This is a genomic window from Micromonospora sp. C41 (assembly GCF_018070485.1).
Lineage (GTDB): Bacteria > Actinomycetota > Actinomycetes > Mycobacteriales > Micromonosporaceae > Micromonospora > Micromonospora chalcea.
In genome coordinates, this window is the sequence record NZ_JAGPXP010000001.1 from 115,344 (window position 1) to 173,014 (window position 57,671).

9 protein-coding genes and 1 pseudogene (2 of these 10 cut by a window edge) are annotated in these 57,671 nt (G+C 75.2%); 8 read left to right on the forward strand and 2 right to left on the reverse strand.

Translation table 11 applies throughout. The features are described from left to right. From KBX43_RS00055 to KBX43_RS00090, 8 genes and pseudogenes are all read left to right on the forward strand, one after another. Positions 1-4,685, forward strand: partial view of a type I polyketide synthase gene (locus KBX43_RS00055; protein WP_210882104.1) — the end only. Its footprint begins 6,499 nt before the window's first position; only the last 4,685 of its 11,184 coding nucleotides appear in the window; its start codon lies beyond the left edge, outside the window; its stop codon occupies positions 4,683-4,685. A gap of 46 nt (positions 4,686-4,731) precedes the next feature. Next, on the forward strand, positions 4,732-18,864 hold the full coding sequence (locus tag KBX43_RS00060; protein ID WP_210882111.1) for a type I polyketide synthase: 14,133 nt from the start codon (positions 4,732-4,734) through the stop codon (positions 18,862-18,864). A gap of 47 nt (positions 18,865-18,911) precedes the next feature. Continuing rightward, positions 18,912-29,861: a type I polyketide synthase gene (locus KBX43_RS00065; protein ID WP_210882113.1), complete on the forward strand. Its 10,950-nt coding sequence runs from the start codon at positions 18,912-18,914 to the stop codon at positions 29,859-29,861. Between the two features lie 36 nt (positions 29,862-29,897). Then, positions 29,898-34,892: a type I polyketide synthase gene (locus KBX43_RS00070; protein WP_210882115.1), complete on the forward strand. Its 4,995-nt coding sequence runs from the start codon at positions 29,898-29,900 to the stop codon at positions 34,890-34,892. 46 nt (positions 34,893-34,938) lie between these two features. Next, positions 34,939-44,436, forward strand: coding sequence for a type I polyketide synthase (locus KBX43_RS00075; RefSeq protein ID WP_210882117.1), 9,498 nt, complete (start codon positions 34,939-34,941; stop codon positions 44,434-44,436). 25 nt (positions 44,437-44,461) lie between these two features. Continuing rightward, positions 44,462-49,921 (forward strand): annotated as a pseudogene (locus KBX43_RS00080) (type I polyketide synthase); the annotation flags it as partial. Positions 49,922-50,008: 87 nt separating this feature from the next. Then, positions 50,009-51,061 carry an ABC transporter ATP-binding protein gene (locus KBX43_RS00085; protein ID WP_030498869.1) on the forward strand — a complete coding sequence of 351 codons (1,053 nt, stop codon included), beginning with the start codon at positions 50,009-50,011 and terminating at the stop codon, positions 51,059-51,061. Further along, the gene (locus KBX43_RS00090; protein ID WP_043322806.1) at positions 51,058-51,897 is read left to right on the forward strand and encodes an ABC transporter permease; all 840 of its coding nucleotides are present in this window, start codon (positions 51,058-51,060) and stop codon (positions 51,895-51,897) included. Before KBX43_RS00085 ends, KBX43_RS00090 begins: the two co-directional genes overlap by 4 nt. 108 nt (positions 51,898-52,005) lie before the next feature. Here KBX43_RS00090 and KBX43_RS31775 read toward each other — a convergent pair whose 3' ends face one another. Then, positions 52,006-54,828 (reverse strand): LuxR family transcriptional regulator, encoded by a 2,823-nt coding sequence (locus KBX43_RS31775; RefSeq protein ID WP_210882127.1) that lies wholly within the window; start codon positions 54,826-54,828, stop codon positions 52,006-52,008. Positions 54,829-55,341: 513 nt separating this feature from the next. After that, positions 55,342-57,671: the 3' portion of an AAA family ATPase gene (locus KBX43_RS00100; RefSeq protein WP_210882130.1), read on the reverse strand. Its footprint extends 526 nt past the window's final position; 2,330 of the gene's 2,856 nt are visible here — the last part of the coding sequence; the start codon falls outside the window, past its right edge; the stop codon is at positions 55,342-55,344.

Genomic DNA, 57,671 nt, shown 5'->3' on the forward strand with positions numbered 1-57,671 from the left:
AGTCGTGGCTGGAGCGGGTCGAGGTCGTGCAGCCGGTGCTGTGGGCCGTTGGTGTGGCGCTGGCGGCGGTGTGGCAGCACGCCGGGGTCACCCCGGCGGCGGTGGTCGGTCACTCGCAGGGTGAGATCGGTGCGGCGTGTGTGGCGGGGATTCTCTCCCTGGAGGACGCGGCGAAGGCGGTGGCGTTGCGGTCGCGGGCGCTGACGGTGCTGCGGGGCACGGGGACGATGGCGTCGGTGGACCTGTCGGCGGAGGCGGTGGCTGAGCGGCTGTCGGCGTTCCCGGGTGTCGGGGTGGCGGCGGTGAACGGTCCGTCGACGGTGGTGGTGTCGGGTCCGCCGCAGCCGGTTGCGGATCTGGTGGAGGCGTGTCAGGCCGACGGGGTGCGGGCGCGGTTGATCCCGGTGGACTACGCGTCGCACTCCGTGGCGGTGCAGGACGTCGCGGAGCAGTTGCGCGCGGACCTGGCCGACGTGAGCCCGCAGCCGGGGCACACTCGGCTCGTCTCGACGTTGACGGGGGACTGGGTCGACCCGTCCTCGATGGACGCCGGTTACTGGTACGACAACCTGCGGCAGACCGTGCAGTTCGACGCCGCCGTGCGCGTCGCTGTCGCCGCCGGGCACACCACGTTCATCGAGATCAGCCCCCACCCGGTGTTGACGATGCCGGTGACGGCGATCCTGGACGACGCCGGCGCCACCGGGCACACCCTGGGCAGCCTGCGCAGGGGCGACGACGATCCGACGCGGCTGCTGACCAACCTGGCTACCGCCCACGCGATCGGCCTGCCCGTCGACCTGACGGCCGTCCTCGCCGAGACCGACGTGGTGGCACTGCCCACCTACGCCTTCGAACGGGGACGCTACTGGCTGGACGCGCCCGCGCACCGCGTACGCGACGTCGCCTCGGCCGGCCTCCAGGACACCGGGCACCCGCTGCTCAGCGCGGCCGTACCCGTCGCCGACGACCGGACGGTGGTGCTGACCGGGCGGCTGTCGGTGCGTACCCACCCGTGGCTGGCCGACCACGCCGTCGGCGGGGCGGTGATCGTCCCCGGCACCGGCGTCGTCGACATGGTGGTCCGGGCCGGCGACGAGGTCGACGCCGGCCAGGTGGGCGACCTGACGCTGATCAACCCGCTGGTGCTCCCCGCGACCGGCGCGGTGCAGGTGCAGGTACGCGTGGGCCCGCCCGCCGACACCGGTGAGCGGAGCGTCACCGTGCACTCCCGCCCCGAAGAGGACGCCGACGCCGAGTGGACCCGGCACGCCGAGGGACTCCTCCTGCCGCAGCTGCCCGCCCCGACCGCCGTACCGGGGCAGTGGCCGCCGGCCGACGCCGTCGAGGTCGACGCCGACCTGGACGCCTGGTACGTGCAGACGGCCGAGGGCGGCCTCGGCTACGGCCCCTCCTTCCGGGGGCTGCGCCGGGTGTGGCGCGGCGACGGCGAGGTCTACGCCGAGGTGGCCCTGCCCGAGGAGGCGAGCGCCGACGCGTCCCGCTTCGGGCTGCACCCGGCCCTGTTCGACGCGGCCCTCCAGGCCAGCGGCGTCACCGCCCTGCTCGGCGACGCGGCGGACACCTCGGGGGCGGGCTGGATGCCGTTCGCCTTCCGCTCGGTCGCCCTGCACGCCCACGGCGCCACCCGGCTGCGGGCGCGGCTGCGCCCGCTCGGCCCGGACACCGTCGCGGTCACGCTCGCCGACACCGCCGGCCAGCCGGTCGCCACCGTCGAGTCGCTGACGTTCCGCCCGGTCGCCGCGGGCCGGGCCGACGAGGGCGCCGCCCTGCGCCGCACGTCGGTGTTCCACCTGGACTGGACGCCGTTGACGGACACCGGGGCGGCGGCCGGGGAGGCCCGCTGGGCGCTGCTCGGCGACGACACCCTCGGCCTCGCCGGGGCGCTCGCCGCCGCCGGGCACCCGGTGCGGTCCCACGCCGACCTGGCGGCGCTGGTCGCCGAGATCGGGGAGTCCGGGGACGTACCCGATGTGGTGCTGGATCTGCGCTCCGGCGCGGAGTCGGACCCGCAGCGGGCCGGTGAGGCCGCGCACGACGCGGCCCGCGACGCCCTCGCGCTGGTGCGGCAGTGGTTGGGCGAGCCCCGGCTGGAGCGGTCCCGGCTCGTGCTGCACACCCGGGGCGCGGTCGGCGCGGCCCCGGGCGAGGCCCCCTGCGACCTGGCCCGGGCGAGCCTGTGGGGGCTGGTCCGCTCGGCGCAGTCCGAGCACCCCGGCCGGTTCACGCTGCTCGACCCCGACGCCGCCGCCGCCTCCCTGGCGGCCGTCTCGGCGGCCGTCGCCTCCGGCGAGCCGCAGCTCGCGCTGCGCGACGGCGCGCCGCTCGTGCCCCGGCTGGCCCGGGCCCGCGACGCCGGTGTGTTGCCGCTGCCCGCCGACGAGGTGCCGTGGCGCCTCGACGTCACCGAGAAGGGCACGCTGGAGAACCTCGCCCTGCTGCCCGGTCCCGAGGCGGGCGGGGAACTGCCGGCGGGCCACGTCCTGGTCGGGATGCGCGCCTCCGGGCTGAACTTCCGCGACGTGGTGCTGGCCCTCGGGATGGTCCCCGACCAGGAGGTGCTGGGCAACGAGGGCGCCGGCGTGGTGCTCGGCGTGGGGCCGGGCGTCGCCGACCTCGCCCCCGGCGACCGGGTGATGGGCATCTTCTCCGGCTCGTTCGCCTCGGCGGCGGTCACCGACCGCCGGCTGGTCACCCGCATCCCCGACGGCTGGTCCTACACCGACGCCGCCGCCGTGCCCGTGGTCTTCCTGACCGCCTGGTACGGGCTGGTGGAGCTGGCCCGGCTGCGCGCGGGCGAGTCCGTGCTCGTGCACGCGGCGGCCGGCGGCGTGGGCATGGCCGCCGTGCAGATCGCCCGCCACCTCGGCGCGGAGGTCTACGGCACGGCCGGCCCCGGCAAGTGGCCGGCGCTGCGCGACACCGGCTTCGACGACGCGCACCTCGCCTCCTCCCGCAGCCTCGACTTCGCCGACGAGTTCGCCCACCGCACCGGCGGGCGGGGCGTCGACGTGGTGCTCAACGCCCTGCGCGGCGAGTACGTCGACGCGTCGCTGCGGCTGCTCACCGACGGCGGCCGGTTCGTCGAGATGGGCAAGACCGACAAGCGGGACCCGCGGCGGGTCGCCGCCGACCACCCGGGCGTCAGCTACCAGGTCTTCGATCTCATCGAGGCCGGCCCGGAGAAGATCGGCGCGATGCTGGGCGAGCTGATGGCGCTTTTCGCCGCCGGTGCGCTGCGGCCCCTGCCCCGGCGCACCTGGGACGTCCGGCGCGCCCCCGAGGCGTTCCGCTTCCTCAGCCAGGCCCGGCACGTCGGCAAGCTGGCCCTGAGCATTCCGCAGGCGCCCCGGCTCGACGGCACGGTCCTGGTCTCCGGGGCGACCGGCACCCTCGGCGCGCTGCTCTGCCGGCACCTGGTCACCGCGCACGGCGCCCGGCAGCTGCTGCTGGTCAGCCGGCGCGGCCCGGACGCCGAGGGCGCCGACGAACTGCTCGCCGACCTGAAGGCGCTCGGCGCGGACGTGTCGATCGTCGCCGCCGACCTGGCCGACCCGGACGCCGTGGCGGACGTGCTGTCCATGGTGGACCGGCGGCACCCGCTGCGCGCCGTCGTGCACGCCGCCGGCGTCCTCGACGACGCCACCGTCGAGTCGCTCACCCCCGACCGCCTCGCCGCGGTGCTGCGGCCCAAGGTCGACGTGGCGTGGAACCTGCACCGGGCCACCCTCGGCCACGACCTGAGCGCGTTCGTGCTCTTCTCCGCCGCCGCGGGCGTGTTCGGCGGTCCGGGCCAGGGCAACTACGCCGCCGGCAACGCGTTCCTCGACGCGCTGGCGGAGCACCGGCGGGCCCTCGGCCTGCCGGCGGTCGCGCTGGCGTGGGGCCGCTGGGCACAGGCCAGCGGCATGACGGGCCACCTCGACTCGGCCGACATCCGCCGCCTCGACCGGGGCGGCATGGCGGCGCTCTCCGACGCCGAGGGGCTCGCCCTGTTCGACGCCCTCTGGCGCTCGGAGCGGGCGACAATCATGCCCGCCAAGATCGCCACCGGCGTGGCCGCGCCCGGGTCGCCCGTACACCCGCTGCTGACCAACCTGGTCCGCGCCGCCGGCCGCCGGGCCGCGGCCGGCGAGGCCGCCGACGGGCAGGCGTACGCCGAGACGCTGCGCGCCCTGCCCGACGACAAGCGGGTACGCGCCCTGCGCGACCTGGTGCTGGCGCACGTGGCGGTCGTCCTCGGCCACGGCGATCCGGCCGGCATCGAGCCGACCCGCGCGTTCCGGGAACTCGGCTTCGACTCGCTGACCGCCGTGGAGCTGCGCAACCGGCTCGGCGCGGCCACCGGGCTGCGGTTGCCGGCGACGCTGGTCTTCGACAACCCGACGCCCGAGGCGCTCGCCGTCCACCTGGCCGGGCAGTTCGCCCCGGTGAGCCCGGCCGGCGAGCCGTCGGCGGCGGGCCGGGAACTCGACCGGCTGGAGGCGGCGCTCGTCGGGCTGGACCCGGCCGACGACGAGTTCCGCCGGATCACCGACCGGCTGCACGGCCTGCTGGGCCGGCTGACCGAGCGGCAGGCGGACGCGGACGGCGACGACGACCTGGAGTCGGCCACCGCCGAGAACATCTTCGACCTGATCGACCGCGAGCTGGAGACGTCGTGACCACCAGCCGCAACGACATCGGCATGCCGAGTGAGGTAGGTCCACGGTGAGCAACGAGGACGAGAGGTACGTCGAGTACCTGAAGCGTACGACCTCGGAGCTGCGGCGTACCCGGCGTCGGCTGCGCGAGCTGGAGAGCCGGGACTCCGAGCCCATCGCCATCGTGGCGATGAGCTGCCGCTACCCGGGCGGCGTCGACAGCCCCGAGGCGCTGTGGCAGCTCGTGCACGACGGCGGCGACGGGATCGGGCCGTTCCCCGCCGACCGGGGCTGGGACCTGGAGAACCTCTTCCACCCCGATCCCGACCACCCGGGCACCAGTTACGTGCGCGAGGGCGGCTTCGTCTACTCCGCCGCCGACTTCGACGCCGACCTGTTCGGCATCTCGCCCCGTGAGGCCCTCGCCATGGACCCGCAGCAGCGGCTGTTGCTGGAGACCTCCTGGGAGGCGTTCGAGCGGGCCGGGCTGCCGCTGCCGGCCGTCCGGGGCAGCCGTACCGGCGTCTTCGTCGGGGCCTCGTCGCACGGCTACGACGGCATGATGGCGCAGGCCGAGAACGGCGAGGGTCACCTGCTCACCGGCAACGCCACCAGTGTCATCTCCGGCCGCGTCGCGTACACCCTCGGGCTGGAGGGGCCGGCGGTCACGGTCGACACGGCCTGCTCGTCCTCGCTCGTCGCCATCCACCTGGCCGCGCAGGCCCTGCGCAACGGCGACTGCGAGCTGGCCCTGGCGGGCGGCGTGACGGTGATGCCCACCCCGGCGGTCTTCGTCGGCTTCAGCCGGCAGCGCGGTCTCGCCGCCGACGGGCGGTGCAAGGCGTTCGCCGCCGGCGCGGACGGCACCTCGTGGTCCGAGGGCATCGGCATGCTGCTGCTCACCCGGCTCTCCGACGCGCAGCGGCACGGCTACCCGGTGCTCGCCGTGGTACGCGGCAGCGCGGTCAACTCCGACGGCGCGTCCAACGGGCTCAGCGCCCCGCACGGCCCCTCCCAGGTGCGGGTCATCCGCCAGGCCCTCGGCAACGCCCGGCTCACGCCCGAGCAGGTCGACGTGGTGGAGGCGCACGGCACGGGCACCCGGCTCGGCGACCCGATCGAGGCGCAGGCGCTGCTGGTTACGTACGGGCAGGACCGCGACGAGGCCGCGCCGCTGCTGCTCGGGTCGGTGAAGTCGAACATCGGGCACACCCAGGCAGCCGCCGGCGTGGCCGGTGTGATCAAGATGGTGCTGGCGATGCGGCACGGCGTCGTGCCGCCCACCCTGCACGTCGACGAGCCGTCGCCGCAGATCGACTGGACCGCCGGGGCCGTCACCCTCGCCACCGCCGTCACGCCGTGGCCGGCCGTGGACCGGCCGCGCCGGGCCGCCGTGTCGTCGTTCGGCGTCTCCGGCACCAACGCGCACACCATCATCGAGCAGGCCCCGGCTCCCGCCGAGGTCGAGGCCGAGGCCGAGCCGACCACGCCGCAGGCCCGCACGGTGGCCCCCGTGCTGCTCTCCGCCCGCTCCGACGCCGCGCTCGCCGCGCAGGCCGGCCGCTGGGCCGCCCGGTTCGCCGCCGACGACACCCTGCGCCCGTTCGACGTGGCCTTCTCGTCGGTCACCTCCCGCTCCACCCTGGACCGTCGGGCCGTGCTGTCCGCGACCGGCCGCGACGACCTGCTCGCGGGGCTGCGCGCCCTCGCCGCCGGGGAACCGGCCGGCACCGTCGTGCTCGGTGCCGGCGCGCCGCGCGGCCAGCTCGCGGTGCTCTTCTCCGGCCAGGGCGCGCAGCGCGCCGGCATGGGCCGGGAGTTGTACGCGGAGTTCCCGGTGTTCGCCGCCGCGTTCGACGAGGCGTGCGGGCACCTGGACAGGGCCCTGCCGCGCCCGCTGCGCGAGGTGCTCTTCGCCGAGCCGGGTTCGGCTGAGGCGGAGCTGCTGGACCAGACGGTGTTCACGCAGGCGGGGCTGTTCGCCGTCGAGGTGGCGTTGTTCCGGTTGGTCGAGTCCTTCGGGGTCGTGCCGGATTTCGTGGGTGGCCATTCGATCGGCGAGGTCACGGCCGCGTGTGTGGCCGGGGTGCTGTCGCTGGAGCACGCCTGCGCGCTGGTGGCGGCGCGGGGCCGGTTGATGCAGGCGCTGCCCGCCGGGGGTGGGATGCTGGCCGTCGCGGCCACCGAGACCGACGTGGCGGCCACGCTGGACGGGCTGGCCGGCGTGGGGATCGCGGCGGTCAACGGTCCGCAGGCCGTCGTGGTCTCCGGCGCCGTCGAGGCCCTCGACGAGGTGGAGCGGGTCTGGCGTGAGCGGGGCATACGCGTCCGCCGCCTCACCGTCAGCCACGCGTTCCACAGCCCGCTGATGGAGCCGATGCTCGCCCGGTTCCGCGCGGTGCTCGACAAGCTCACCTTCGCCGCGCCGTCGCTGCCGGTCGTGTCGAACGTGACCGGGGCACTGGCCGACGCCGACGAGATCCGCACGCCCGACTACTGGGTGCGCCACGTCCGCGAGGCCGTCCGCTTCGCCGACGGGGTCGCCGCGCTGCGCGCCGCCGGGGCGGACACGTTCCTGGAGATCGGCCCGCGCAGCGTACTGACCGCGATGGCGGCCGACATCCTGCCCGCCGACGACGCCGTGCTGGCCGTGCCGGCGCAGCGCGCGGACCGGCCCGAGGCGCACGGGCTGCTGGCCGGGCTGGCCGAGCTGCACGTGCGCGGGGTGGCGGTCGACTGGCGGCAGTGGTTCGCCGACACCGGCGCGCGGCGCGTGGACCTGCCCACGTACGCCTTCCAGCACCAGCGCTACTGGCCCGAGGTCGGCGGCACCGCCGCGACGGCCGTGCCGGGTGACGCCGCCGAGGGGGACTTCTGGGCGGCCGTGGAGCGTGGCGACCTGACCGGGGTCGCCGCCCACCTGGCCGTGCAGGACGATCCCGCGGCAGTGGAGGCGCTCGCCCCGGCCGTACCGGTGCTGTCGTCGTGGCGGCGGGCCCGGCAGCGCGACGCCGTGGTGGACGGCTGGACCTACCGGGTCGAGTGGGAACCCGTACGCCCCGCCGCCGTTCCGGCGCTGACCGGCCGCTGGCTCGTCGTCACCGCCGACAACGACGACGCCGGGGTGGCCGGCACGCTGACCGGTGCCGGCGCCCACGTCGACACCCTGACCGTCGCCCCGGGCGTCGATCGCGCCGAGCTGACCGGGCTGCTGCGCGGCCACGGCGAGCAGGGCTGGGCCGGCGTGCTCTGCGTGCTGCCCGCGACCGACCGGGCGCTGCCGGACGCCCCGGCCGTCTCCGTCGGCGCCGCGCTGCTGCTCACCCTCACCCAGGCGCTCGCCGACGCGGGCCTGCCCGGCCGGCTCTGGTGCCTCACCCGGGGCGCCGTGCGCGCCGGGGCCGGCGAGACCCTCACCGACCCGTGGGCCGCCCTGGCCTGGGGCCTCGGGCGGGTCGTCGCCCTCGAACAGCCGGACCGCTGGGGCGGCCTGGTCGACCTGCCCGCCCGCGCCGACCGCGCCACGGCCGACGCGCTGCTCGCCGTCCTCGCCGACGCCGGGCACGACCAGGTGGCGATCCGCCCCCAGGGCGTCCTCGGCCGGCGGCTGGTGCCGGCCGTGCCGCCGGTGGGTGTGGGTTGGCGGCCTGCCGGGACGGTGCTGGTGACCGGTGGTACGGGTGCGTTGGGTCGGCATGTGGCGCGGTGGTTGCTGGCGAACGGGGCCGGTGAGGTGGTCCTCGCCTCGCGGCGGGGTCCGGGGGCGCCGGGTGCGGCGGAGTTGGTGGCCGAGTTGGGTGCGGTGCGGGTGGTGGGGTGCGACGTCACCGACCGGGCCGCCGTCGAGGCTCTGGTCTCCGGGCTGCCGGAGCTGACCGCCGTCGTGCACACCGCCGGCGTGATCGACGACGGCGTCCTCGACGGGCTCGACCTGACCCGGATGCAGGCCGTCCTCGACGGCAAGGTCCGCGCCGTCCGGGTCCTGCACGAGGCCACCGCCCACCGCGACCTCGACGCGTTCGTGCTCTTCTCCTCCCTCGCCGGCGTCATCGGCAGTGCCGGGCAGGGCAACTACGCGGCGGCCAACGCCTATCTCGACGCGTTCGCGGCCTGGCGACGCGACCAGGGCCTGCCCGCCACCGCCATCGCCTGGGGCGCCTGGGCTGAGGACGGCATGGCCGCCGCCCTGACCGCCCGGCTCGCCCGGGGCGGGGTCGACGCGCTCCCCGCCGCCGAGGCCGTCACCGCCCTCGGCCGGCTGGTCAACACCGCCGAGCCGGCGGTCACCGTCGCCGCCGTCGACTGGGGACGCCTCGCCGCGTCCTGGGGCCGGCCCACGCCACTGATCGCCGCCCTGCCCGGGGTGCCCGCCGTGCCCACCGGTCCCGTCCGCGCCGTGGTGGTCGGCCGGTCCCTGCCGCAGCTCGCCGACCTCGTACGCACCCAGGCCGCCGTCGTGCTCGGCTACCCGGCCGGGCGGCCGCTGCCCGAGCGCACCTTCCGTGACCTCGGCTTCGACTCGCTCACCGCCGTCGAGCTGCGCAACCGGCTGACCGCCGAGACCGGTATGACCCTGCCCGCCACGCTGGTCTTCGACCACCCCACGGTCGCCGAACTCGCCGCCCACCTGCACGGCCTCACCGCCGGGCACACCACCGGCGAGGTGGTCGCCGACGGCGCCGGCCGTGACCGCGAACCGATCGCCATCGTCGCCATGAGCTGCCGCTTCCCCGGCGGGGTCACCTCGCCCGAGCAGCTCTGGGACCTGCTGGCCACCGGCACCGACGCGCTGAGCCTGATGCCCGGCGAGCGCGGCTGGAACCTCGCCGAGCTGTACCACCCCGACCCCGAGCACCTCGGTACCAGCTACGTCCGGGAGGGCGGCTTCGTCGCCGGTGCCGGCGAGTTCGACCCGGCGTTCTTCGGCATCAGCCCCCGCGAGGCCCTCGCCATGGACCCGCAGCAGCGGCTGCTGCTGGAGACCACCTGGGAGGCGTTCGAGCGGGCCCGGATCGACCCGACCGCCCTGCGCGGCAGCCGCACCGGCGTGTACGTCGGCACCAACGGCCAGGACTACGGCTCGCTGCTGATGGCCACCGGGGACGTCGACGAGAACTACCTCGCCACCGGCACCTCCGCCAGCGTCATCTCCGGCCGGCTGGCGTACACCTTCGGGCTGCACGGCCCGGCCGTCACCGTCGACACGGCCTGCTCGTCGTCGCTGGTCGCGATGCACCTGGCCGCGCAGGCCCTGCAGACGGGGGAGTGCGACCTGGCCCTGGCCGGCGGCGCCACCGTGATGGCCACCCCCGGCATCTTCGTCGGCTTCTCCCGCCAGCGCGGTCTCGCCGCCGACGGCCGGTGCAAGCCGTTCGCCGGAGCCGCGGACGGCACCGGCTGGGGCGAGGGCGTCGGCCTGCTGGTGCTCCAGCGGCTCTCCGACGCCCGCCGCGACGGCAACCCGGTCCTCGCCGTGCTGCGCGGCAGCGCCGTCAACCAGGACGGCGCCTCCAACGGCCTCACCGCCCCCAACGGCCCCGCCCAGCAGCGGGTGATCCGGCAGGCCCTCGCGAACGCCGGACTCACCGCCGAGCAGGTGGACGCCGTCGAGGCGCACGGCACCGGCACCACCCTCGGCGACCCGATCGAGGCGCAGGCCCTCATCGCCACGTACGGCCAGGACCGGCCCGCCGACCGGCCGTTGTGGCTCGGCTCGATCAAGTCGAACATCGGGCACACCCAGGCGGCGGCGGGTGTGGCCGGGGTGATGAAGATGGTGCTGGCGATGCGGCACGGGGTGCTGCCGCCCACGCTGCACGTGGACGAGCCCACCCCGCACGTCGACTGGACCGGCGGCAGCGTCGAGCTGCTCACCTCCGCCCGGCCGTGGGAGCCGGCCGACGGGGTACGCCGCGCCGCCGTCTCCTCGTTCGGAATCAGCGGCACCAACGTGCACACCATCCTCGAACAGGCCCCCGCCGACGAGCCGGAGCCCGGACCGGCGGCCGACGTGCCGACCGGGGAGCTGCCCTGGGTGCTCTCCGGGCGCACCGTCGACGCCCTCACCGCCCGCACCCGGGACCTGCGCGAGCACCTCGGCACAGTGGACGACGACGCGCTCGCCGACGTCGGCTGGTCGCTGGCCGCCACCCGCGCCGCCCACGACCACCGGGCCGTCGTCTTCGCCGCCGACCGCGACGACCTGGCCGCGTCCCTCGACGCGCTCGCCGCCGGCCGGCCCGGCCCGCAGACCGTCACCCGCGCCCCCGGCACGCCGGGCGAGGTCGCGTTCGTCTTCCCGGGCCAGGGATCGCAGTGGGCCGGGATGGCCGCCGAGCTGCTCGACACCGCCCCCGTCTTCGCGGAGACGTTCGCCGCCTGCGCCGAGGCACTGCGCCCGTACGTCGACTGGTCACCGACCGACGTGGTGCGCGGCGCGCCCGACGCCCCGTCGCTGGAGCGCGTCGACGTCGTGCAGCCCACCCTGTTCGCGGTCAGCGTCTCGCTCGCCGCGCTCTGGGAGTCGTACGGGGTGCGCCCCGGAGCCGTCGTCGGCCACTCCCAGGGGGAGATCGCCGCCGCGTACGTCGCCGGTGGCCTCACCCTCGACGACGCGGCGGCCGTGGTCGCGCTGCGCAGCCGGATCATCGCAGGCATCGCCGGGGACGGCGGCATGGTCTCGGTCGCCACCACCGCCGACGAGGCCACCGCGACGATCGCCCGCTGGTCCGGCCGCATCGCCCTGGCCGCCGTCAACGGACCCACCTCCGTCGTGGTCTCCGGCGACGGCGCCGCCCTCGACGAGCTCGTCGCCCACTACGAGTCCCACGAGGTGCGGGTGCGCCGCGTCCCCGTGGACTACGCCTCCCACTCCGCCCACGTCGAGCAACTGCGCGAGCAGCTCCTGGAACTGCTCGCCGGGCTGCGGCCCCGCACCGGCGAGGTCCGGTTCCGCTCCACCGTCGAGGGGGACTGGCTCGACACCGCCGCCCTCGACGCCGACTACTGGTACCGCAACCTGCGGCAGACCGTCCGCTTCGACGAAGCGGTACGCAGCCTCGTCGCCGCCGGCTACCAGACCTTCGTCGAGGTCAGCGCCCACCCCGTGCTGACGATGGCCACGCAGGAGAGCGTCGAGCTGGCCGCCGCCGACCCGGACGCGGTCACCGTCACCGGCAGCCTGCGCCGGGGCGAGGGCGGCCTCGGCCGCTTCCTGCGCGCCCTGGCCGAGGTCTGGGCCGGAGGTACGGCCGTGGACTGGCGGCCCGCCTTCGCCGGCCTCGCCGGGCGTCGCCTCGACCTGCCCACGTACCCGTTCCAGCGGCAGCTCTACTGGCCGCAGTCGTCGACCGCGCCCGCCCCCGCGGTCGGGACCGCCGGTGCCGTGGCCGACGACGAGGTCGACGCCCGGTTCTGGGCGGCCGTCGAGGCGGAGGACCTGACCGCGCTCACGGCTGAACTCTCCGCCACGACCGAGCCGGGGCCCGTCCCGGAGACGGCGTTCGCCGACGTGCTGCCGGTGCTCGCCGCCTGGCGTCGCCGGCACCGCGACCAGGCCACCGTGGACTCGTGGCGGTACCGGGACAGTTGGACGCCCGTCGCCCCCGACGCCTCCGGCGAGCCGGCCGTCACCGGCACCTGGTGGCTGCTGACCGGCCCCGACGACACCGGCGCGGCCGAGGCCGGCTTCTGCGCCGAGGCGTTGCGGCGCCATGGCGGCAGCGTCGTACCGCTGGCGCTGGACGCCGACCGCACGGACCGCGCGGCGCTCGCCGCCCGGCTGCGCGACCTCGCCGACGGCGGCCCCCGCCCCGCCGGGATCGTGTCGCTGCTGCCGCTCGACGAGACGCCCGCCCCGGCGTACCCGTCCGTGCCGGTCGGCTTCGCCGGCACCGTCACCCTCGTGCAGGCGCTCGGCGACGCCGGCGTCCGCGCGCCCCTGTGGTGCCTCACCCGGGGCGCCGTCGCGACCGGCCCGGCCGACCCGCTGCCGCACCCGCTCCAGCAGCTCACCTGGGGCTTCGGCCGGGTCGCCGCGTTGGAGCACCCGGACCGCTGGGGCGGCCTCGTGGACCTGCCCGACGAGCTCGACGATGCGGCCGGCCGCCGGCTCGTGCGCGTCCTCGCCGGTCCCGACGGGGAGGACCAGGTCGCGCTGCGGTGGGCCGGCGCGTTCGGCCGGCGACTGCTGCACGCCCCGCTCGGCGACACGCCCGCCCCGCGCGCCTGGCGGCCCTCCGGCACCGCCCTGGTCACCGGCGGCACCGGCGCGCTCGGCGGGCACATGGCCCGCTGGCTCGCCGCCAACGGCGCCGCCCACCTGGTGCTGGTGAGCCGGCGCGGCCGGCAGGCCGAGGGCATCGCCGACCTCGAGGCCGAACTGGTCGCACTGGGCGCCCGGGTGACCGTCGCCGCCTGCGACGCCGCCGACCGCTCGGCGCTCGCCGCCGTCCTCGCCGACCTGCCGTCCGAGCACCCGCTGACCACAGTCGTGCACACCGCAGCCGTGCTCGACGACTCGGTGATCAACTCGCTGACGCTGGACCAGGTCGACTACGCGCTCAGCGCGAAGGTCACCGCCGCACTGAACCTGCACGAGCTGACCCGCGCGCTGGACCTCGACGCGTTCATCCTGTTCTCGTCGATGGCCGGCACCGTCGGCAGCTCCGGCGTGGGCAACTACGCCCCCGGCAACGCGTTCCTCAACGCCCTCGCCGAGCACCGCCGCGCCCTCGGCCTGCCCGCCACCTCCATCGGTTGGGGCGCCTGGGGCGGCGGCGGCATGGCCGACGGCGAGTTCGGCCGGATGCTGCACCGCCACGGCGCACCCGAGATGCCGCCGCGGCTCGCCGTCGCGGCCCTGCACCAGGCCGTCGAGCACGACGAGACGTTCCTGACCATCTCGAACATCGCCTGGGAGCGGTTCTTCGTCGCGTTCACCGCCACCCGGCCCGGCCCGCTGATCTCGGAGATCCCCGAGGCGCAGCGGTTGCAGGCCACCAAGGGACTGGCCGAGACGAAGGAGACCGACGAGGCCGGCCCGGCCGGCGCGTTCACCCGGATGAGCGCCGCCGAGCGCCAGCAGGCGCTGCTCGACCTGGTCCGCGACCAGGCGGCCACGGTCCTCAGGTACGCCGACGGCCAGGCCGTCGACCCGCACCACGCGTTCCGCGACCTCGGTTTCGACTCGGTGACCGCGGTGGAACTGCGCAACCGGCTCGCCACCGCCACCTCGCTGCGGCTGCCGGTGACCCTGGTCTTCGACTACCCGTCGCCGACCGCGCTCGCCCGGCACCTGCACGAGGAACTGGGCGGGGAGGCCGCCGTGGCCGTCGAGGCCGCCCCGGTGGCGTTCGGCGACGACGAGCCGGTGGCCATCGTGGCCATGTCCTGCCGCTTCCCCGGCGGGGCCAACGATCCCGAGCGGTTCTGGCAGATGCTGCACGCCGGCCGCGACGCCGTGTCGGACCTCCCCGGCGATCGGGGTTGGGACGTCGAGCGCCTCTACGACCCCGACCCCTATTCCACCGGCACCTCCTACGTCCGCAGCGGCGCCTTCCTCTACGAGGCGGCGGAGTTTGATGCCGGTTTCTTCGGGATTTCCCCCCGCGAGGCGTTGGCCATGGACCCGCAGCAGCGGTTGTTGCTGGAGGTTTCGTGGGAGGCGGTCGAGCGGGCAGGGGTTGAGCCTGGGGTTCTGCGGGGTTCGCGAACAGGGGTGTTCGTGGGCACGAATGGTCAGGACTATGGGGCCCTGCTGATGGTGGCGGGGGACGAGGTGGAGGGCTTCGCGGGAACGGGCAACGCCGCGAGTGTGGTGTCGGGTCGGGTGGCGTACGCGTTGGGGTTGGAGGGGCCGGCGGTGTCGGTGGACACGGCGTGTTCGTCGTCGCTTGTGGCGTTGCACCTGGCGGTGCAGGCGCTGCGGCGTGGCGAGTGCGACCTGGCCCTCGCCGGCGGCGTGACCGTGATGGCGACGCCCGGGCTGTTCGTGGAGTTCTCCCGGCAGCGGGGCCTGGCGGCCGACGGCCGGTGCAAGGCGTTCGCTGCGGGTGCGGATGGCACGGGCTGGGGCGAGGGTGTGGGCGTGCTGCTGGTGGAGCGGTTGTCGGACGCGCGGCGCAACGGTCACGAGGTGCTGGCGATCGTGCGGGGCAGTGCCGTCAACCAGGACGGCGCCTCGAACGGGCTGACCGCCCCGAACGGTCCCTCGCAGCAGCGGGTGATCCGGCAGGCGCTGGCCTCGGCGCGGCTCTCCGCGGCCGACGTGGACGTGGTCGAGGCGCACGGCACGGGCACCACGCTCGGTGACCCGATCGAGGCGCAGGCCCTGCTCGCCACGTACGGGCAGGAGCGCGACGAGCCGCTGCTGCTCGGCTCGGTCAAGTCGAACATCGGCCACACCCAGGCCGCCGCCGGCGTCGCCGGTGTGATCAAGATGGTGCTGGCGATGCGGGAGGGCGTGGTCCCCGCGACGCTGCACGTGGACGAGCCGTCGCCGCACATCGACTGGACCTCCGGGGCCGTCGAGCTGGCGATCGAGTCGCGGCCGTGGCCGGCCGTGGACCGGGCGCGCCGGTCGGCGGTGTCGTCGTTCGGCATCTCCGGCACCAACGCCCACGTCATCATCGAACTGCCCGAGGACCTCCCCGCCGAGAGCGTGGAGCCCGACGGCGAGGCCGCCGAGGATCGCAGCCCGGGGCTCGTGGCCTCCGACGTCGTCGTCTGGACGGTGTCGGGGCGGTCGAAGGGCGCGCTGGCCGGTCAGGCCGCTCGCCTGGCCCAGCACGTCCGCGCGCACGCCGACCTCGACGCGGCGGCGGTGGGCTGGTCTCTCGCTGTTACCAGGTCGGTGTTCGACCAGCGGGCCGCTGTGGTCGGGTCGGGGATGGAGGAGTTGCTGGCGGGGCTGGACGCCCTGGCGGCTGGTGCGCCGGCGGGGAACCTGGTCACGGGTACGGCCGTCGGGACGAGTGCGGTGTTCGTGTTCCCGGGTCAGGGTGCGCAGTCGGCGCGGATGGCGGCCGGTCTGGTGGGTCGTGCGCCGGTGTTCGACGCGCGGTTGGCGGAGTGTCAGCGGGCCCTGGCCCCGTACCTCGATGTGGACCTCGTTGCGGTGTTGACCGGTGACGACGAGTCGTGGCTGGAGCGGGTCGAGGTCGTGCAGCCGGTGCTGTGGGCCGTCGGCGTCGCCCTCGCCGCCGTGTGGCAGCACGCGGGTGTGGTTCCGGCTGCGGTGATCGGTCACTCGCAGGGCGAGATCGGCGCGGCGTGTGTGGCGGGGATTCTCTCCCTGGAGGACGCGGCGAAGGCCGTGGCGTTGCGGTCGCGGGCGCTGACGGTGCTGCGGGGCACCGGGACGATGGCGTCGGTGGACCTGTCGGCGGAGGCGGTGGCCGAGCGGCTGCCGGCGTTCCCGGGTGTCGGGGTGGCGGCGGTCAACGGCCCGTCGACGGTCGTGGTGTCGGGTCCGCCGCAGCCGGTTGCCGACCTGGTGGAGGCGTGTCAGGCCGACGGGGTGCGGGCGCGGTTGATCCCGGTGGACTACGCGTCGCATTCGGTGGCGGTGCAGGAGGTCGCGGAGCGGTTGCGCGCGGACCTGGCCGACGTGAGCCCGCAGCCGGGGCACACTCGGCTCGTCTCGACGTTGACGGGGGACTGGGTCGATCCGTCCTCGATGGACGCCGGCTACTGGTACGACAACCTGCGGCAGACCGTCCAGTTCGAGGCCGCCGTCCGGGTGGCCGTCGAGGCGGGTCACACGACGTTCGTCGAGATCTCACCGCATCCGGTGCTGACGATGCCGGTGACGGCGATCCTGGACGACGCCGGCGTCACCGGGCACACGCTGGGCAGCCTGCGCCGCGGTGACGACGATCCGACGCGGCTGCTGACCAACCTGGCTACCGCCCACGCGATCGGCCTGCCCGTCGACCTGACGGCCGTCCTCGCCGAGACCGACGTGGTGGCACTGCCCACCTACGCCTTCGACCGCAGCCGCTTCTGGCCCACCGCCGTGACCGGGCAGGACGGCGCCGAGGAGACCCCGAGCGGCGTCGACGCCGCGTTCTGGGCGGCCGTCGAACGCGAGGACCTGGCCGCGCTCGCGGAACTCACCGAGCAGGACGCGACGGAATCCCTGGAACGGCTGGGCGGGGCCCTGCCCGTGCTCGCCTCCTGGCGACGCCGCCAGCGCAACCGGTCCGCCCTGGACGACCTGCGCTACCGCGCCGTCTGGCAGCCGTACACCGGCACGCCCGTCAGCTTCCTCCCCGGCGCCTGGTGGGTGATCGCCGACGCGCGGCACCCGGAGGAGGGCGAAGCCGCCGTCGCCGAACTGTCCCGCCGGGGCGCCGACGTCCGGCTGGTGTCGCTGCCGGAGAACCTGACCGACCGGGCCGCCCTCACCGCGCACCTGAGCGGTGTCACCCGTACCTCCGACGGCGGAACGGCCCCGGTCGACGGGGTGCTGTCCCTGCTCGCCCTCGCCGACGGCGCGGTCGACGACACCCAGCCGGTGCCGCCGTTCCTCGCCCGGTCGCTGGCGCTGATCCAGGCGCTCGGGGACCTCGACGTCGCCGCGCCGCTGTGGTGCGTCACCCGGGGCGCCGCCGGCACCACCCGGGGCGGCACCGCCGGCCGCCCGGAGCAGTCGCTGCTCTGGGGCCTCGGCCGGGTCGTGGCCCTCGAACACCCCGAGCGGTGGGGCGGCCTGGTCGACGTACCGGCCACCCTGGACGACCACGGCTGGGACCTGCTCTGCGCCGCCCTCGCCGGCCTCGACGGCGAGGACCAGCTCGCGGTCGACGGCGCCACCATCCTGGTACGCCGGCTGGTGCGGGCACCAGGCGGCGGGGCGCCCGCCGATGACGCCGGCTACCCGGGCACGACGCTGGTCACCGGCGGCACCGGCGCGCTCGGCGCGGAGGTGGCCCGCTGGCTGGCCGCCCGGGGCGCCGAGCACCTGATGCTCGTCAGCCGCCGCGGCGCGGACGCCCCCGGCGCCACGGCACTCGTCCGTGAGCTGACCGGGGCGGGCACCCGGGTGACCGTCGCGGCCTGCGACGTGGCCGACCGGGCCGCGCTGGCCAAGCTGCTCGACGAGGTGCCCGCCGACGCGCCGCTGACCACCGTCGTGCACGCCGCCGGCGTGCTGGAGGACGGGGTGCTCGACGGGCTCACCCCCGACCGGCTCGCCACCGTCCTGCGACCCAAGGTGCTCGGCGCCCTGCACCTGCACGAGCTCACCCTCGGGCGGGAACTGCGCGCGTTCGTGCTGTTCTCCGCGATGGCCGGCCAGCTCGGCGCCGCCGGTCAGGGCAGCTACGCCGCCGCCAACGCCTACCTCGACGCGCTCGCCGAGCAGCGGCACCGCCAGGGCCTGCCGGCCACCTCGGTCGCCTGGGGCCCCTGGGCGGCCGGCGGGATGGCCGCCACCGACCAGGCCGTCGAGGAGCGCCGCCGGCGTACCGGCGTGGCCCGCCTCGACACCGCGCTCGCGCTCACGGCGCTCGCCCAGTGCGTCGCGCGGGGCGAGCCGACGACGATGGTGACCGAGATCGACTGGGCCCGCTACGTGCCCGGCTTCGTGGCCGTGCGGCCCAGCCCGCTCATCGCGGGTGTGGCCGAGGCACGGCGGGCCGTCGCCGAGCGGGCCGAGGACACCGGCGTCTCCGCGGAGTCCCTGGCCGCCCTGCTCGCCGGGCAGACCGACGCCGAACGACGCAAGACCCTGCTGGAGCTGGTACGCGGGCAGGCCGCCGCGGTGCTCGGGCACGCCTCGATGGACGCCGTCGAGCCGGACCGGGCGTTCCGCGAACTCGGCTTCGACTCGCTGACCGCCGTGGAGCTGCGTAACCGGCTCACCGCGGCGACCGGCGTGCGGCTGCCCGCCACCGTGGTCTTCGACTACCCGACCGCCGCCGGGCTGGCCGAATACGTGCGGGCCGCGATCGTCGACGGCGGCGTGGCCGGGGTCGCACCGGTCTTCGGTGAGCTGGACAGGTTGGAAGCGGCACTCTCCGGCTCGGCGCCGGACCGCAGCGCCCGAATTCGGATCACCGAACGGCTGCGGGCGCTGCTGGCCTCCCTCAACGAGGCCGACGCCCCGGCGGACGGCGACACCGTCGCCGAGAAGCTCCAGGACGCGACGCCGGACGAGGTCTTCGACTTCATCGACCGCGAGCTGGGGATGTCCTGACGTGATCGCTGCTGCGACGACGGGTCAACACAAGGAGTGCGCGGTCCATGGCTGACGAGGCGAAGCTTCTCGACTACCTCAAGCGGGTCACCGCTGACCTGCACCAGGTGCGCCAGCGCCTGCGCGAGGTGGAGGCCGGTGAACAGGAACCGGTCGCCATCGTCTCCATGAGCTGCCGCTTCCCCGGCGGGGTGCGCTCTCCCGAGGACCTGTGGGAGGTGGTCGCGTCCGGCCGGGACGTGGTCACCGACTTCCCCGAGGACCGCGGCTGGGACCTCGGGTCGCTCTACGACAGCGACCCCGAACAGAGCGGCACGTCGTACACGCGGCAGGGCGGCTTCGTCCACGACCTGGCCGACTTCGACCCGGGCTTCTTCGCGATCTCCCCCCGCGAGGCGCTGGCGATGGACCCGCAGCAGCGCTGGCTGCTGGAGACATCGTGGGAGGCCCTGGAACGGGCCGGCATCGACCCGCACTCGCTGCGCGGCAGCCGCACCGGCGTCTTCGCCGGCAGCACCGGCCAGGACTACGGCACCGTGCTGATGGGCGCCGCGCAGGGCCTGGAGGGGCACCTGATGACCGGCAACGCCGGCAGCGTGGTCTCCGGCCGGATCGCCTACACCTTCGGGCTGGAGGGCCCGGCGGTCACCATCGACACCGCCTGCTCGTCCTCGCTGGTCGCCCTGCACCTGGCGGGGCAGGCGCTGCGGCAGCGGGAGTGCACCCTGGCGATCGTCGCCGGGGTCACCGCCATGTGCACCCCGGCCGCCTTCGTCGAGTTCTCCCGGCAGCGCGGCCTCGCCGCCGACGGCCGCTGCAAGGCGTTCGCCGCCTCCGCCGACGGGACCGGCTGGTCCGAGGGCGTCGGCGTCCTGGTGCTGGAGCGGCTGTCGGACGCGCAGCGCAACGGCCACCCCGTCCTCGCCGTGGTGCGGGGCAGCGCCGTCAACCAGGACGGCGCCTCCAACGGCCTGAGCGCCCCGAACGGGCCGTCGCAGCAGCGGGTGATCCAGCAGGCGCTGGCCAACGCCGGCCTCGCCACCGGCGGCGTGGACGTGGTGGAGGCGCACGGCACCGGCACCCGGCTCGGCGACCCGATCGAGGCGCAGGCGCTGCTCGCCACGTACGGGCAGGACCGGGGGGACTCGGCGCCGCTGCTGCTCGGGTCGGTCAAGTCGAACATCGGTCACGCCCAGGCCGCCGCCGGTGTCGCCGGTGTGATCAAGATGGTCATGGCGATGCGGCACGGCGTCGTACCGCCCACCCTGCACGTGGACGAGCCGACGCCCGAGGTCGACTGGTCGGCCGGCGAGGTGTCGCTGGTGACCGAGGCGACGCCGTGGCCGGCGGTGAGCCGGCCGCGCCGCTCGGCCGTCTCCTCGTTCGGGGTGTCCGGCACGAACGCCCACACCATCCTGGAGCAGGCTCCGGAGCCCCAGCAGTCCCCGTCGGCCGCCGCCGCGTCGCCGGTCGAGCGGCCGGTCGTGCCGGTGCCGGTGTCGGCCCGGGACGCGGCCGGCCTCGCCGCGCAGGCGGGCCGCTGGGCGGCCCGGATCGCCGCCGACGAGACCCTGCGGCCCCTGGACGTGGCCTTCTCGTCGGTCACCTCACGCTCCACCCTGGAGCACCGGGCCGTGGTTTCCGCGACCGGCCGTGAGGAGTTGCTGGCCGGGTTGCGTGCCCTGGCCGCCGGGCAGCCGTCGGGTGCGGTCGTCACGGGCCAGGCCGGCGGCCGGGGTCCGTTGGCGGTGCTGTTCTCCGGCCAGGGTGCGCAGCGCGCCGGCATGGGCCGGGAGTTGTACGCGGAGTTCCCGGTGTTCGCCGCCGCCCTCGACGAGGCGTGCGGGCACCTGGACAGGGCCCTGCCGCGCCCGCTGCGCGAGGTGCTCTTCGCCGAGCCGGGTTCGGCTGAGGCGGAGCTGCTGGATCAGACGGTGTTCACGCAGGCGGGGTTGTTCGCGGTCGAGGTGGCGCTGTTCCGTCTCGTCGAGTCCTTCGGCGTCGCCCCCGACCTGGTCGGCGGCCACTCGATCGGTGAGGTCACGGCCGCGTACGTGGCGGGGGTGCTGTCGCTGGAGCACGCCTGCGCGTTGGTGGCGGCGCGGGGCCGGTTGATGCAGGCGCTGCCCGCCGGGGGTGGGATGCTGGCCGTCGCGGCCACCGAGGCCGACGTGGCGGCCACGCTGGACGGGTTGGCCGGAGTGGGGATCGCGGCGGTCAACGGTCCGCAGGCCGTCGTGGTCTCCGGCGCCGTCGAGGCCCTCGACGAGGTGGAGCGGGTCTGGCGTGAGCGGGGCGTACGCGTCCGCCGCCTCACCGTCAGCCACGCGTTCCACAGTCCGTTGATGGAGCCGATGCTCGCTGATTTCCGGGCCGTTCTCGACGGGTTGGAGTTCGCCGCGCCGGTGCTGCCGGTCGTGTCGAACGTGACCGGTGCCCTGGCCGGCGATGAGATCCGCACGCCGGAGTACTGGGTGCGGCACGTGCGCGAGGCGGTGCGTTTCGCTGACGGGGTCGCCGCGCTGCGCGCCGCTGGGGCGGACACGTTCCTGGAGATCGGGCCGCGCAGCGTGCTGACCGCGATGGTCGGCGACATCCTGCCCGCCGACGACGCCGTGCTCGCCGTGCCGGCGCAGCGCGCCGACCGGCCCGAGGCGCACGGGCTGCTGGCCGGGCTGGCCGAGTTGCACGTGCACGGGGTGGCGGTCGACTGGCGGCAGTGGTTCGCCGACACCGGCGCGCGGCGCGTCGACCTGCCCACGTACGCCTTCCAGCACCAGCGCTACTGGCCCGAGGCGGGCGCCGGGTGGACCGGCGACGTCACCGCCGTCGGCCTGCGCCCCGCGCAACACCCCCTGCTCGGGGCCGCCGTCGGCGTCGCGCACGCCGAGGGATTCCTGTTCACCGGCCGGCTGGCCCGGCGTACCCACCCGTGGATCTGTGACCACGTCGTCTTCGACACCGTGCTGCTGCCCGGCACGGGCTTCGTCGAACTCGCCCTCCAGGCCGGCGCGCACGTCGGCGCGGACCACGTCCGCGAACTCACCCTGGAGTCGCCGCTGATCCTGCCGGAGACCGGGGGCGTCGACATCCAGCTCTGGATCGGCCCGGCCGACGAGACCGGCTGCCGGTCCGTGTCGCTGCACTCCGCCCAGGACGGCGAGCCGGCCGAGGGCGCGGGCGAGCGGACCTGGACCCGCAACGCCAGCGGTGTGCTGGCCAGCGGCCCCGCCGCCCCGAGCGGCCCCGCCGGCTGGTCCGACCTGACCACCTGGCCGCCGCCGGGCGCCACCGAGGTCGGCACCGACGACCTCTACCTGAACCTCTCCGCCCAGGGCTACGACTACGGTCCGTCCTTCATCGCCCTGCGCTCCGCGTGGCGGCGCGGCGACGACCTCTTCGCCGAGCTGGCGCTGCCCGAGGCCCCCGCCGCCGAGGCCGGCGGGTACGGCCTGCACCCGGCCCTGCTCGACGCGGCGCTGCACACCCTCGGCCTGACCACGTCGGCCGGAGAGCCTTCAGGGGCGGGCATGCCCCCGGGGTACGGCCGGCTGCCGTTCTCCTGGAACGACGTCGCCCTGCACGGCGCCGGGGCCGCGGCGGCCCGCGTCCGGGTCTCGCACACCGGCCCCGACAGCATCTCGCTGCTGCTCACCGACGTCGCCGGTGCGCCCGTCATCTCCGTCGGCTCCCTGGTCCTGCGGCCGGTCTCCGCCGACCAGCTCCGCACCGCCTCCGGCGGCGGCACCGAGTCGCTCTTCCAGGTCGATTGGGCGCCGCTCGCGCTGCCCGCCGGCCCGTCCACTGCCGACTGGGCGGTCATCGGCGACGCCGCGGCGCTCACCGACGCGGTCGCGGCCACCGGCACGGCCGTGGCGGCGTACCCCGACCTGACGGCCCTGGCCACGGCGATGGACGACGGGACGGACGCGCCCGGCGTGCTGGTCCTGCCGTTGCTCGACCCGCCCGCGTCGGCGGACGTGCCGCGCGCCGTCGCCGAGGCGACCCACCGGGTGCTTGCCGTGCTCCAGCAGTTCCTCGCCGAGGAGCGCTACGCGGTGTCCAGGCTGGTGGTGCTGACCTCGGGCGCGGTCGCCACCGACCGGGACGCCGACCTGACCGACCTGGCCGGCGCCGCCGCGATCGGCCTGCTCCGCTCCGCCCAGTCGGAGAACCCCGACCGGTTCGTGCTTGTCGACGTCGACGACGTGGCCGGCTGTGCCGCCGTGCTCGTCCCGGCCGTCGCGACCGACGAACCGCAGGTCGTGATCCGCGCGGGTGTCGCCGCCGGCGCCCGGCTCACCCGGGTTCCCGCCCCGGCCGAGCCGCCGGCCGCCCCGTTCGACTCCGACGGCACCGTCCTGATCACCGGCGCCACCGGCACCCTCGGCCAGCTGATGAGCCGGCACCTGGTCAGCACGTACGGCGTCCGGCACCTCATCCTCACCAGCCGGCGCGGCCGCGCCGCCGGGGGCGTCGCGGAGCTCTGCGCCGAGCTGGAGGCGCTCGGCGTGAGCGTCACCGTCGCCGCCTGCGACGTCGCCGACCGCGCCGCCGTGGCCGAGCTGCTGGCCGGCATCCCGGCGGAGCACCCCCTCACCGCTGTCGTCCACGCCGCCGGCGTCCGCGACGACGGCGTCATCTCCTCGCTCACCCCCGAGCGGATGGACGGCGTGCTGCGGCCCAAGGTCGACGCCGCGTGGCACCTGCACGAGCTGACCGCCGACCTCGGCCTGAAGGCGTTCGTCTCGTACTCCTCGCTGGCCGCCACCGCAGGCGGCCCGGGCCAGGGCAACTACGCCGCCGCCAACGCGTTCCTCGACGGGCTGGCCCACCACCGCAAGGCGCGCGGCCTCGCCGCGCTCACCCTTGCCTGGGGCCTCTGGGCCGACCGCAGCGGCATGACCACCGAGCTGGACGACGTCCACCTCAACCGGATCTCCCGCTCCGGGGTCGCCGCCATGGAGGCCGAGGAGGGGCTCGCGCTCTTCGACGTGGCCTGCCGCACCACCGACGCCGCGCTCGTCCCGGCCCGGCTGGACCTCGCCGCGATGAAGGTGCAGTTCGCCGGCGGGAGCATCCCGCCGCTGTACCGGGCGCTGATCCGCACGCCCGCGCGCGCCGCCGCGGCCACCACCGGCGCGTCACTGGTGCAGCAGCTCGCCGGGCTGGGCGACGCCGAGCGGGCCGCCGCGCTGGTCGAGATCGTCCGCGGGCAGGCCGCCGCCGTGCTCGGCTACCCCGACCCGGCGGCCATCGAGCCGCGCCGGGCGTTCAGCGAGTTCGGCTTCGACTCGCTGACCGCCGTCGAGATGCGCAACCGGCTCAACAACGCCTTCGGGATGCGGCTGCCGGCCACCCTCGTCTTCGACTATCCGACCCCGCACGACCTGGCGGGCTTCCTGGGTACGGAGATCGCCGGCACCCCGGTCCCCGTGCGACCCGCGACGACCACCGTGCCGGTCGGCGACGACGAGCCCCTCGCGATCATCGGCATGGCCTGCCGGCTGCCCGGCGGCGTGTGGTCGCCCGACGACCTGTGGCGGCTGGTGGTCGACGGCGTCGACGCGATCAGCGACCTGCCGACCGACCGTGGCTGGGACCTCGACAGCCTCTACAGCCCCGACCCCGACGCCCCCGGCACCTTCTACGCCCGCGGCGGCGGCTTCCTCAGCGGCGTCGACCGGTTCGACCCCGGCTTCTTCGGCATCTCGCCCCGCGAGGCCCTGGCCATGGACCCGCAGCAGCGGCTGCTGCTGGAAACCACCTGGGAGTCCTTCGAGTCCGCCGGCATCGACCCGGCCGACGTACGGGGCAGCAGCACCGGCGTCTTTGTCGGCACCAGCGGCCAGGACTACGGCTCGCTGCTCGCGTACTCGCCGGAGGCCGCCGAGGGCTACATGCTGACCGGGATGACCAGCAGCGTCATCTCCGGCCGGGTGGCGTACACGTTCGGGCTGGAGGGGCCGGCGGTGTCGCTGGACACGGCCTGCTCCTCGTCGCTGGTGGCCCTGCACTGGGCCGGTCAGGCGCTGCGGCGCGGCGAGTGCGACATGGCCCTCGCCGGTGGCGTGATGGTGATGGCCACCCCGACCGCCTTCGTCGAGTTCTCCCGGCAGCGCGGCCTGGCCGCCGACGGCCGGTGCAAGTCGTTCGCCGCGTCGGCCGACGGCACCGGCTGGTCCGAGGGCGTGGGCATGCTGCTCGTGCAGCGGCTCTCCGACGCGCGCCGGCAGGGCCGCACCGTGTACGCGGTGGTGCGCGGCTCGGCGATCAACCAGGACGGCGCCTCCAACGGGCTGACCGCCCCGAACGGTCCCTCGCAGCAGCGGGTGATCCGGCAGGCGCTGGCGTCGGCCCGCCTTACCACGGCCGACGTGGACGTGGTCGAGGCGCACGGCACGGGCACGACGCTCGGTGACCCGATCGAGGCGCAGGCCCTGCTGGCCACGTACGGGCGGGAGCGGCCCGCCGACCGGCCGCTGCTGCTCGGCTCGATCAAGTCGAACATCGGCCACGCCCAGGCCGCCGCCGGGGTGGCCGGTGTGATCAAGATGGTGCAGGCCATCCGGCACGGCCTCGTCCCGGCGACGCTGCACGTGGACGAGCCGTCCCCGCACATCGACTGGACCTCCGGCGCCGTCGAGCTGGCCACGGAGTCGCGGCCGTGGCCGGTGGTGGACCGGCCGCGCCGGGCGGCGGTGTCGTCGTTCGGCATCTCCGGCACGAACGCCCACGTGATCATCGAGCAGGGTGACGAGCCGGTCGACGCCGCACGCGTGGACACCCGGCCCGGCCTCGTGGATTCCGGCGTCGTGGCATGGCCGCTGTCGGGGCGGTCGAGGGAAGCCCTGACCGGCCAGGCGGCCCGGCTGGCCCGGCACGTACGCGAGCACGGCGAGGTCGATGCGGCGGCGGTGGGCTGGTCCCTGACGACGACCCGGTCGACGTTCGACCACCGGGCGGCAGTGGTCGGGTCGAGCACGGAGGAGTTGCTGGCGGGGCTGGACGCTCTGGCGTCGGGGTCGCCGGCCGGCAACGTGGTCGCGGCGGCGGCTCTGTCGCATGGCGCGGGTGCGGTGTTCGTGTTCCCGGGTCAGGGTGCGCAGTCGGCGCGGATGGCGGCCGGTCTGGTGGGTCGGACGCCGGTGTTCGACGCGCGTCTGGCGGAGTGTCAGCGGGCCCTGGCCCCGTACCTGGACGTCGATCTGGTGTCGGTGTTGACGGGTGACGACGAGTCGTGGCTGGCGCGGGTGGAGGTCGTGCAGCCGGTGCTGTGGGCCGTCGGCGTCGCCCTCGCCGCCGTGTGGCAGCACGCGGGTGTGGTTCCGGCGGCGGTGATCGGTCACTCGCAGGGTGAGATCGGCGCGGCGTGTGTGGCGGGGATCCTGTCGCTGGGGGACGCGGCGAAGGCGGTGGCGTTGCGCTCCCGGGCCCTGACCGCGCTGCGGGGCACCGGGACGATGGCGTCGGTCGACCTCCGCGCGGACGCGGTGACGGAGCGGCTGCCGGGCTTCCCCGGGGTGGGCGTCGCGGCGGTGAACGGTCCGTCGACGGTGGTGGTGTCGGGTCCGCCGCAGCCGGTCGCGGATCTGGTGGAGGCGTGTCAGGCCGACGGGGTGCGGGCGCGGTTGATCCCGGTGGACTACGCGTCGCACTCGGCGGCGGTGCAGGAGGTGGCCGAGCGGTTGCGCGCCGATCTGGCCGACGTGAGCCCGCAGCCGGGGCACACTCGGCTCGTCTCGACGTTGACGGGGGACTGGGTGGACCCGTCCTCGATGGACGCCGGCTACTGGTACGACAACCTGCGGCAGACCGTGCGCTTCGACGCCGCCGTGCGGGTGGCGGTCGAGGCGGGTCACACGACGTTCGTCGAGATCAGCCCCCACCCGGTGCTGACGATGCCGGTGACGGCGATCCTGGACGACGCCGGCGTCACCGGGCACACCCTGGGCAGCCTGCGCCGCGGTGACGACGACCCGACGCGGCTGCTGACGAACCTCGCGACCGCCCACGCGATCGGCCTGCCCGTCGACCTGACGGCCGTCCTGGCCGGGACCGACCCTGTCGCCCTGCCCACGTACGCCTTCGACCACCAGCGGTACTGGGTCGAGCCGCCGGCGCACCGGGCGCAGGACGTCAGCTCCGCCGGTCTCCAGGACGCCGGGCACCCGCTGCTCAGCGCCACGCTGACGTTCCCCGACAGCGAGCGGATGGTCTTCACCGGGCGGCTGTCGGTGCGTACCCACCCGTGGCTCGGCGAGCACCGGGTGATGGACAACATCCTGCTGCCCGGCACCGCCTTCGTGGAACTCGCCACGTACGCCGGTGCGCAGGCCGGCTGCCCGACGGTGGAGGAGCTGACGCTGCTCGCCCCGCTCGTCCTGCCCGAACTCGGCGCGCTCCAGGTGCAGCTGACGGTCGGCGACCGCGACGACGACGGGCGGCGCACCGTCCAGCTCCACTCCCGGCCCTACCGGGACGGCTCCGACGAGATCCTCGCCGACGTCGCCTGGACCTGCCACGCCACCGGCCTGCTCGGCCCGCAGCCGGCCGACGCCGCGCCCGCCTTCGACCTGGGGGTGTGGCCGCCGCCCGGCGCGACGCGCGTCGAGTCCGACGACTTCTACTCCGGCATCGAGGCGACCGTCTTCGGGTACGGGCCGGCGTTCCGGGGTCTGCGTGCCGCGTGGATCCGCGACGACGAGGTCTTCGCCGAGGTCGAGCTGCCCGCCGGCCACCACGCCGAGGCCGGCCGCTTCGGCGTGCACCCGGCGCTGCTCGACGGCGCGCTGCAGGCCATGTCGATCGGCGGTTTCCTCGGCCGGATGGGCGACGGCGCCGACGCCGGCGTGCCCCGTCTGCCGTTCGCCTGGACCGGGGTCTCCCTGCTCGCCGCCGGGGCCACCGCCCTGCGCGTGCGCGTCGCCGCGGCCGGCGAGGTCGGCGTCTCGTTCCAGGTGGCCGACGCCACCGGCGCCCCGGTGCTGCACGTCGACTCGCTGATCATGCGCCGTGTCTCCGGGGACTCCCTCGGCGCGGCCCGCTCCGGCCGGCACGAGTCGCTGTTCCAGGTGGACTGGCCCGTGCTGCCGGTGCCCACCGGCCCCGTGCCGGCGGCCATCCGCTGGGTGGCGCTCGGCGACGACCTGGTGCTCAGCGCGGCCTGCGAGGCGGCCGGTGCCCGGGTGCGTACCGACGTCGGGCTCGACACCCTCGGCGACCTGCTCGCCGGGGGTGAGCCGGCGCCCGAGCTGGTGATCGTCCCGGTCGGCGACGCCGGGAACCCGTCGGACCCGGACCTCGCCGCGCAGGCGCGCGCCGCCACGCACCGTACGCTCGCCGCGTTGCGGACCTGGCTCGCCGACGACCGGTTCGCCGACTCGCGGCTGGTGCTCGTCACCCGGGACGCGGTCGCGGCGGGGGAGCAGGAGCAGGTGAACCTGCGCCAGGCCCCGGTCTGGGGCCTGCTGCGTGCCGCCCAGCTCGAACACCCGGGCCGGTGCCAGCTCGTCGACCTCGACGACGCCCCGGACAGCGCCGCCGCGCTGGCCGCCGCCATCGCCTCCGGCGAGCCGCAGCTCGCCGTGCGCGACGGGCAGGTCCGCACCCCACGGCTCGGCCGGGTTCCGGCCGGTGTCGAGCCGCTGCCCGGCGGGATCGACCCGGCCGGCACCGTGCTGATCACCGGCGGCACGGGCGTGCTGGGCCGCATCCTGGCCCGCCACCTCGCCACCAGCCACGGCGTACGGCACCTGCTGCTGGCCGGGCGGCGCGGCGCGGCGGCCGAGGGGATCGGCGACCTGGTCGACGAACTCGCCGGCTCCGGTACGGAGGTGACCGTCGCGGCCTGCGACGCCGCCGACCCCGAGGCCCTGTCGGCGCTGCTGGCCGGGGTGCCGGCAGCGCACCCGCTCACCGGCGTGGTGCACGCCGCCGGCGTCCTCGACGACGGCGTGCTGGAGTCGATGACCCCCGAACGGGTGGACGCGGTCGCCGTGCCGAAGATCGACGCCGCCTGGCACCTGCACCGCCTCACGGCCGACGCGAACCTTGCGGCCTTCGTCCTGTTCTCGTCGGCGGCGGCCACGCTGGGCAGCGCCGGCCAGTCCAACTACGCGGCGTCGAACGCCTTCCTCGACGCCCTCGCGGCGCACCGCCGGGCACGCGGGCTCGCCGGCATCTCGCTCGCCTGGGGCCTGTGGGCGCAGGCCAGCGGCATGACGGGCCACCTCGGCGGCGACGACGTGCGGCGGATGGCCGAGCAGGGCGCCACCGGCCTGGCCACCGAGCAGGCGCTGGATCTCTTCGACGCCGCGTGGCGGCTCGACGCGGCAACCGTCCTGCCGATGCGCCTGGACGTCGGGACGCTGCGCGGGCAGGCGGAGACCGGCACCCTCGCGCCCATGCTCCGGGCCCTGGTCCGGGTGCCGCTGCGACGCTCCATGGACGCCACCGGTGCCCGCTCCGGCGGGGTGCAACTCGGTCGGCGGCTCGCCGGACTGGCCGCCCCGGAGCGGCTCAAGGTGGTGCTCGACGTGGTACGCGCGAACATCGCCGCCGTCCTCGGCCACGCCGGCTCGGACGCGGTCGACCCGAACCGGCTCTTCACCGACCTGGGCTTCGACTCGCTCACCGCCGTCGATCTGCGCAACCGGCTCAACAGCCTGTCCGGCCTGCGGCTGCCGGCGACGCTCGTGTTCGACTACCCGACGCCGACGGCGCTCGCCGAGAAGCTGACGAGCGAGATCGCCGCCGACGCGGCGCCCTCCACCCAGCCGCTCTTCCAGGGCATCGACACGGTGGAGAGCCTGCTCACCGCCATCCCGCTCGACCCGGCGGCCCGCGCCCGGTTCACCGCCCGGATGCAGGACCTGCTCGCCAAGGCGTCCGACCTGGCGGCCGGGCCCACCGTCGAACCGGACCGGCCAGACCTCGACTCGGCCAGCGACGACGAGATCTTCGACTTCATCAGCAAAGAGTTTGGAATCTCCTGAGATGACCAACCTTCGGACCGAGGCAGGGGCCACCCGATGAGCGACGACAAGCTGCGGTACTTCCTGAAGCGGGTGACAGCCGACCTGCACGACACCAAGCGCAAGCTGCAGACCGTCGAGGCCCGCGACCAGGAGCCGCTGGCCATCGTCTCGATGAGCTGCCGCTTCCCGGGTGGCGTGCGGTCGCCGGAGGACCTGTGGGAGCTTGTCGCCGACGGCCGGGACGCGCTCACCGAGTTCCCGGACGACCGGGGCTGGGACCTGGAGGCGCTCTACGACCCCGACCCGAACAAGCCGGGCAAGAGCTACACCCGCATCGGCGGGTTCCTCGACGGCGCCGGTGACTTCGACCCGTCCCTGTTCGGGATCTCGCCGCGTGAGGCCCTCGCCATGGACCCACAGCAGCGGCTGCTGCTGGAGACGTCCTGGGAGGCAGTCGAGCGGGCCGGCATCGACCCGCTGTCGCTGCGCGGCAGCTCCACCGGTGTCTTCGTCGGGCTGAGCACCTCGAACTACGGCATGGGTCTGCCGAACGTGCCCGAGGGCGTCGACATGTACATCGGCACCGGCAACACCACAAGCGTGGCGTCCGGCCGGATCTCGTTCACCCTCGGCCTCAACGGCCCGGCCGTCACCGTGGACACCGCCTGCTCCTCCTCGCTGGTGGCCCTGCACCTCGCCGTGAACGCCCTGCGCCGCGGCGAGTGCGACCTGGCCATCGCCGGTGGCGTCACCGTCATGGTCACCCCCGGCGTGTTCGTCGTCTTCTCCCGGCAGCGCGGCATGTCCGTCGACGGCCGGTGCCGGGCCTTCGCGGCCGGCGCGGACGGCACCGGCTGGGGCGAGGGCGGCGGCGTGCTCGTCGTGGAGCGGCTGGCCGACGCCGAACGCAACGGCCACCCGGTCCTCGCCGTGATCCGGGGCAGCGCCCTCAACCAGGACGGCGCCTCCAACGGGCTCACCGCCCCCAACGGCCCCTCTCAGCAGCGGGTCATCCGCCAGGCCCTCGCCAACGCCCGGCTCGGCTCCGCCGACGTCGACATGGTCGAGGCGCACGGCACCGGCACCACCCTCGGCGACCCGATCGAGGCGCAGGCGCTCATCGCCACGTACGGGCAGGACCGCCCGGCCGACCGTCCGCTGTGGCTGGGCTCGGTGAAGTCGAACATCGGCCACACCCAGAGCGCCGCCGGCGTCGCCGGGCTGGTCAAGATGGTGATGGCGCTGCGTAACGGCGTCATGCCGGAGACCCTGCACATCGACGAGCCGTCCCCGCACGTGGACTGGACGGCCGGGGCGGTTTCCCTGCTCACCGAGTCCAAGCCGTGGCCGGAACTGGACCGCCCCCGCCGCGGCGGCGTCTCCTCCTTCGGGGTCAGCGGCACCAACGCCCACGTCATCCTGGAGGAGTACCGCCCGCGCGTCGCCGAGGCGGCGACCGTCGACGGCGGGCAGGCGGACGGGACCGGCGCCGTCGAGCCCGCGCGCCGGCCGGGCCTGGTCGCGTCGGACGTGACCCTCTGGCCGGTGTCGGCCCGGTCGAGGACCGCCCTGGGCGGGCAGGCGGCCCGGCTCGCGGACTTCCTGCGCAGGCGCGGCGAGATCGATCCGGCGGCGGTCGGCTGGTCGCTGGCCACCACCCGCTCGACGTTCGACCACCGTGCCGCCGTCGTCGGGTCGACCGCCGACGAGCTGCTGGCCGGGCTGGACGCCCTCGCCGCCGGCCAGCCGGCGGGGAACCTCGTCACCGGTACGGTCACCAGCGCCGGCGCAGGTCCCGTGTTCGTGTTCCCGGGTCAGGGGGCGCAGTCGGCGCGGATGGCGGCCGGGCTCGTCGGTCGTACGCCGGTGTTCGACGCGAAGCTGGCCGAGTGCCAGCGGGCCCTGGCGCCGTACCTCGACGTGGACCTCGTCGCGGTGTTGACCGGTGACGACGAGTCGTGGCTGGAGCGGGTCGAGGTCGTGCAGCCGGTGCTGTGGGCCGTCGGCATCGCCCTGGCGGCCGTGTGGCGCGCGGCGGGCGTCGTCCCGGACGCGGTGATCGGTCACTCCCAGGGCGAGATCGGCGCGGCCTGTGTCGCCGGGATCCTGAGCCTGGAGGACGCCGCGAAGGCAGTGGCGTTGCGGTCGCGGGCGCTGACGGTGCTGCGGGGGACCGGGACGATGGCGTCGATCGACCTGTCCGCCGACGCGGTCACCGAGCGCCTGGGGGAGTTCCCGGGCGTCGGAGTCGCGGCCGTCAACGGGCCGTCCACCGTCGTGGTGTCCGGCCCGCCGCAGCCCGTGGCCGACCTCGTGCAGGCGTGCCAGGCGCAGGGCGTCCGCGCCCGGCTGATCCCCGTGGACTACGCGTCGCACTCCGAGGCCGTGCGGCAGGTGGCCGAGCAGCTCCGCGCGGACCTGGCCGGCGTCACCCCGCGGGCCGGCCACACCCGGCTGGTCTCCACCCTCACGGGCGAGTGGGCCGACCCGCTCACCATGGGCGCGGAGCACTGGTACGACAACCTGCGGCAGACCGTGCAGTTCGACGCCGCGGTCCGTACGGCGGTCGCCGCCGGGCACACCACGTTCGTCGAGATCAGCCCGCACCCGGTGCTGACGATGCCGGTCACCGCGATCCTCGACGACACCGGCGCGAGCGGGCACACCCTGGGCAGCCTGCGCCGGGGCGACGACGACGCGACCCGGCTGCTGACCAACCTCGCCACCGCGTACGCCGTCGGCCTGCCCGTCGACCTGGCGGACGTCCTCGCCGAGACCGAGGTCGCGCCGCTGCCCACGTACGCCTTCGACCACCAGCGGTTCTGGCTCGACGGCAGCGGCGGGCCCGACCTGGAGACCCTGCTGTCGGGCATGAGCGGCGACCCGGGCGACGCGGGCTTCTGGGCCGCCGTCGAGAGCGGGGACGTCACGGCGCTCGCCGAGACCATCGCCACCGAGGAGACCCCGGCACACGAGGTTCTCGACGCGCTGCTGCCGGCCCTGCCGATGCTCACCTCCTGGCGCCGGCAGCGGCGCCGGCAGGCCGACATCGACAGTTGGCGCTACCAGGACACCTGGAAGCCCCTGACCGGCGTCGCCAACCGGGGCATGGACGGCACCTGGGTCGTGGTCATGCCGACCGGCGACATCATCGAGCCCTGGCAGGACGCCTGCGTCGAGGCGATCGCGGCGGCCGGCGCGACGCTCGTGCCGGTGGCCGTCTCCACGCCCGACGTCGACCGCGACCAGTTCGGCAAGCTGCTGCAGGAGGCGCTCGCCGCCGGACCGGGCGGCGACGCCACCGCCGACGTCGCCGGCGTGGTCTCGCTGCTCGCCTTCGACGAGCTGGCCCACCCGCTGTACCCCTCCGTGCCCGGCGGCTTCGCCGCCACCGTCGCGCTCTTCCAGGCCCTCGGCGACATCGGCCTGCGCGCGCCGATGTGGAGCGTCACCTCCGGCGCCGCGTCGGTAGGCATGGCCGACCTGCTGCGCGCCCCGGCGCAGTCGCTGGTCTGGGGCTTCGGCCGGGTCGCCGCGCTGGAGCACCCGCAGCGCTGGGGCGGCCTCGTGGACCTGCCCGAGGCCGTGGAGGACCGCTGTGCCGACCTGCTGGTCGCGGCCCTCACCACCGCCGGGGACGAGGACCAGATCGCGGTACGCCCGAGTGGCCTGCTCGCCCGCCGGCTCACCCGCGTCCCGCTCGGCGACAGTCAGCCCGCCAACCCGTGGCAGCCGTACGGCACGGGGCTCGTCACCGGCGGCACCGGCGCGCTCGGTGGGCACGCCGCCCGCTGGCTGGCCCGCAGCGGTGTGGAGAACATCGTCGTCGTCAGCCGGCGGGGCATGGCCGCGCCCGGCGCGCAGCAGCTCGTCGACGACCTCACCGCGCTGGGCGCCCAGGCCACAGTGGTCGAGTGCGACGCCTCCGACCGCGACGCCCTGGCCGAGCTGATCGAGGCGATCCCCGCCGAGTACCCGCTCACCGCGGTCGTGCACGCCTCCGCGGTCCTCGACGACGCCATGATCAACGACATCCGGCCCGAGCAGATCGAACGGGTGCTGCGGGCCAAGGTCGACGTCGCGTACAACCTGCACGAGCTGACCCTCGACCACGAGCTGTCCGCGTTCGTCATGTTCTCGTCCTTCGCCGGCAGCGTGGCCAGCTCCGGCGTCGGCAACTACGCCCCGAGCAACGCGTTCCTCGACGCGCTCGCCCAGCACCGCCGGGGCCTCGGCCTCACCGCCACCTCCGTCGCCTGGGGGGCGTGGGCCGGCGGCGGCATGGCCGACGGGCCGCTCGGCGAGCTGCTGCACCGCCACGGCGTACCCGAGATGACCCCGGAGGCGGCGATCACCGCGCTGCACCAGGCCGTGGACCACGGCGAGGCGTTCCTCACCATCGCCGACATCGCCTGGGAACGGTTCTCCGTCGCGTTCACCGCCACCCGGCCCGGTCCGCTGATCAGCGACCTGCCGGACGTGCGGCGGCTCGCCGCCGCCGAGGCGATGGACAGCGTGGAGGTCGGCGACGGCCCGGAGTCGTTGCGGGAGCGGCTCGCCGGGCTGCCCGCCGCCGAGCGGTTCGCCGTGCTGCTCGGCCTGGTCCGTGGCCAGGTCGCCGCCGTGCTCAACTACCCGTCCGCCGACTCCGTGGACGAGCATCGGGCGTTCCGGGAGCTGGGCTTCGACTCCGTCACCGCCGTCGAGCTGCGTAACCGGCTCGGCGCGGCCACCGCCGTGGCCCTCCCGGTCACCCTGGTCTTCGACTACCCGACCCCGACGACCCTGGCGGAGTACCTCTACGCCGAGGTCGCCCACGACGACGTGGTCACCCCGAACGCGCTCCTCGACGATCTGGACCGGATCGCCGAGGGCCTCGACGTGGTCGCCCGGGACGAGGCGGCCCGGGTGCGGGCCACCGTACGCCTGCAGGCGATGCTCTCCCGGCTCGGCCAGGACAGCGGTGGCGCCGACATCGGCCGGCACCTCGACGACGCCACCGACGACGAACTGTTCGCGATGGTGGACAAGGACCTCGGCATCTCCTGACCCAGCTCCAGCTCTCTCCCGTCTCTTTCGAGGAAGCGGCACTCCGATGGCCAACGAAGACAAGCTCCGCGACTACCTCAAGCGGGTCATGGCTGATCTCCACGACACCCGCCGCCGACTCAGCGAGGCCCAGTCCCAGGAACTGGAGCCGGTGGCGATCGTGGCGATGAGCTGCCGGTTGCCGGGCGGGGTGCGCAACCCCGACGACCTGTGGGAGCTGTTGCGGGACGGCCGGGACGCCGTCGCGCCCTTCCCCGACGACCGGGGCTGGGACCTGGAGCGCCTCTACCACCCCGACCCCGACCACCCGGGCACCTCGTACGCCCGGGAGGGCGGGTTCGTCGACGGGGCCGGCGACTTCGACTCCGCCTTCTTCGGCATCTCGCCGCGCGAGGCGCTGACCATGGACCCCCAGCAGCGGCTGCTGCTGGAGACCTCCTGGGAGGCGGTAGAGGCCGCCGGCATCGACCCCGCCTCGCTGCGCGGCAGCCGGACCGGGGTGTTCGTCGGCACCAACGGGCAGGACTACGGCACCCTGCTGATGATGTCGCCCGACGGCGACGAAGGGCACTCGATGACCGGGGGCGCGGCGGCCGTCGCGTCGGGCCGGGTGTCGTACGCCCTCGGGCTCGAAGGACCGGCCGTATCCATCGACACGGCCTGCTCGTCGTCGCTGGTGGCGCTGCACCTCGCCGTGCAGGCGCTGCGGGCGGGGGAGTGCGACCTGGCGCTGGCCGGCGGGGTGACCGTGATGGCCACCCCGGGCCTCTACATCGGATCCAGCCGGCAGCGCGCACTCTCCACCGACGGGCGCTGCCGGTCGTTCGCCGCCGCCGCCGACGGTGCCGGGTTCTCCGAGGGGGTCGGCTGGCTGCTGGTCGAGCGGCTGTCGGACGCCCGCCGCAACGGCCACCGCGTCCTGGCTGTGGTCCGCGGCACCGCCGTCAACCAGGACGGCGCGTCGAACGGGCTGACCGCGCCCAACGGGCCGGCCCAGCAGCGGGTCATCAGCCAGGCACTCACCTCCGCCCGGCTCTCCACCGCCGACGTCGACGTGGTGGAGGCGCACGGCACCGGCACCAGGCTGGGCGACCCGATCGAGGCGCAGGCGCTCATCGCCACGTACGGGCAGGACCGTGACGAGGCACCGCCACTGCTGCTCGGCTCGGTGAAGTCGAACATCGGCCATGCCCAGGCCGCCGCGGGCGTGGCCGGCGTGATCAAGCTGGTGCTCGCCATCCGGCACGGCCTCGTGCCGGCGACGCTGCACGTCGACGCGCCGTCGCCGCACGTCGACTGGACGGCCGGCGCGGTGGAACTGGTGACGCAGGCCCGCCCGTGGCCGGAGACGGGCCGGGTACGCCGGGGCGCCGTCTCCTCGTTCGGCATCTCCGGCACCAACGCTCACGTGATCATCGAGCAGTCGGCTGAGCCGGTCGAGTCGGATGCGGGTGGGCGTGGGGCGGGGTTGGTCGCTTCGGATGTGGTGGCCTGGCCGGTGTCGGCGCGGTCGGGGACGGCGTTGGCCGGTCAGGTTGCCCGGCTTGCGCGGCACGTGCGTGAGCGGGGTGGGATCGATCCGGTGGAGGTGGGCTGGTCGTTGGCGGCTACCCGGTCGGCGTTCGATCATCGCGTCGTTGTCGTCGGGTCGTCCGTCGAGGGGTTGCTTGCCGGGCTGGATGCCTTCGCTGCCGGTCAGCCGGCGGGGAACGTGGTCACGGGGGTGGCGTCGAGTCCGGGTGCGGGTCCGGTCTTCGTGTTTCCGGGTCAGGGCGCGCAGTCGGCGCGGATGGCGGCGGGGCTGGTGGGTCGTACGCCGGTGTTCGACGAGTGTCTGGCGGAGTGCCGGCGGGCGTTGGCGCCGTATCTCGATGTGGATCTCGTGTCGGTGCTCACGGGCGAGGACGAGTCGTGGCTGGACCGGGTCGAGGTGGTGCAGCCGGTGCTGTGGGCCGTCGGTGTCGCTCTGGCAGCGGTGTGGCGTGCGGCGGGTGTGGTTCCGGACGCGGTGATCGGTCACTCGCAGGGTGAGATCGGCGCGGCGTGTGTGGCGGGCATTCTGAGCCTGGAGGACGCGGCGCGGACGGTGGCGTTGCGGTCGCGTGCGCTGGCGGTGCTGCGGGGTACCGGGACGATGGCGTCGGTGGACCTGTCGGCCGAGGCGGTGGCCGAGCGGCTGCCCGCGTTCCCGGGTGTCGGGGTCGCGGCGGTCAACGGCCCGTCCACCGTCGTGGTGTCGGGTCCTCCGGAGCACGTCGCCGGCCTTGTCCAGGCGTGCGGGGCCGAGGGTGTTCGTGCCCGGCTGATCCCGGTGGACTACGCGTCGCATTCGCCCGCGGTGCAGGAGGTCGCCGAGCAGCTTCGGGCGGACCTGGCCGGTGTCGGTCCGCGGGCCGGTCACACCCGGCTCGTGTCCACTCTCACCGGGGACTGGGTGGATCCGGCGGTGATGACCGCTGACTACTGGTACGACAACCTGCGGCAGACTGTGCTCTTCGACGCGGCCGTGCGGACGGCTGTGGCTGCCGGGCACACCACGTTCGTCGAGATCAGCCCGCATCCGGTGCTGACGATGCCGGTCACCGCGATCCTCGACGACACCGGCGTGAGCGGACACACCATCGGCAGTCTGCGTCGTGGTGACGACGACGCGACCCGGCTGCTGACCAACCTCGCCACCGCGTACGCCGTCGGCCTGCCCGTCGACCTGACGAGGGTGCTGCCCGCCGCGGCCACCGTCGACCTGCCCACGTATGCCTTCGACCACCACCGGTACTGGCCCGCGCCGCCGCTCTTCCTCACCGCGGCCGACGCCGCCCCGGACATCGACCGCTGGCGCTACCGGGTCACCTGGCGGGCCCTGCCCGACCTGCCGCTGACCTGGCTCGCCGGCACCTGGCTCGTGCCGGTGCCCGCGGCGCTGGGCGACGACCCGCTGGTCACCGACGTGCTGTCGGCCCTGGGCAACTTCGGCGCGGACGTCGTCCCGGTGGAGCTGGACGTCGAACACGACCCGGCGGCGCTGGCCGAGCGGCTGAGCGCCGCGCTCACCGGCCCGGACGGACCCGTCGCCGTGCTCTCGCTGCTGGGTCTGGACGAGCGGGCGCACCCGGAGCACCCGGCCACCTCGCTGGCCGTCTCGGGCACCGCCCTGCTGGTGCAGGCGCTCGGGCTGCTCGGCGTCGAGGCGCCGCTGTGGTGCGCCACCCGGGGAGCCGTCGTGGCCTGCGCCGGCGACCCGGCGCCGCGCCCCGCCGCCGCCTCCGTCTGGGGGCTCGGCCGCGCCGTCGCCCTGGAACACCCCGCCCGCTGGGGCGGCCTGCTCGACCTGCCCGACGTGCTCGACGCGCAGTCCGGCGCGCTGCTCTGCGCGGCGCTCGGCGCCAGCGGTGGCGAAGACGCCTTCGGCGACGACGGCGCGGAGCAGTCCGGCCGGGGCGAGGACCAACTCGCCGTCCGCGCCTCCGGCGTCTTCGTCCGCCGCCTCACCCGGATCACCGAACCCGAGCCGGTCGAGTCCGGCGACGCGGACGACACCCGGCGGATGCGCGGCACCGTGCTGATCACCGGTGGCACCGGCGGACTGGGCGGGCATCTGGCCCGCTGGGCGGGCCGCTCCGGCGCCGCGCACGTCCTGCTGGCCAGCCGGCGCGGTCCGGACGCGCCGGGCGCCGCCGAGCTGGAGGCGGAGCTGACCGGTCTCGGCGTACGGGTCACAGTGGCCCGCTGCGACGTCGCCGACCGGGCACAGGTGGCCGACCTGCTCGCCGCCGTCCCCGCCGACGCCCCGCTGAGCGCCGTGCTGCACACCGCCGCCGTCCTCGACGACGGCATCGTCGACACCGTCACCGCGCAGCGCCTGCACACCGTCGCCGCGTCGAAGTGCGTCGCCGCGCTGCACCTGGACGAGCTGACCCGCGACCTCGACCTGGACGCCTTCGTGCTCTTCTCCTCGGTGGCCGGAACCACCGGCAACGCCGGGCAGGGCGCGTACGGGGCGGCCAACGCCTTCCTCGACGCCCTCGCCGAGCGGCGCCGGGCCGAGGGACTGCCGGCCCTCTCGGTGGCCTGGGGCGCCTGGCGCGGGGCCGGCCTGCCCGCCGAGAACGAACGCGCCCAGGAACGGCTGCGCCGGGGCGGCATGATCGGCATGGACCCGGAACTGGCCGTCGAGGCCCTCGCCCGGGCGCTGCGCCGCGACGAGCCCACCACAGTCGTCGCCGACATCGACTGGGCCCGTTTCGCCCCCGCGTTCACCCTGGTGCGGCCCAGCCCGCTGATCGGCGACCTCGCCGAGGCCCAGGAGGCGACGCAGCCGGCCGGGCAGCAGGAGGCCGCCGAGGAGGAGACGGGCGTACCGTCGGCCCTCGCCCGGCGGCTCGCCGCGCTCGCGCCGGGGGAGCGCACCGCGACACTGCTGGAGCTGGTGCGGCAGTGCGCGGCGACGGCCCTCGGCTACGGCGCCGCCGACGACATCCCGGCCACCCAGCCCTTCCGCGACCTCGGCCTGGATTCGCTGACGGCAGTCGACATGCGCAACTTCCTGGCCGCCGCCACCGACCTGCGGCTGCCCGCGACGCTCGCCTTCGACTATCCGAACCCGACGGTGCTCGCCGCGCACCTCGGCGAACTGCTCACCGGGATCGTCCCCGACGCGACCACCCCCGCCCCGACCGCCGCGGCCGAGGACGACGACCCGATCGCCATCGTGGCGATGAGCTGCCGCCTGCCCGGTGGGGCGGACACCCCGGAGCAACTGTGGCAGCTCCTCGCCGCCGGCGGCGACGCCATCGGGGAGTTCCCCACCGACCGGGGCTGGGACCTGGACCGGCTCTTCGACTCCGATCCGGAGAAGGAGGGCACCAGCTACGCCCGTGAGGGCGGCTTCGTCACCGGCGCCACCGACTTCGACGCCGGCTTCTTCGGCATCAGCCCCCGCGAGGCCCTCGCCATGGACCCGCAGCAGCGGCTGCTGCTGGAGGCGTCCTGGGAGGCGGTCGAGCGGGCCGGGATCGACCCGCACACGCTGCGCGGCAGCGCCACCGGCGTATTCGTCGGCACCAACTACCAGGACTACCGCAACCTGATGTTCAGCGCCGAGGGCGCCGAGGGGCACCTGATGACCGGCAACGCCGGCAGCGTCCTGTCGGGCCGGGTGTCGTACACCCTCGGGCTGGAGGGGCCCGCCGTCTCGGTCGACACCGCCTGCTCGTCGTCGCTGGTCGCGCTGCACTGGGCCTGCCAGGCGCTGCGCCGCTCGGAGTGCTCACTCGCCCTGGTCGGCGGCGTCACCGTCATGTCCACCCCCGGGGTGTTCGTCGGCTTCAGCCGGCAGCGGGGCCTCGCCCCGGACAGCCGGGTCAAGGCGTTCGCCTCCGCCGCCGACGGCACCGGCTGGGGCGAGGGCCTCGGCCTGCTGCTCGTCGAGCGGCTCTCCGACGCCCGCCGCAACGGTCACCCGGTGCTCGCGGTCATCCGGGGCAGCGCCGTCAACCAGGACGGCGCTTCCAACGGCCTCACCGCCCCGAACGGGCCGTCGCAGCAGCGGGTGATCCGGCAGGCGCTCGCCAACGCCGGCCTCGCCCCGGCCGACGTGGACGCCGTCGAGGCGCACGGCACCGGCACGAAGCTCGGCGACCCGATCGAGGCGCAGGCCCTGCTCGCCACGTACGGCCGGGAGCGGCCCGCCGAGCAGCCGCTCTGGCTCGGCTCGATCAAGTCGAACATCGGTCACACCCAGGCCGCCGCCGGTGTCGCCGGGATCATCAAGATGGTGCTGGCGCTGCGGCACGGCTACCTGCCGCAGACCCTGCACGTGGACGAGCCGACCGACCAGGTGGACTGGAGCGTCGGTGCGGTCGAACTGCTCCGCGAGGGCCGCCCCTGGCCGGTCACCGACCACCCGCGCCGCGCCGCCGTCTCCTCGTTCGGCATCAGCGGCACCAACGCGCACACCATCCTGGAGCAGGCCCCGGAGCCGGTCGAAGCCGAGCAGCCGACCGGTGACCCGGCGCGGCTGCCGGTGGTGCCGGTGCTGCTGTCGGGCCGTTCGGGGCTCGCGCTGGCCGCCCAGGCGCAGCGCTGGTCCGAGCAGCTCACCGGGCTGGAGGCGCCACGTACTGTCGACGTCGGCTGGTCGTCGGCCGTCGCCCGGGCCGCCCTGGAACACCGGGCCGTCGTGCTGGCCACCGACCGGATCGCGCTGGGCGCCGGGCTGCGCGCCCTCGGCGCCGGCGAGGACGCGCCGCTGGTGGTCACCGGCGTGGCGGTGCCCCGGCCGAAGGTGGCGTACCTGTTCTCGGGGCAGGGCGCCCAGCGGGCCGGGATGGGTCGCGAGCTGGCCGAGGCGTTCCCCGTCTTCGCCGCCGCCCTGGACGAGGCCTGCGCCGCCCTCGACGCGCACCTGCCCCGCCCGCTCAGGCCACTGCTCTTCGCCGAGCCCGGCACGCATGAGGCCGAGGCGCTGGACCGCACCGAATTCACCCAGCCGGCGCTGTTCGCCGTGGAGGTGGCGCTGTTCCGGCTGTTCGAGGCGTGGGGGGTCCGCCCCGACGCCGTCGCCGGGCACTCGATCGGCGAGATCGCGGCCGCCCACGCCGCCGGTGTGCTGTCCCTGGCCGACGCCGCCGAGCTGGTCGCCGCCCGGGGCCGGCTGATGCAGGCGCTGCCGGCCGGGGGCGCGATGCTCGCCGTCGCCGCCACCGAGGCCGAGGTGACCGCCACGCTCGGTGAGCGGGCCGACCGGGTCTCCGTCGCGGCCGTCAACGGCCCCGCCGCGGTCGTGGTGTCCGGGGCCGGCGACGCCGTCGAGGAACTGGCCGCCCAGTGGGCCGCCCGGGGTGTCCGGGTCCGGCGCCTGGCGGTCAGCCACGCGTTCCACAGTCCGCTGATGGATCCGGTGCTCGACGACCTCGCCGCCGTCGCCGGACGGCTGCGGTACGCGGCTCCGAGCATCCCGATGGTCTCCACCGTCACCGGCGCGCCGGTCGACGCGGCGGAGATCGGCGCGCCCGGCTACTGGGTGCGCCACGCCCGCGAGGCGGTACGCTTCGCCGACGCCGTCGTGGCACTGCGCGAGCGCAACGTCACCGGCTACGTCGAGATCGGCCCGGACGGGGTGCTCACCGCCCTCGCCCAGGCCGTCCTGGCCGAGGCCCCGGCCGGCGGCCGGGCCCCACTGGTGGTGCCCGCCCTGCGCCGGGACCGCGCCGAGCCGAGCACCCTGCTGCGCGCGCTCGCCGCGCTGCACACCCACGGCGTCTCCCCGGACTGGTCCGCCGTCTACGCCGGTACCGGCGCCCAGCGGGTCGAGCTGCCCACCTACGCGTTCGACCGGCAGCGCTACTGGCCGGAGCCGCCGCCGTGGGCCGCCCTCGTGGCCGCCGACGAGGCCACCGAGGTCGAGCGCCGCTTCTGGGCCGCGGTCGAGGCCGAGGACCTGGAGTCGCTGGCCCGCGACCTCGACGTGCACCGCGACCAGCCGTTCGGCACCGTGCTGCCCGCCCTGTCGGCGTGGCGCCGGCGCGGCCGGGAGCAGGCCCTGGTCGACGGCACCCGCTACCGGGCGGTCTGGGAGCCCATCGCGGAGACCTCTCAGGAGCAGGACCCCGGCCGGTGGCTGGTGCTGCTGCCCGCCGACCGGGCCGACGACCCCGACCTGCACTCCTGCACCTGGGCCCTGGGTGCCGAGGTGAGCATCGTGCCCGTGGACACCGCCGCCGACTCCGAGGAGCTGTGCGGCGGGTTCGCCGACGTGCTCACCGAGGCGCTCGGCGCGGGCGACGGGCCGCTGTCGATCCTGTCCTTCCTCGGCCTGGACGACGCCCCGCACGCCGAGCACCCGGCGCTGCCGCGCGGTCTCGCCGCGACCGTGCACCTGCTCCAGCAGCTCGTCGACCTCGACGCCTCGGTCCGGCTCTGGTGCGTCACCCAGGGCGCCGTCGGCCTCGGCGACGGCGACGCCCCGGCCAACCCGCGGCAGGCGATGCTGTGGGGCCTGGGCCGGGTGGCCGCGCTGGAGCAGCCCGCCCGCTGGGCCGGGCTGGTCGACCTGCCCACTGACCTGGAGCCGTGGACGGCGATGCGTCTCGGCGGCATCCTCACCGGCGGCGGCGTGGAGGACCAGCTCGCCGTCCGCGAGTCCGGGGTGCTGGTGCGGCGGCTCGTACCGGCCACCACCACCGACGGGGAGCTCACGCCGTGGCAGCCCCGGGGCACGGTGCTGATCACCGGCGGCGCCGGTGCGCTCGGTGGGCACGTGGCCCGCTGGGTGGCCGCCGAGGGCGCGCAACGGGTGGTGCTGACCAGCCGGCGGGGGACCGGCACCCCGGGCGCCGCCGAGCTGATCTCCGAGCTGGCCGGGCTCGGCGTGGACTGCCGGGTGGTCCGCTGCGACGCCGCCGACCGCGCCGCCGTGACCGACCTCCTGGCCGACCTCCGGCGGGAGGGGCCGCCGCTGCGCGCGGTGGTGCACGCCGCGGGGGTCAGCGAGGTGGTGCCGCTGGCCGACACCACCCTGGAGGACCTGGCGTACGTCATCGCCCCGAAGGTCTGCGGCGCTGAACACCTCGACGAGCTGCTCGGCGACGCCGAACTGGACGTGTTCGTGCTCTTCTCGTCCATCTCGGCGGTGTGGGGCAGCGGCGGACAGGGCGCGTACGCGGCCGGTAACGCCTACCTGGACGCGCTCGCCGAGCGGCGACGCGGCCAGGGCCGGGCGGCCACCTCCATCGCCTGGGGACCGTGGACCGAGTCGGGCATGTACACCGAGGGTGCGGCGGAGCAACTGCGCCGCCGCGGCCTCCAGGTGATGCCGCCCGGCGTGGCGATGGCCGGGCTGCGGCACGCCCTGGCGGTCGGCGACAGCTGCGTCACCGTCGCCGACGTCGACTGGGCCACCTTCCAGCCGCTGTTCACCTCGCTGCGGCCCAGTCCGCTGCTGGCCGACCTGCCGGCCGTACGCGGGCTGGCCGCCGCCCCCACCGAGGCGCCGGAGGCGGTCGCGCCCGGCACCCGGGACCTGCTCGCCGGGCTGCGTGCGCTGCCGGACGACGAGCGGCGGGCCGCACTGCTGGAGATGGTGCGGGTCGACGCGGCGAAGGTGCTCGGCCACCCCTCCGCCGACGCGATCGAGACCGACCGGGGCTTCCTGGATCTCGGCTTCGACTCGCTCACGGCGGTGGAACTGCGCAACCTGCTCACCGCGGCGACCGGGCACGACCTGCCCACCACCGTCGTCTTCGACTACCCCACCCCGGACGGCCTGGCCGGCCACCTGTACGAGCAGCTCTTCGCGGGCGCTGCGGGGGACGACGGCGACGGCGGCGACGAGGAGTCCGTGCGCCGGGCCCTCGCCGCGATCCCGCTCGACGAGCTGCGGCAGGCGGGCCTGCTCGACCAGCTGCTCCAGCTGGCCCGTACGAGTGCCGGCACGCCGGCCGTGGCGTCCGCTGCCCCGGTCACGCCGTCCGCACCCGAGACCCAGATCCGCGAACTCGACGTCGCCGGCCTGGTCCGGATGGCCCTGGAAGGCTCCGACTCGTGACCCGGCCGGCCCTGAGGAGCGCCCGATGAATGTTTCCCTGGACGAGGTCGTCGGCGCGCTGCGTGCGTCCCTGCTCGACAACCAGAAGCTCAAGCAGCAGAACCAGCAGCTCACCGCCGCGCTCAGCGAACCGGTGGCGATCATCGGCATGAGCTGCCGGTTCCCCGGCGGTGTCGGGTCACCCGAGCAACTGTGGGACCTGGTGGCCGCCGGCGGCGACGCGATGTCGGCGTTCCCGGACGACCGGGGCTGGAACCTGGGCGCGCTCTACGACCCGGACCCCGACCCCGACAGCCGGGGCACGTCGTACGTGCGTGAGGGCGGGTTCCTCTACTCCGCCGGGGACTTCGACCCGGCGTTCTTCGGCATCAGTCCCCGCGAGGCCCTCGCCATGGACCCGCAGCAGCGGCTGCTGCTGGAGACCGCCTGGGAGGCGTTCGAGCGGGCCGGCATCGACCCCACCCGGCTGCGCGGCGCGCCCACCGGTGTCTACGCGGCCACCAGCAGCCAGGGTGACTACGCGGCCCTGCTCACGGGGGTCACCGGCGGCGTCGAGGGCTACCTCGGCACCGGCAGCGCCGCAGCCGTGGCGAGCGGCCGGATCTCCTACGCTCTCGGGCTGGAGGGGCCGGCGGTCACCGTGGACACCGCGTGCAGCTCGTCGCTGGTCGCGCTGCACCTCGCCTGCCAGGCGCTGCGGCTGGGCGAATGCACGATGGCGCTGGTCGGCGGGGTGTCGGTGATGGCCACCCCGACCGTCTTCGTGGAGTTCTCCCGGCAGCGGGGCCTGTCCACCGACGGCCGGTGCAAGTCGTTCGCCGCCGCCGCCGACGGCACCGGCTGGTCCGAGGGGGCCGGCATGCTGCTCGTCGAGCGGCTCTCCGACGCCCGCCGCAACGGCCACCCGGTCCTCGCCGTGCTGCGCGGCAGCGCCGTCAACCAGGACGGTGCGAGCAGCGGGCTGACCGCTCCGAACGGTCCGTCGCAGCGCCGGGTGATCCGGCAGGCTCTGGCGAACGCGGGGCTGGGTGCCGACCAGGTCGATGTCGTCGAGGCGCACGGTACGGGCACCACGTTGGGTGATCCGATCGAGGCGCAGGCGCTGATCGCGACGTATGGGCAGGGTCGGTCCGCGGATCGGCCGTTGTGGCTCGGCTCGGTGAAGTCGAACATCGGGCACACCCAGGCGGCGGCGGGTGTGGCCGGGGTGATGAAGATGGTGCTGGCGATGCGGCACGGGGTGCTGCCGCCCACGCTGCACGTGGACGAGCCCACCCCGCACGTCGACTGGTCGGCCGGGGCGGTGTCCCTGCTGACCGGCCCGCAGCCATGGCCGGAGACCGGGCAGCCACGCCGGGCCGCGGTCTCCGCGTTCGGCATCAGCGGCACCAACGCACACGTCGTCATCGAGCAGGCCGCCGCGACGGACACCGACGACGTCCGGCCGGCCGGTACGCCCGCCCCGCCGGTACCGTGGATCGTCTCGGCCCGCTCCGCACCGGCCCTGGCCGGGCAGGCGCGGCGGCTGCTGGCGCATCTGGCCGATCACCCCGACCTGACCCCCGCCGACGTGGCGTACTCGCTGGTCACCACCCGGGCGGCCCTGCCGTACCGGGCAGCGGTGATCGGCGGGGACCGCGACGCGCTGCGGGCCGGCCTGCACGCGGTCGCCGAGGAGCGCGACACCCCCGGCGTGGTGCGAGGCGTGGCCCGCCCGGCCGGCAAGGTCGCGTTCCTCTTCACCGGGCAGGGTGCCCAGCGCCTCGGCATGGGCGCCGAGCTGTGCCGCCGGTTCCCGGTCTTCGCCGCCGCCTTCGACGAGGTGGCCGGGGAGCTGAATCGGCACTTGAGCCGGCCGCTGCGGGAGGTGGTCTTCGCCGAGGCCGACTCGCCCGGCGCGGATCTGCTGGACCGTACCGAGTTCACCCAGCCGGCGCTGTTCGCCTACGAGGTCGCCGCATACCGGCTGGTCACCGCCTGGGGGCTACGCCCGCAGTTCCTGCTCGGCCACTCGGTCGGCGAGCTGGCCGCGGCACACGTCGCCGGGGTGCTGTCGCTGGCCGACGCGGCGACCCTGGTGGCCGCCCGGGCCCGGCTCATGCAGCAGTTGCCGCCCGGCGGGGCGATGCTGGCGGTGCAGGCGTCCGAGGCGGAGGTGGTCCCGCTGCTCGACGAGCGGGTGTCCCTGGCCGCCGTGAACGGCCCCCGGTCGGTGGTGCTCTCCGGCGACGAGGAGGCCGTGCTCGCGGCGGGGCGGCGGCTGTCCGCCGAGGACCGGCGGTCCCGTCGGCTGCGGGTCAGCCACGCCTTCCACTCCGCCCGGATGGACGCCATGCTGGCCGACTTCCGGATCGTCGCGGAGAAGGTCGCGTGGCACCCGCCGAACCTTCCGATCGTCTCCGACCGCACCGGCGAGCCGCTCACCGCCGCCCAGGCCACGGACCCGGGCTACTGGGTCGACCACGTCCGGGACACCGTCCGTTTCCACGCGGGCGTCGCCACCCTCGCCGCCGGCGGCGTCGGAACCTTCGTGGAACTCGGCCCCGACAGCGCCCTGACCGTGCTGGCCCGGGAGTGCCTGCCCGACATGGAACCGGCGGCCTTCGTGCCGCTCGCCCGCCGGGACCAGCCGGAGGCGACCACGCTGCTCGGCGCGCTGGCCGCGGTCGACCTGCGCGGTGCCGGGGTCGACTGGGCGGCTCCCTTCGACGGCAGCGACGCCGCGCGCGTCGAGCTGCCCACCTACGCCTTCCACCGCGAGCGTTTCTGGCCGGACCCGCCCACAGTGGATCTCATCCCGCCCGCCGCGACCGGAGAGGACGAGGAGTTCTGGGCGGCCGTGGCGCAGGGACGACCGGCCGAGCTGGCCGCCGAGCTCGGCCTGCCCGCCGACCGGCAGGACGCGCTCGCCGACGTGCTGCCCGCCCTCGCCTCCTACCGGGACCGGCGGCGTCGCGGATCGGAGCTGGACGGGCTGCGCTACCGCGCCGACTGGGAACGCGTCGACCTGTCCCCGGGCCGTACCACGCCGACCGGCCGATGCCTGCTGGTGGCCGGGGCCGGCACCGACGCCACCGCGGTGCTCACCGTGCTGCGCGCCGAGGGCCTGGAGCCGACGCTGGTCACGGTCGGAGACGACCTGGACGCCGTCGCCCGGGCCTCGCTCGCCGACGGCACCTGGTCGGTCGTGGTCTCGCTGCTGGCGGCGCAGGACCCGGCGGCCGGCGCGGGAACCGGCGCGCTCGCCGGGACGGCCGCGCTGGTGCGGGCCCTCGCCGCTGCGGGGAACGGCACGCCGATGTGGACCGTGACCCGGGGCGCGGTGGCCGTCGACGCGCACGACGCCGCTCCCGGCGTGGCCGGGGCGTACCTCTGGGGCCTGGGCCGGGTGCTGGCGCTGGAGCAGCCGCGCGTGTGGGGCGGGCTGGTCGACCTGCCGGCGGAGCCGGACGACGTCGCGCTCGCCGCGCTCGCCCGGGTCGTCGCGTCCGGCGGCGACGAGGACCAGGTGGCGGTACGCGCCGGCGGGGTGTATGCCCGGCGGCTCCGCCGGGCCCCGGCCGGCGCCACCGATACGGACTGGCGGCCCCGCGGCGCGGTCCTGGTGCACGGGTCCGCGCAGGTGCGTACCCCGCACCTGCTGCGCTGGCTCGCCGAGCGCGGCGCGTCGCACCTCGTCCTCGTGGGGCCGGTGGCGGATGCCGACCCGCCCGGCCCGGACGTCACAGTCACCGCCGTCGGCGACCTGGACGGGCTGCCCGAGGTGCTGGACCGGCTGGCCGCCACCGGCAGCGAGATCCGCACCGTCCTGCACATCGCCGACTCCGACGGGGCCGGCGACCCGGTGGCGGTGCTGGACCCGCACGAGCTGGCCGACGCCGTGGCCGCCCGTACCGCCGCCGTGGAACTGCTCGGGCGGGCCTGCGCCGGCCTGCCGGTCGACGAGTTCGTCGTCTTCGCCTCGACGGCCGCCGTCTGGGGCAGCGGGGGAGCGGCGGTCGCCGCCGCCGTGGGCGCAGGGCTGGCGGCGCTGGCCGCGGGCTGGCGTGCCGCCGGCCGCCCGGCCACCGTCGTCGCGTGGGTGCCCTGGGCGGACGAGATCACCGACGCGGCGCAGTTGCGCCGCCGGGGGGTCCGGCCGCTGCCCGCCGACGTGGCCCTGTCCGCGCTGGGGCAGGCTCTGGTCCGCGGCGACGACCAACTGGCCGTGGCCGACCTCGACTGGCCCGCGTTCGTGCCGGCCTTCACCGCCGTACGGCCCAGCGCGCTACTGCGCGGCGTGCCCGAGGCGACGGCCGGCGCGGAGCCGGGGGCCGGCGACGCCGCGACCGATCCCGCCCGCGCGCTGCGCGAGCGGCTGGCCGGCGTTCCGGCCGGCGACCGGCACCGGATCCTGCTGGACCTGGTCCGGGCGCGGGTGGCCACCGTCCTCGGGCACGCCTCGCCCAACGCGGTCGAGGCCGACCGGGACTTCCTGGAACTCGGCTTCGACTCGCTGACCGCACTGGAACTGCGCGACGCGCTGCGCCAGGAGACCGCGGTGGAGCTGTCGGCGACCCTGCTCTTCGACCACCCCACCCCTACGGAGCTGGCCGTTCACCTGCTCGGCCAGCTCCTCGGCGCGGACGACGCCGGTGGACCTGCCGGGGAGAGTGCCGGCGGCGGACTGCTCGGCGGGTTGTTCAACCAGCCGAAGGCGCGCGAGGACCCGGCCGGGTATGCCGAACTGCTGGTCAAACTCGCCCAGTTCCGCCCCCGCTTCCGCGAGCCGGCGCAGCTCACCCGCCCGGCCGGCATCCTCCGGCTGGCCGAGGGCGGCGCCCGGGCGCAGTTGGTGTGCTGCTGCACGATGTCGCTGCTCTCCGGCGCGCACGAGTACGCCCGGCTGGCCGCCGGCTTCCGGGGCGTACGTGACGTGTGGGCCCTGCCCAACCCCGGGTTCGGCGTGGGCGAGGAGCTTCCCGCCGACCTCGACGCGCTGCTGCGGGTGCACGCCGACACGGTGCTGCGTACCGTCGGTGCCGGCCCGTTCGTGGTGGCCGGTCACTCCGGTGGTGCGATGGTGGCCAACCTGCTCGCCGGGGAACTGGAACGCCAGGGCCGCCCGCCGGACGCGGTGGTGCTCATGGACACCTACCCGGCCGACAGCGAGGTGCTCGGCGGGTGGGTGCCGCAGCTTCTCGACGGGATGATCGACCGGGACACCGCGTACACGCCGATGGACGACTGGCGGACGACGGCGTGGGCGGGCTACCTGCCGCTGTTCCTGGACTGGCAGCCGACCGAGATGGCGGCGGCGACCCTGCTGGTGCGGGCCACCGAGCCGCTGGGGGAGTGGGACGGCGAACCGGACGGCTGGCGGTCGCGCTGGCCCTACCCGCACGAGGCTGTCGACGCGGCCGGCGACCACTTCAGCATGGTCGCCGACCGGGGGCCGGAACTCGCCGGCACGGTCCAGCGCTGGCTGGCCGCGCGGGGTCTGTGACCGGTTCCGCCCCTGGCGTGCCCCTAGCGCCCCCTATCGGCACACATACATCTATCGGACCGACGTTCCAGGACGGAGCATGACGACGTGGACGAGGCAGTGGTGGTCACGGAGCTGGTCAAGCGGTACCAGCCCAACATGCCACCGGCGGTGGACGGGCTGAGTTTCTCCGTCGCCGCCGGTGAGGTCTTCGGCCTGCTCGGGCCGAACGGTGCGGGCAAGACGACGACGATCGGGGTGCTGACCACACGGGTGCGGGCCACCTCGGGCCGGGCCCGGGTGTGCGGCGCGGACGTGATCGGCTCGCCCGCCGCCGCCCGGCAGTTGCTGGCGGTCGTACCGCAGCGGGTGAACCTGGACCGGGCGCTGACCGTCCGGCAGAACCTGCTGTTCCACGCGGCCTACCACCGGGTGCCCCGGGCGCAGCGCATCCGGCGGGCGGACGAGTTGCTGGACCAGATGGGGCTCAAGGACTTCGCGAACCACCGCACCGACTTCCTGTCGGGCGGCCTCGCCCAGCGGACGATGATCGCCCGCGCGCTGATGCACTCGCCCCGGGTGCTCTTCCTCGACGAGCCGTCGGCGGGCCTCGACCCGCAGTCCCGGCTCTTCGTGCACGACCGGATCGCCGAGCTGAAACGGGACGGCGTGACAGTGGTGGTCACCACGCACGACATGGACGAGGCGGAGAAGCTCTGCGACCGGGTTGGCATCGTCGACCACGGCAAGCTGCTCACCATGGACACGCCGTCCGCGCTGACCCGTACGCTGCCGGGCAGCAGCACCCTGACCCTCGTGGTGACCCCCGGCGCCTCCGCCGAGGAGGTGCGGGCCGCGCTCGACGCGATCCCCGACGTGGAGCAGGTGGAACACTTCAAGATGACCGCCAAGGTGCCCGTCGCCGCGCCGGCGTTTCCCGGCATGCCGGCGATGCCGATGCCCGCCCCGGTCCCGGACGCGCCCGCCGACTCGGACGCCCCCCTGTCCTTCCGGGTCTACACCAGCGGTCAGCCGGCCAACGCCATCCCGATGGCGATGAAGATCCTCGCCGACCTGGGTTGCGAGGTTCGTGACCTCAACATCGGCCAGCCCAGTCTGGAAGATGTCTTCATCCACCTGACCGGAAGGGAACTTCGGTGAGCGTCACCGCCCCCGCCCCCCCGTCCGCGCCGTCACCGCCCGCGGCGCCGCCGCCGGTGCGCGCGCTGGACCAGCTCGCCACCTTCCGCGCGGTGCTCTCGCGGGACCTTTTCGTCACCGGCCGGGAGCTGATCGGCTTCCTGCTCCAGGTCTTCATCCAGCCGCTGTTCATGCTGCTGATCTTCGGCAAGGTGCTCAGCGACCTGGGCTACGCCAGCGACGACTTCTCCAACGTGCTGCTGCCCGGCGTCATCGCGCTGAACGCCTTCCTGATCGGCCTGGAGAACACCGCGCTGCCGATGATGATGGACTTCTCCTTCACCCGGGAGATCGAGGACCGCCTCCTGGCGCCCATGGCGACCCCGCTGGTGGCGCTGGAGAAGATCGTTTTCGGGGGCATCCGTGGCCTGATCGCCGGTGTGGTGCTGATCCCGGTCGGCATGCTCATGCTCGGCGTCACCTGGCCCTGGGCGGTGGTGCTCAAGGTGGTCGGGGTGTTGGCGATCGGCGCGCTGGTCGGCGCGGCGGTCGGTCTCGCCTTCGGCACCCTGGTGCCCACGCAGCACATCCAGATCATGTTCACCGTGGTGATGACCCCGATCATGTTCACCGGCGCCACCCAGTTCCCGCTGCTCGGCCTGGACTCGCTGCGCTGGTATCAGGTGATCTGTTCGCTGAACCCGCTGACCTACATCAGCGAGGCGACCCGGTCGCTCGTCGGCCCGCCGGGGGTCGAGTCGCTGCCGCTCTGGCTGTGCATGTGTGTCCTCACCGGGGTCTTCGTGGTGTTCTCGGCGATCGGCATGCGTGGCTTCATGCGCCGCGCCATGGACTGACCGCCCGGACGCGATCCGCCGAGGGCCCGAACCGCATTTGCGGTTCGGGCCCTCGCTTTCGCCCCGTGTCGCAGGGGGCCGGTGGTCACCGCGCCCCTGCGACAGCCGTCAGGACGTGGCGCTCTGTGCCTCGTCGGCCAGCGTCTCGGCGTACACGACGAGCCGGGACGGCAGGTCGGTCCGGCGCTTCACGTCGAGCTTGCGGTAGACCCGGGTCAGGTGCTGCTCGACAGTGCTCACCGTGATGAAGAGCTTGCTGGAGATCTGGCGGTTGGTGTGGCCGTTTGCGGCCAGCGCGGCAACGCGCCGCTCGGCGTCGCTCAGCCCGTCGTCCGGTTCCTGGAGTTCGGCGGCGGCCGGGTACGCCGGCAGTCCACTGCCCGGCTCCCGGCGGATCAGCCGCTGAGCCAGCACCGACGCCCCGCAGTCCTGCGCGAGCTGGTAGGCGCGGCGGACGAGCAGCCGGGCGCGGGCGGAGTCTCCGGCGCGCTGCAGCGTCTGACCGGTGTCGCCGAGGGCGCGGACGAGCTCCAACCGGTCGCCGCTGGACTGGAGCAGGTTGACCGCTTCGGAGAGCAGCTTGCGCCGGTGGTCCTGGGCGGCGGTGGTGGCGAGCAGGCGCAGCGTACGGCCCCGGGTCCGGTCGTCGACCCCGTGCGGCACCCGCAGTTGCTCCTGCAGGAGCTGCATGGCCTGCGTCTTGTTGCCGACGCTGAGCTGCACCCGGGCCAGCTCCAGCCGCCACGGCACCAGTCCGGCCGCGTCGATCCCCCACGTGCGCATCAGCTCGCCGCAGCGCCGCAGGTCGGTGGTGGCGGCGTGCGGCCGGCGTACGGCCAGGTGGTGCCGGCCGCGTGCGGCCAGGTAGTGCAGGCCCAATGGGGTGCGGAAGATGCCGGGCGGGGTCGGGTGGGCCAGCCACCGGTCGGCCTCGGCGAACCGGCCCGACTCCGTCGCGGACGCGATCAGGGTGGACAGCGGTCCGGCGATCGCCACTCCCCAGGCGGGGGCTGGCATGTCCTCCAGGGCCGCGCGGGCGTGGTGCTCGGCACCGGGCAGATCGCCGACGCGCAGGGCCGCCTCCGCCCGGATCGCCCGGATCACCGCCCGCCAGCCCGGCGCGTGCTGAACCACCGGCCGGTCGAGCAGCACGTCGCCCCAGACCACAGCCCGGTCCGACCGGCCGGCCCAGAGCAGCGCCAGCAGGGGCGCGGTCAGCAGGCCGAGGGCGCCGTCGTCCGTGTGGTGGCGCTGCAGGATCTGCTCGGCGGTCGGCGCCGTGTCGTTGTCGGCGGTCGGCGTCAGCGCGGTGCCGAGCACCGTGACCGCCTGCAGGAGCGGGCTGACGGTGGTCGGGGCGCCGGCCGCGCGGCTCCAGGTGGCCGGCGTCTGCCGTACGCTCGCCAGGTGGTCCGGGTGGGAGAGGGAGACCAGAAGCTGCATGATCCGCAGGCGGCCGGGCGGGGTGGCCGGAGCCTGCTCCTCGTCCGTCGAGAAGCCGCTGACGGCCTCAACAGCCTCGTCGACGCGGCCCTGCCAGAGCAGGTACGGCACCGCGGAGAGGCTCGCATCGGTGGACCAGCCGGCGGCGCGCGCCGTCTGCACCAGCTCCGTCAGCTGCCCGTTCACCGTCAACGGGTTTAGCTGCCAGCGGGCATTCACCAGCATCTCGGTGGTGGCGGTGCGTTGCCGCTCGTCCACCGGCGCGCTGGCGAGCAGCCGCAGGCAGGCCGCCGCGACGTCGGGCCGGCCGGACGAGAGCGCGTGACCGGCGGCGTCCTGGAGCACCGGTACCCGCCAGCCGGCCACCGTCGCACCGGCGGCCACGAGGTGCTCGGCTACCACGCTCGCCTCGGCGCCGCGGTCGTGCAGCACCTCGGCGGCCCGCTGGTGCAGGGCGCGCCGCTCGTCGGCCGACATGTCAGCGAGGATCGAGTGCAGGATACGCGAGTGGCGTAGCTGGTCGGACTCCATCAGACCCGAGGTACGCAACACCCGCACCGCCGGGACCGTGGTCGCGGGCATCACGTCGAGGAGGTGGCCGAGCAGTTCGGCCGACGCGGGCCGGTCGAGCACGGCGAGCGCCTGGGCCACCCGGCGTACCCCGGGCTCGTGGCGGTAGAGGCACCCGAGCACGGCCTGGTCGAACGCGTCACCGACGGACGGAAGGTCGTGGTCGCTGCCCCCGCCACCGGCCCGTTCGTCGAGCAGCGCCCGGGTGAGCAGTGGATTGCCTCCGGTCATCCGTACGTAGTGTTCCGCGGTCCTGCGGGTGTCGGCGTCGTCGACGGCGCCCTCGACCAGCCGGGCGACGGCGTCGACGGTCAGTGGTGGCAGGCCGATCCGGGAGAAGTGCGGCTGGCTGAGCAGCTCGGCGCGGAACAGCTGGTGCGGCGGGCGCAGCGTCGACGCCTCCGCGAACACGACCATGATCCGGGCGTGGCGCAGCCGCCGGGTCACGTAGAGCAGGCAGTGCAGCGAGGCCGGGTCCGCGTGGTGCACGTCGTCGACGAGGAGGACCAGGGGCCCGTTGGCCGTCAGGTCGATCAGGGTGGTGAAGAGGCCGTGCAGCAGGGGTGCCCAGGCCCGGTCTACGTCAGACGCCTCGCCGCCGACTTCGGGCAACGGCACCGCGGAGGTGGCGTCGCGCAGCAGCTTCCCGACGTGGGCGGCGGCCTCCGGGGCGAGTCGTGCACTGTGGAACAGCTGCCCGACGACTCCCAGGTGGAGACCGCGCTCCGCCCGCGAGCCGGTCGCGCTCATCACCTGCCCGCGGGAGCCGGCCGTCCACTCGCCGAACGACTCCAGCAGGCTGGTCTTGCCGCTGCCCACGGCACCGGTGACCAGCGCGACGTGTCCGCGCTGCTGCTCTTCGCACGCGTGGAACACGCGCCGCAGACGGGTGATCTGTTCCTCTTGCTGAACCAACACCTGCGCGTAAGCCCTCCTTGTACGCGGCGCGGGCCTGGAAACGCCGGTGCGGCCCGACACCGCCACCCCTGCCGGAGACAGCCGCCCCTCCGCCCGCGTCTCGACGGGTAGGGGTGGAGCGCGCCGGGCGGCCACGCCGGGTGGACCTGAAATCCTTCGTCGGACCGGTCTTCTCGCCGTACGGTCCGCGTGTCGAGGCGAGTCTGGCACCGGCATGATGGTGCGACAACGGGCGTGAGACCCCATCGTTTCGCATCCAAACCTGCGGGCCCCGGAAGGCATTTAGGGGTTGCGCGGTTCGGGGTGATGGGTGTTGGAGCCGATCGGCCCGGGGGAGGCGACACGCCGGTGAGCGGCTGGTGCCGGGGCGTACGGCTCGATGGTGCCACACCGCGACTCCCGGCGCACGCCGATGGTACCCACAGTGGTGGTGAGCGAACTCTTCGCGACGGTCGGCGAGGGTGACGGTCGCGTGACGCCCGTCGGCTGTTCCGTGCGGAAGCCCGACCGGGATCAGCGCGGCCGAGGGCCGGACGGACGGCCGCCCGGGGGGTCCGTGCCCCGCGTCAGCGGATCCAGCACCGTCGTGCCGGAGCGGTCGAACCGCAGCCGTCCGGCGAGTTCGCCGCGCGAGTTGACGTCCAGCTTCCGGTAGATGCGCGTCATCCGCTGTTCGATCGCGCTGACCGTCAGGAAGAGCTTCTCGGCGATCTCACGATTGGTGTGACCCTGGGCGGCCAGGGTGGCCATCCTGGATTCGGTGTCCGTCAGGCCCTGGACCAGGACCGCCGCATCCGCCCGGCTGCCGGTGGCGCCGTCCCTGGTGGACAGGGCGCTGGGCCACAACGTCGGGATGCCGCACTCCTCCGCGAGAGCCCGGGCCGACCGGGTCGCGGCGCGGGCCTGCCGCCGGTCGCCGGCCTGCTCGTAGGCGTGACCGAGGTCGGCAAGGTTGTGCGCCAGTTCCATCCGGTCGCCGCACTGCCGCAGCAGCCGTACGGCGCTGCGCAGGTGCGGGATCCGTTCCTGTCCCTCCTCGGTCGCGGCCAGAACCCGCAGGGCCGCGGCCCGGTACCGGACATGGACGGGCCGCAGCCGGGCCAACTCGTCGCGCACCAGCTTGCGCGCCTGCTGACGGCGGCCCATCCGGAGCAGTGCCCGAGCCGACTCGGTGCGCCACGGCACCAGGCCCGAGAAGTCCAGCTGCCACCGCTGCATCAGCTGCCCGCAGAGCTGGAAGTCGGCCAGCGCGGCCTCGGGGCTTCCCGCGGCGAGGGCGTGCGTCCCGCGGGCGTGCAGGTAGTGCAGCCCGAGCGGGGTCTCGAAGATCGCCGGCGGCACCGGCACCTGAAGGCAGGCGGCCGCCGTGTCGAGCTGGTCCATATAGGTCAGGGCCCGTATCCGGACGGCGAGAGGTATCCCGATCACCACCCCCCAGCCTTTCGGCGAGAGCTGCCCCAGTGCCTCGTCGGCCAGCTTGCCGGCGCGGGGGAGGTCGCCGAGCCGGCCGGCGACGGCGGCCCGCAGGGCGGTGAGCGTGGCCGAGGGGGTGGGGTGGTGCGGGGTGGCGAGGTGGCGGTCCAGCCGGTCGCACCAGTCGTCGGCCAGGTCGAGCTGGTCGGCGTAGATCATGGCGATGAGGGCGCAGATGACCCTCCACATGTGCGGTTCGTCGTCCGGCCCGGTGGTCGACAGTGTCCGCTCGGCCTGCTCGACCACGCCCGCGTCACCCCGGGCCAGCACGCCGGACAGCAGGATGACTCCGCTGAGCCCGTGCTTGACCCGGGCCAGCGTGAGCGGATCCCGCGCGGCCACGGCGGGCGCGGGCCGGTCGACCATGACCCCGGGATAGAGCGTCGAGATCCAGCCGGTGATGATGAGCAGCTCGGCCACGGACTGCGGATCGGCGGGATCCGACCGCTCGCTGAGGTGCCTGACCAGGTCGACGGCCTTGTCGATCTCACCGTGCCAGAGGAGGTACTGGATGGGACCGGCGGCCTGTTGGCTGCCGAGGTGCCCGGCCCGGATGGCGGTGGCGACGCTGACCAGGTGGGGGATCGTGGCCTGCGGGTCGAGTCGCCACTCGGCGCGCGCCAGCGCGGAGCGGATCCGCGCCCGCAGACACTCGCCGACGCCACTGCGGTGCGCCCGGCGCAGGTACCGCAGGGCGGTCTCCACCTCGCCGTCGAGCAGCGCCTGCTCGCCGGCGTCCAGCAGGGTCTGCGCCATCCAGGGTTCGGCCAGCTCGCCGATGTCCACCAGGTGCGGCGCGATGCGGGCCGGGGGCGCGCCGTCGTCGTGCAGCAGGCGGGCTGCTCCCAGATGCAGCCGTACGCGTTCCTCGGCGGTCATCCCGTCGATCACGGCCTGGGTCACCGCCGGATGGCGCAACCCCTGTTCGTCGATCAGCCCCGCGCTGGTCGACTTGTCGACAGCGCCCAGCGCGGGGTGCAACCGGGCGTCGACGAGATGCGGCAGCAGGCTGCCGTGCAGCGGCTCGCCGGTCACGGCGAGCACCCGGGCGGCGTTGAGCACCAGGCGGTCGCAGCGGTACAGGCAGCTCAGCACGGCCTCCCGGAACGACTCGCCGACCGCCGGGGCGCCGGCGGACCGTGGCGCGGCTGCCTGGTCATCGGCGAGCGCGTGCACCAGGAGCGGATTCCCGCCGCTGATCCGGTGGCTCTCCTCGGCGATGCTGCGGGCGAGCGGGATGTCGAGCCGCTGGGCGAGCAGTTGGAACGTCCCCTCGGCGGTGAGCAGCGGCAGGCGGATGCGGTGCAGCTTCGCCGGTTGCAGCATCTCGGCGTGCACGTCCGCCTGCCACGGCCGGGTGCGTGGCGCCT

Excerpts from the sequence above, each read along its gene's own strand:
- KBX43_RS00065 (WP_210882113.1), top strand. The coding sequence starts at position 18,912 with ATGGCTGACGAGGCGAAGCTTCTCGACTACCTCAAGCGGGTCACCGCT.
- KBX43_RS00070 (WP_210882115.1), top strand. The coding sequence starts at position 29,898 with ATGAGCGACGACAAGCTGCGGTACTTCCTGAAGCGGGTGACAGCCGAC.
- KBX43_RS00075 (WP_210882117.1), top strand. The coding sequence starts at position 34,939 with ATGGCCAACGAAGACAAGCTCCGCGACTACCTCAAGCGGGTCATGGCT.